Annotated in this window: 52 protein-coding genes, 2 tRNA genes and 2 riboswitches (1 of these 56 cut by a window edge); of the genes, 23 read left to right on the top strand and 31 right to left on the bottom strand. The window is 56.6% G+C overall.

The window, feature by feature from the left end:
* The 3 genes in view from gorA to ACO0LO_RS13600 are tightly spaced (at most 23 nt apart) and all read right to left on the bottom strand, a layout consistent with a single transcriptional unit that may run on beyond the window.
* On the bottom strand, positions 1-1,143 hold the 5' portion of the coding sequence (gorA, locus tag ACO0LO_RS13610) for a glutathione-disulfide reductase (RefSeq protein WP_422964767.1). It extends 219 nt beyond the left edge of the window; only the first 1,143 of its 1,362 coding nucleotides appear in the window; it begins with the start codon at positions 1,141-1,143; its stop codon lies off the left edge, out of view.
* A 23-nt stretch (positions 1,144-1,166) separates the two neighbouring features.
* On the bottom strand, positions 1,167-1,895 hold the full coding sequence (locus tag ACO0LO_RS13605; RefSeq protein WP_422964766.1) for a cytochrome c biogenesis CcdA family protein: 729 nt from the start codon (positions 1,893-1,895) through the stop codon (positions 1,167-1,169).
* 2 nt (positions 1,896-1,897) lie between these two features.
* Positions 1,898-2,290 (bottom strand): thioredoxin family protein, encoded by a 393-nt coding sequence (locus tag ACO0LO_RS13600; RefSeq protein WP_422964765.1) that lies wholly within the window; start codon positions 2,288-2,290, stop codon positions 1,898-1,900.
* 151 nt (positions 2,291-2,441) lie between these two features.
* On the opposite strand from ACO0LO_RS13600, the gene ACO0LO_RS13595 reads away from it, so the two are divergent.
* The 3 genes from ACO0LO_RS13595 to ACO0LO_RS13585 all read left to right on the top strand — a co-directional run bounded on the left by ACO0LO_RS13595 (position 2,442) and on the right by ACO0LO_RS13585 (position 5,432).
* Positions 2,442-3,068 (top strand): alpha-ketoglutarate-dependent dioxygenase AlkB family protein, encoded by a 627-nt coding sequence (locus tag ACO0LO_RS13595; RefSeq protein WP_422964764.1) that lies wholly within the window; start codon positions 2,442-2,444, stop codon positions 3,066-3,068.
* 273 nt (positions 3,069-3,341) lie between these two features.
* Positions 3,342-4,418, top strand: coding sequence for an acyltransferase family protein (locus ACO0LO_RS13590; RefSeq protein ID WP_422964763.1), 1,077 nt, complete (start codon positions 3,342-3,344; stop codon positions 4,416-4,418).
* 153 nt (positions 4,419-4,571) lie between these two features.
* Positions 4,572-5,432, top strand: coding sequence for an AraC family transcriptional regulator (locus tag ACO0LO_RS13585; RefSeq protein ID WP_422964762.1), 861 nt, complete (start codon positions 4,572-4,574; stop codon positions 5,430-5,432).
* Between the two features lie 18 nt (positions 5,433-5,450).
* Here the strand turns inward: ACO0LO_RS13585 and ACO0LO_RS13580 are convergent, their stop codons facing one another.
* The gene (locus ACO0LO_RS13580) at positions 5,451-6,968 is read right to left on the bottom strand and encodes a PLP-dependent aminotransferase family protein (protein ID WP_422964761.1); all 1,518 of its coding nucleotides are present in this window, start codon (positions 6,966-6,968) and stop codon (positions 5,451-5,453) included.
* Positions 6,969-7,083: 115 nt separating this feature from the next.
* Here ACO0LO_RS13580 and ACO0LO_RS13575 point away from each other — a divergent pair, with 115 nt between their 5' ends.
* From ACO0LO_RS13575 to ACO0LO_RS13565, 3 genes are read left to right on the top strand one after another with little or no spacing between them, the layout of a single operon-like run.
* On the top strand, positions 7,084-7,485 hold the full coding sequence (locus ACO0LO_RS13575) for a GNAT family N-acetyltransferase (protein ID WP_422964760.1): 402 nt from the start codon (positions 7,084-7,086) through the stop codon (positions 7,483-7,485).
* Between the two features lie 21 nt (positions 7,486-7,506).
* Positions 7,507-7,971: an OsmC family protein gene (locus ACO0LO_RS13570; RefSeq protein ID WP_422964759.1), complete on the top strand. Its 465-nt coding sequence runs from the start codon at positions 7,507-7,509 to the stop codon at positions 7,969-7,971.
* A gap of 13 nt (positions 7,972-7,984) precedes the next feature.
* Positions 7,985-8,644: an FMN-binding negative transcriptional regulator gene (locus ACO0LO_RS13565; RefSeq protein ID WP_422964758.1), complete on the top strand. Its 660-nt coding sequence runs from the start codon at positions 7,985-7,987 to the stop codon at positions 8,642-8,644.
* A gap of 3 nt (positions 8,645-8,647) precedes the next feature.
* Here ACO0LO_RS13565 and ACO0LO_RS13560 read toward each other — a convergent pair whose 3' ends face one another.
* Entirely contained in the window at positions 8,648-9,040 is a 393-nt protein-coding gene (locus ACO0LO_RS13560; protein ID WP_422964757.1) for a VanZ family protein, read from the bottom strand.
* 122 nt (positions 9,041-9,162) lie between these two features.
* Here ACO0LO_RS13560 and ACO0LO_RS13555 point away from each other — a divergent pair, with 122 nt between their 5' ends.
* Positions 9,163-9,672 (top strand): DUF1993 domain-containing protein, encoded by a 510-nt coding sequence (locus ACO0LO_RS13555; RefSeq protein ID WP_422964756.1) that lies wholly within the window; start codon positions 9,163-9,165, stop codon positions 9,670-9,672.
* 268 nt (positions 9,673-9,940) lie between these two features.
* Complete coding sequence (locus ACO0LO_RS13550; protein ID WP_422964755.1) at positions 9,941-10,531, top strand: YceI family protein; 591 nt, start codon at positions 9,941-9,943, stop codon at positions 10,529-10,531.
* 111 nt (positions 10,532-10,642) lie between these two features.
* Here ACO0LO_RS13550 and ACO0LO_RS13545 read toward each other — a convergent pair whose 3' ends face one another.
* On the bottom strand, positions 10,643-11,278 hold the full coding sequence (locus ACO0LO_RS13545; RefSeq protein WP_422964754.1) for an NAD(P)-dependent oxidoreductase: 636 nt from the start codon (positions 11,276-11,278) through the stop codon (positions 10,643-10,645).
* A gap of 120 nt (positions 11,279-11,398) precedes the next feature.
* Entirely contained in the window at positions 11,399-11,818 is a 420-nt protein-coding gene (locus tag ACO0LO_RS13540) for an Rrf2 family transcriptional regulator (RefSeq protein WP_422964753.1), read from the bottom strand.
* A gap of 228 nt (positions 11,819-12,046) precedes the next feature.
* On the opposite strand from ACO0LO_RS13540, the gene ACO0LO_RS13535 reads away from it, so the two are divergent.
* From ACO0LO_RS13535 to eutC, 3 genes are all read left to right on the top strand, one after another.
* On the top strand, positions 12,047-13,048 hold the full coding sequence (locus ACO0LO_RS13535; RefSeq protein WP_422964752.1) for a Gfo/Idh/MocA family protein: 1,002 nt from the start codon (positions 12,047-12,049) through the stop codon (positions 13,046-13,048).
* A gap of 122 nt (positions 13,049-13,170) precedes the next feature.
* Positions 13,171-14,580 carry an ethanolamine ammonia-lyase subunit EutB gene (locus tag ACO0LO_RS13530; RefSeq protein WP_422964751.1) on the top strand — a complete coding sequence of 470 codons (1,410 nt, stop codon included), beginning with the start codon at positions 13,171-13,173 and terminating at the stop codon, positions 14,578-14,580.
* Positions 14,581-14,598: 18 nt separating this feature from the next.
* Positions 14,599-15,426 (top strand): ethanolamine ammonia-lyase subunit EutC, encoded by an 828-nt coding sequence (gene eutC / locus ACO0LO_RS13525; protein WP_422964750.1) that lies wholly within the window; start codon positions 14,599-14,601, stop codon positions 15,424-15,426.
* Between the two features lie 119 nt (positions 15,427-15,545).
* Positions 15,546-15,764, top strand: a riboswitch (cobalamin riboswitch).
* A gap of 83 nt (positions 15,765-15,847) precedes the next feature.
* On the opposite strand, the gene ACO0LO_RS13520 is transcribed toward eutC, so the two are convergent.
* Positions 15,848-16,036, bottom strand: coding sequence for a hypothetical protein (locus ACO0LO_RS13520; RefSeq protein ID WP_422964749.1), 189 nt, complete (start codon positions 16,034-16,036; stop codon positions 15,848-15,850).
* Between ACO0LO_RS13520 and ACO0LO_RS13515 the strand changes: the two genes are divergently transcribed.
* From ACO0LO_RS13515 to mmsB, 5 genes are read left to right on the top strand one after another with little or no spacing between them, the layout of a single operon-like run.
* Positions 16,035-17,582, top strand: a complete 1,548-nt coding sequence (locus ACO0LO_RS13515) for a CoA-acylating methylmalonate-semialdehyde dehydrogenase (protein ID WP_422964748.1) — start codon at positions 16,035-16,037, stop codon at positions 17,580-17,582. The genes ACO0LO_RS13520 and ACO0LO_RS13515 overlap by 2 nt on opposite strands.
* Positions 17,583-17,591: 9 nt before the next feature.
* A complete protein-coding gene (locus ACO0LO_RS13510) occupies positions 17,592-18,752 on the top strand; it encodes an acyl-CoA dehydrogenase family protein (RefSeq protein ID WP_422964747.1) in 1,161 nt (386 codons plus the stop codon).
* Complete coding sequence (locus ACO0LO_RS13505) at positions 18,749-19,537, top strand: enoyl-CoA hydratase (protein WP_422964746.1); 789 nt, start codon at positions 18,749-18,751, stop codon at positions 19,535-19,537. Before ACO0LO_RS13510 ends, ACO0LO_RS13505 begins: the two co-directional genes overlap by 4 nt.
* Entirely contained in the window at positions 19,534-20,706 is a 1,173-nt protein-coding gene (locus ACO0LO_RS13500; RefSeq protein WP_422964745.1) for an enoyl-CoA hydratase/isomerase family protein, read from the top strand. The genes ACO0LO_RS13505 and ACO0LO_RS13500 overlap by 4 nt, the downstream gene beginning before the upstream one ends.
* Before the next feature lie 37 nt (positions 20,707-20,743).
* Positions 20,744-21,637 carry a 3-hydroxyisobutyrate dehydrogenase gene (gene mmsB, locus ACO0LO_RS13495; RefSeq protein ID WP_422965158.1) on the top strand — a complete coding sequence of 298 codons (894 nt, stop codon included), beginning with the start codon at positions 20,744-20,746 and terminating at the stop codon, positions 21,635-21,637.
* Between the two features lie 80 nt (positions 21,638-21,717).
* Here mmsB and ACO0LO_RS13490 read toward each other — a convergent pair whose 3' ends face one another.
* Together ACO0LO_RS13490 and ACO0LO_RS13485 are read right to left on the bottom strand one after the other, a co-directional pair.
* On the bottom strand, positions 21,718-23,085 hold the full coding sequence (locus tag ACO0LO_RS13490) for a c-type cytochrome (protein WP_422964744.1): 1,368 nt from the start codon (positions 23,083-23,085) through the stop codon (positions 21,718-21,720).
* 12 nt (positions 23,086-23,097) lie between these two features.
* Positions 23,098-23,964 (bottom strand): c-type cytochrome, encoded by an 867-nt coding sequence (locus tag ACO0LO_RS13485; protein ID WP_422964743.1) that lies wholly within the window; start codon positions 23,962-23,964, stop codon positions 23,098-23,100.
* Between the two features lie 201 nt (positions 23,965-24,165).
* Between ACO0LO_RS13485 and ACO0LO_RS13480 the strand changes: the two genes are divergently transcribed.
* Positions 24,166-24,414, top strand: a complete 249-nt coding sequence (locus ACO0LO_RS13480; protein WP_422964742.1) for a DUF2970 domain-containing protein — start codon at positions 24,166-24,168, stop codon at positions 24,412-24,414.
* 120 nt (positions 24,415-24,534) lie between these two features.
* Complete coding sequence (locus ACO0LO_RS13475) at positions 24,535-25,953, top strand: PLP-dependent aminotransferase family protein (RefSeq protein ID WP_422964741.1); 1,419 nt, start codon at positions 24,535-24,537, stop codon at positions 25,951-25,953.
* Between the two features lie 63 nt (positions 25,954-26,016).
* Here ACO0LO_RS13475 and ACO0LO_RS13470 read toward each other — a convergent pair whose 3' ends face one another.
* From ACO0LO_RS13470 to ACO0LO_RS13400, 15 genes are all read right to left on the bottom strand, one after another.
* Complete coding sequence (locus tag ACO0LO_RS13470; protein ID WP_422964740.1) at positions 26,017-27,474, bottom strand: Ppx/GppA family phosphatase; 1,458 nt, start codon at positions 27,472-27,474, stop codon at positions 26,017-26,019.
* 167 nt (positions 27,475-27,641) lie between these two features.
* Positions 27,642-28,520, bottom strand: coding sequence for a class I SAM-dependent methyltransferase (locus ACO0LO_RS13465; protein WP_422964739.1), 879 nt, complete (start codon positions 28,518-28,520; stop codon positions 27,642-27,644).
* Positions 28,521-28,693: 173 nt separating this feature from the next.
* Positions 28,694-28,769: transfer RNA gene (locus ACO0LO_RS13460), tRNA-Lys, on the bottom strand.
* Between the two features lie 110 nt (positions 28,770-28,879).
* Positions 28,880-28,955: transfer RNA gene (locus ACO0LO_RS13455), tRNA-Lys, on the bottom strand.
* 106 nt (positions 28,956-29,061) lie between these two features.
* Entirely contained in the window at positions 29,062-30,171 is a 1,110-nt protein-coding gene (locus ACO0LO_RS13450; protein ID WP_422964738.1) for a YeeE/YedE family protein, read from the bottom strand.
* Complete coding sequence (ybgF, locus tag ACO0LO_RS13445) at positions 30,171-30,959, bottom strand: tol-pal system protein YbgF (protein WP_422964737.1); 789 nt, start codon at positions 30,957-30,959, stop codon at positions 30,171-30,173. Before ybgF ends, ACO0LO_RS13450 begins: the two co-directional genes overlap by 1 nt.
* Positions 30,960-31,118: 159 nt before the next feature.
* Positions 31,119-31,658: a peptidoglycan-associated lipoprotein Pal gene (pal, locus tag ACO0LO_RS13440; protein ID WP_422964736.1), complete on the bottom strand. Its 540-nt coding sequence runs from the start codon at positions 31,656-31,658 to the stop codon at positions 31,119-31,121.
* A gap of 106 nt (positions 31,659-31,764) precedes the next feature.
* Positions 31,765-32,988, bottom strand: coding sequence for a Tol-Pal system beta propeller repeat protein TolB (gene tolB, locus ACO0LO_RS13435; RefSeq protein ID WP_422965157.1), 1,224 nt, complete (start codon positions 32,986-32,988; stop codon positions 31,765-31,767).
* 121 nt (positions 32,989-33,109) lie between these two features.
* On the bottom strand, positions 33,110-33,979 hold the full coding sequence (tolA, locus tag ACO0LO_RS13430) for a cell envelope integrity protein TolA (RefSeq protein ID WP_422964735.1): 870 nt from the start codon (positions 33,977-33,979) through the stop codon (positions 33,110-33,112).
* Positions 33,980-34,239: 260 nt separating this feature from the next.
* Positions 34,240-38,541 (bottom strand): translocation/assembly module TamB domain-containing protein, encoded by a 4,302-nt coding sequence (locus ACO0LO_RS13425; RefSeq protein WP_422964734.1) that lies wholly within the window; start codon positions 38,539-38,541, stop codon positions 34,240-34,242.
* Between the two features lie 8 nt (positions 38,542-38,549).
* Positions 38,550-40,526, bottom strand: a complete 1,977-nt coding sequence (locus tag ACO0LO_RS13420; protein WP_422964733.1) for an autotransporter assembly complex protein TamA — start codon at positions 40,524-40,526, stop codon at positions 38,550-38,552.
* On the bottom strand, positions 40,526-40,972 hold the full coding sequence (locus ACO0LO_RS13415; RefSeq protein ID WP_422964732.1) for an ExbD/TolR family protein: 447 nt from the start codon (positions 40,970-40,972) through the stop codon (positions 40,526-40,528). The genes ACO0LO_RS13420 and ACO0LO_RS13415 overlap by 1 nt, the downstream gene beginning before the upstream one ends.
* Entirely contained in the window at positions 40,972-41,667 is a 696-nt protein-coding gene (tolQ, locus tag ACO0LO_RS13410) for a protein TolQ (protein WP_394779268.1), read from the bottom strand. The genes ACO0LO_RS13415 and tolQ overlap by 1 nt, the downstream gene beginning before the upstream one ends.
* 102 nt (positions 41,668-41,769) lie before the next feature.
* On the bottom strand, positions 41,770-42,168 hold the full coding sequence (gene ybgC / locus ACO0LO_RS13405) for a tol-pal system-associated acyl-CoA thioesterase (RefSeq protein ID WP_422964731.1): 399 nt from the start codon (positions 42,166-42,168) through the stop codon (positions 41,770-41,772).
* 133 nt (positions 42,169-42,301) lie between these two features.
* Entirely contained in the window at positions 42,302-43,048 is a 747-nt protein-coding gene (locus ACO0LO_RS13400; RefSeq protein WP_422964730.1) for an SDR family NAD(P)-dependent oxidoreductase, read from the bottom strand.
* Positions 43,049-43,335: 287 nt separating this feature from the next.
* Positions 43,336-43,487: riboswitch (ZMP/ZTP riboswitch) on the top strand.
* A 125-nt stretch (positions 43,488-43,612) separates the two neighbouring features.
* On the opposite strand from ACO0LO_RS13400, the gene glyA reads away from it, so the two are divergent.
* The 3 genes from glyA (at position 43,613) to ACO0LO_RS13385 (ending at position 46,278) form a co-directional block, all read left to right on the top strand.
* Entirely contained in the window at positions 43,613-44,860 is a 1,248-nt protein-coding gene (gene glyA, locus ACO0LO_RS13395; protein WP_422964729.1) for a serine hydroxymethyltransferase, read from the top strand.
* A 112-nt stretch (positions 44,861-44,972) separates the two neighbouring features.
* Positions 44,973-45,425, top strand: coding sequence for a transcriptional regulator NrdR (gene nrdR / locus ACO0LO_RS13390; RefSeq protein ID WP_422964728.1), 453 nt, complete (start codon positions 44,973-44,975; stop codon positions 45,423-45,425).
* 160 nt (positions 45,426-45,585) lie between these two features.
* Positions 45,586-46,278: an energy transducer TonB gene (locus ACO0LO_RS13385; RefSeq protein WP_422964727.1), complete on the top strand. Its 693-nt coding sequence runs from the start codon at positions 45,586-45,588 to the stop codon at positions 46,276-46,278.
* 241 nt (positions 46,279-46,519) lie between these two features.
* Here ACO0LO_RS13385 and ACO0LO_RS13380 read toward each other — a convergent pair whose 3' ends face one another.
* The 6 genes from ACO0LO_RS13380 to ACO0LO_RS13355 are packed head-to-tail and all read right to left on the bottom strand — an operon-like array spanning position 46,520 to position 53,877.
* Positions 46,520-50,755: a pilus assembly protein gene (locus ACO0LO_RS13380; RefSeq protein ID WP_422964726.1), complete on the bottom strand. Its 4,236-nt coding sequence runs from the start codon at positions 50,753-50,755 to the stop codon at positions 46,520-46,522.
* A gap of 8 nt (positions 50,756-50,763) precedes the next feature.
* Positions 50,764-51,408 (bottom strand): pilus assembly PilX family protein, encoded by a 645-nt coding sequence (locus ACO0LO_RS13375; protein WP_422964725.1) that lies wholly within the window; start codon positions 51,406-51,408, stop codon positions 50,764-50,766.
* Positions 51,405-52,448, bottom strand: coding sequence for a PilW family protein (locus tag ACO0LO_RS13370; protein ID WP_422964724.1), 1,044 nt, complete (start codon positions 52,446-52,448; stop codon positions 51,405-51,407). The genes ACO0LO_RS13375 and ACO0LO_RS13370 overlap by 4 nt, the downstream gene beginning before the upstream one ends.
* 2 nt (positions 52,449-52,450) lie before the next feature.
* A complete protein-coding gene (locus ACO0LO_RS13365) occupies positions 52,451-52,879 on the bottom strand; it encodes a type IV pilus modification PilV family protein (RefSeq protein ID WP_422964723.1) in 429 nt (142 codons plus the stop codon).
* Positions 52,880-52,891: 12 nt separating this feature from the next.
* A complete protein-coding gene (locus ACO0LO_RS13360; protein WP_422964722.1) occupies positions 52,892-53,437 on the bottom strand; it encodes a GspH/FimT family pseudopilin in 546 nt (181 codons plus the stop codon).
* On the bottom strand, positions 53,431-53,877 hold the full coding sequence (locus ACO0LO_RS13355; RefSeq protein WP_422964721.1) for a type IV pilin protein: 447 nt from the start codon (positions 53,875-53,877) through the stop codon (positions 53,431-53,433). The genes ACO0LO_RS13360 and ACO0LO_RS13355 overlap by 7 nt, the downstream gene beginning before the upstream one ends.
* A 338-nt stretch (positions 53,878-54,215) precedes the next feature.
* Between ACO0LO_RS13355 and ribD the strand changes: the two genes are divergently transcribed.
* Positions 54,216-55,289, top strand: coding sequence for a bifunctional diaminohydroxyphosphoribosylaminopyrimidine deaminase/5-amino-6-(5-phosphoribosylamino)uracil reductase RibD (gene ribD, locus ACO0LO_RS13350; protein WP_422964720.1), 1,074 nt, complete (start codon positions 54,216-54,218; stop codon positions 55,287-55,289).
* 11 nt (positions 55,290-55,300) lie between these two features.
* Positions 55,301-55,930 carry a riboflavin synthase gene (locus tag ACO0LO_RS13345; protein ID WP_422964719.1) on the top strand — a complete coding sequence of 210 codons (630 nt, stop codon included), beginning with the start codon at positions 55,301-55,303 and terminating at the stop codon, positions 55,928-55,930.
* Positions 55,931-56,389 lie beyond the last annotated feature (459 nt).

Genomic DNA, 56,389 nt, shown 5'->3' with positions numbered 1-56,389 from the left:
ACGGTTGCTGAGGCCGGCAAAAGCTGTTTTCATCGGCCGGAAATCCGCCTCATAAACGCGCAGCCTGCCGCGGCGGGCCGCCTCTTCTTCGGTCAGGCCTATCGTACCCAGCGGCGGATTGGTAAACATCGCCGTCGCGGCCGATGCATGATCCACTGTACGCTGCATGCCCTTGTACAGATTGTTGGCAAAAGCACGGCCTTCCGCAATTGCCACCGGCGTCAGGTTCTTGCGGCTGGTAAGATCGCCAATTGCATAGATGCCCTTGACGGTAGTTGCGCTGAATGGGTCCACGATCACGGCGCCGTTCTCCTGCACGCTGACGCCCAATGCTTCCAGTCCCATGCCGCCGCTGTTGGGCGTGCGGCCGGACGCATTCAGAACGGCGTCGAACTCATGCGTATGCTGCGCAGTGACTATGCGCGCAAAGCCGGGACCGGCCTCGACGCGGGTGATGCGGCTGCCCGATTCCATGTGGATGCCTTGCAGCTTCAGGTTGATTTTCAGGCGCTCACGTAGCGAACGGTCGAAACCGCGCATAGGCAGTTCATCGCGGAAGAACAGCGACACCTGGCTGCCCAGTCCGGCCATGATGCTGGCAAACTCCAGTCCTATATAGCCGGCCCCCAAGACCGCCAGGCGCTTGGGCAGCACCCGCAGATTCAGTATGTCGTCCGACGTCATCGCCTGCTCCAGCCCAGGCAAGGCATCATTGCTGGGCCTGCCGCCGGTTGCCAGCAGGATGGTGCCGGCCTGCAGCAACTGCTCGCCTACCTGTACGCTGGATGGCGACACCACAGTGGCCTGACCGGCAAAGACAGTCACCTTGGCGGCGACCAGCATGTCGTGATAAATCTGTTCCAGCCTGTCGATTTCCGCAGTCTTATGATCCTGCCATACCGCCAAGTCAAAACTGGCGTCCGTAATGGTCCAGCCGTATGCAGGCGCATCACGCAGTTCACTGCGGAAACGGCTGGCATACATCATCAGTTTTTTCGGGACGCAGCCGCGGATCACGCAGGTGCCTCCGAGGCGGTCCCGTTCTATCAGCGCTACGCTGGCGCCGTGCGCCGCAGCACGGCGCGCAGCGGCAACGCCGCCGGAGCCGCCGCCAATGACGACCAGGTCAAATTTATCCTGCATTCAATATCCTTGGTTTGTTAGGGTCACAAAGAAGTGGTCAGCCGCACCAGCCACATCGGTGAAATATCCACCGCCACCGCCTCGATGCGTTTGTCCATTCCGGTCAGAACCAGCACCGCCACCGCGAGCATAGCACCGCCCAGCACTTGCTTGCCAAGCTTGCCGGCGCTAAAGAGTTTTTGGCGCAGTGTCAGCATGCGCTGGCGCGACAGCTGGCCCAGCACGATCAGCGGCAAGCCGGCGCCCACGCCGAACACCAGCATCAGCACCGCCACCTGCAACAGGTCCTGCCCCTGGCTCGCCAGTGTCACGGCCGCGCCCAGCGTAGGGCCGACACAAGGGCTCCACACCACGCCTAGCACAAGGCCCAACAGCAGCTGTCCACCCAGCCCTTCCACGGTCATTTTTTGCAGCAAGGTATTGCCCGCACCGCTCAGGCCGGAAGAAGCCTGCGCAAATTTTTCCTGCAGACGGCTGGAAAGCAAAATAATGCCGAACACAATCAGCAGGACAGCGGCCGCATTCCTGAACACCGTTTCATCCACGCCTATCGACGCGCCTATGCCTGCAACGAAAACGCCCTCCAGGGTAAAGGATGCCGCCAGCCCCGCCGCCAAAGCGTAAGGCCCCAGCCGATGCGCAGACACTGCGCTGCCCAGCAAGATGGGGATCAGCGGCAGCACACAGGGCGACAAGGTGGACAGCACGCCCGCACCCAGCGCAAAGGCGTAAGACGAAATACCGAAACTCATGCCTACAGCGCTTTTTTCAGCAGCGCAGCAAGCGATTCCTTATTGGTATCGCCGGTGGAGCGCGCCACTTCCTTGCCGCCTTTGAACACGATTAGCGTGCTCTGCTTGCTGACGCGGAAATTGCGCAGCACGTCCTTCTGCTTGTCGAAATCTACGCTCAGCGCAGTAATATCCTTCAGCTCCGGGGTCTGTAGCAGGTCCAGCAGCAATGGATCCTGCGCATGGCATACCGGGCACCAGTCGGCATGCACCATGACCAGGGTCGGCTTGCCGGCTTTTTGCAGGCTGTCGAAATCAGCCTGCGTATATGCCTGGCCGGTAACAGACATCGCAAAGGCCGTTGCGGCGACAGTGGCCAGCACCAGCACGAACAATTTGCGGAAAACGGAAAACATGGAAAACCTTTCTTTCATAGCGGGTCTGTAATGTAGTCGGCGAGTCCGTTATTTCCTTACACTGAAGTAACGCGCACAGTGTACGCCTTCCGGTGCCGCCGCGCTTTTTGGTTTAAGCTATAAGGCCCGGCCTTGTTATACAAAAATTATCGTGAACCAAACCCAGGACCTATTTGCCGCATCCACCCGCCTGGAAGCCATCCCTTTGCCGGATGCCGACGTCAGCTTTGCGCGTGCATTCTATGCCGCCGGCGAGTCCGCGCAATACCTGGACACACTGCGCCGCGAAACGGAGTGGCGCCATGAAAAAATCACGGTGTGGGGCAAGGAGCATTTGCAGCCCCGGCTGACGGCCTGGTACGGCGACGCGAGCAGCAATTATTCCTACTCTGGCCTCAGCCTGGAACGCAACCCGTGGACGCCTACACTGCTGCAGATCAAGGCCGACATTGAGGCCATCAGCGGCTACCGTTTCAACAGCGTCTTGCTGAACCTGTACCGGGATGAGAACGACAGCGTAGGCTGGCATAGCGACAACGAGACAGAACTGGGCCGCAACCCGGTGATCGCTTCCCTCAGTTTCGGCCAGACGCGCACATTCAAGATGAAACACAAAAACCGGCCTGAATTGAAAACCACATCCATCCAGCTGACTGACGGCAGCCTGCTGTTGATGGCAGGCACCACGCAAAGGTTCTGGCAGCATGCGGTGGACAAAGAGAAAAAAGCGATGGAATCCAGGATCAACCTCACTTTCAGGCATATCGCGGGCTGGTGACATCCGCTGCGCCGAAAACGCCGCACCTCGGCGGACAAGCCTCCTTTTGGATTTGCACGAACGTCCAATTGCCCCCTTGCCAACTCGCTTAGCCCAATTTGACAAAAATCCGGAAAATTGTTTTTTTGCCTATCAGATTTCACCTCTTTCGCTTCCGATATGTTGAAATGCGTACATTGCTGAATTTCGTTACAAATTAAGCTTCCCGTAACTGGCGCCGCTTCGCTATCATGGCGTCTTTTCAGGAAACAGCTTTATTTACAAAGAGTTACGATGTCCAGCCAGTCCAGAAGCGCCACTATCGACAATATCAAAGGGGTACTGATATTTTTTGTCGTGTTCGGCCATTTAATCGAAATGCATATCGAGGGTGACCATTTCCTGCACTCGATCTGGATCTTCATCTATTCCTTTCACATGCCGATGTTTGCCCTGGTATCCGGCATGTTTTCCAAAGCCGTGCCGGATGAACGCGATACCAGCCAGCTGGTAAAAAATATCGCCGTGCCGCTGATTGCTTTCGAGCTGCTCTACGAATGCGCCGAATTCCTGCTGAAGGGCCAGTTCAGCATCTATACCGGCCTGATCGCTCCGTACTGGATGCTGTGGTACCTGCTGAGCCTGTTCAGCTGGAGGCTGCTGCTGCCGGTGTTTGCAAGGCTGCAGTTCCCTATCCTGATTGCCATCGTGCTGGCGATGCTGGCGACCTATTCAGAACATATCGGTTACACGCTGAGCCTGTCCCGCACCCTGAATTTCTTCCCGTTTTTCCTGCTCGGCTGGAGCATGCGGGCTGATGCATTCAACCGCCTGCCGAAGAAATTGGTCTGGCTGAGCGGCGTGGTCGTGGCATTGGCGCTGATCGCGTCTTTCCTGCTGAAGAGCAATTTTGACTACCGCTGGCTGTACGGCAGCTATTCACTGCACAGGCTGGGCGCCGCAAACCTGACTGGCAGCATGTTCCAGGCGCTGCAATACCTGGTGTCGGCATCGGTGGGCCTGGCCTTCCTGCATCTGCTATCGCAGCGCGACCTGGGCCTGGCGAATGTTGGAAAACGTTCAATGTACGTATTTTTATGGCATGGCCTGGCTTTGCTGATCCTGGAAAAAACCGGCGCCGTGACTGAAATTTTTTCGATGGAAGACCTGCCGATGACCATCATCTCCTTTGGCGTCAGCCTGCTGATCGTCTGGGCGGCATCGCGTGAAATCACCGAAACCTTGACGCAAAAACTGATATTGCGCCCTTTCTCATGGCTGCTGAGCAAGCCTTTCGGCGGCGAGCCCGGCCCCAAAGCCATTCCAGCCAACAAACCTGCCGCAGTGACCAAAACAGCAGCGGCAGACTAGCTCCCAATTACAGGCCAGGCGGGTATATCCATTCGCCTGGTCTCGCGTTCCACCACTCTACCTCCCCTCAATTTTTCTTTTCGCTGCAAGTCCGCAAGATTTGTCAAATCCTTCCATGCTATCGTTTCACCAACACACCTTGGATGAGACTTTATGCAAACCCAGCACGGCCTCAGCAGCTACGAAAAACGTTTCAGCCGCGTCACCAGCTACATCTACGAACACCTGGATGAAGAGCTGGACCTGATGAAACTGGCCGACATCGCCTGCATGTCGGCCTGCCACTGGCACCGCATCTACCACGCCATGCATGGCGAGACGCTGGCCGCCACGGTCAAGCGCCTGCGGCTGCACCGCGCCGCCGGTTTGCTAGTGCACAGCGAAATACCCGTGGACCAGGTCGCCGCCAGATCAGGCTATGCCAACGTGCAATCTTTCACCCGGATTTTCCATTCGGTGTACGGCATGCCGCCGGCACGCTACCGCAAGGAGGGTAGCCACACCGTTTTTCAACAGCAAAACGCAGACAGGAGCGAGCACATGTATCCGGTAGAAATCAAGAAAATCACCTCAATGCAGGCAGCCACCGTGGACCACACCGGCTCCTATATGGACATCGGCAAGGCATTTGAGACGCTATACAGCTGTCTGGCCGCGCGCCAGATGTTCAGGCCGGGCATGCGCTCGGTCGCGCTCTACCTGGACGATCCTTTCTCTGTGGACGAAGCGCTGCTGCGCTCAAAGGCCGGCGCCGTATTTGAAGAAGCACCGGCGGCGGATGCCATACAGCCGCCGCTGGCGCAAAGCGCCATTGCAGGCGGCAAGCATGCGGTGCTCAGGTACAAGGGTCCGTATGCGGACATGCGCGTGGCCTACCAGTGGCTGTATGGAGAATGGTTGCCGCAGTCGGGCCAGGAGGCGGGCGATGCGCCGGTATTCGAGGAATACCTGAACAATCCGCGCGACACGCCTCCTACCGAATTACTGACCGACATCTACCTTCCCCTGCGCTGAAACAGCAAGGCATATCGGCTAGCGCCGACGCATGATCCCCGCCAACACGGCAATCCCGTGACGGATATCCTCGGGAGGTATCGAAGAGAATCCCAGCAGCAGGCCGGCCTGGTAGTCCGCGGACTGGCCCGAATTCAATGCGTGGAAGTCGTAGTGGCTGAGCGGCCTCAACTCTACGCCCTGCTGCAAGGCCGACTGTGTAATACGCAGTTCATCGGCCGCGCTACCGAACTTGCTGCTGCCGGAAAAATGCACCGCCAGATCCAGCCCCGCATCGCTGGGGCCGCACTCCAGTTCAGCGGCAAGCTCGGCCTGCAAGGCATCCAGCAGCACATGCCGGCGCTCTGCATAAAGTTCGCGCGTACGCTTGATATGGCGGCTGAAATGCCCTTCCGAGATGAAATCCGCCAGCACCATCTGCGGTGCAATCGCCGTATGTTTGTCGATCACCGCCTTCGCTTGCGTAATCGGCTCCACCAGCCCCGCCGGCGCCACCATATAGCCGAGCCGCAGGCCGGGGAACAGGACCTTGGACATGGTGCCGACATAGATCACGCAGCCCGCCTTGTCCAGGCTTTGCAGCGAGGCCAGCGTGGGCCCGCTGTAACGGTATTCGCTGTCGTAATCATCTTCGATGATCCAGGCCTGGTTGGCGGCAGCCCAGGCCAGCAGCTCCAGCCGGCGTTGCAGGCTCATCGTCATGCCCAGCGGCAGCTGGTGCGAAGGCGTCGTATAGATCAGCCTGGCATCGGGATACAGCTGCGCGCCGGCCCTGACCGACAATCCCTGTGCATCCACCGGCACCGGGCACAGGCGCACCTGGGCCGCATGCAGCGGCGCGCTGGCGCCACGGTAGCCGGGCGACTCCATCCATGCCGCATCGCCGGGGTCCAGCAGCATGCTGGACAACAGGAACAATGCCTGTTGCGAGCCCGACGTGATGATAATCTGCTCCGGCGTGCAATCCACTCCCCGCGCGGCTTTCAGGTACACCGCCAGCATCTCGCGCAAGGGCCGGTAGCCGGCAGGGTCGCCATATCCCAGATGCTCGCTGGGGCGTCGCCAGCGCCTGGCCTCCAGCCGGCTCCATACATCGAACGGAAATACATCCAGCCCCGGCATGCCGACGCGGAAGGCGCGCGGCCTGCCTTGATGGAAATGCATCCTGCCGTGCGCATGCGAAAACCGCAGCCCGCGCTCCGACAGCGGCCGCAGCATCGCCGTTGTATCCTGCGCGACAATGCCTGGAGTTCCCGCAGTCCTGGCAAGCGCCGGCAACTGGTCGCTGACAAAAGTGCCCTTGCCGACTGTGCCCTGCAAATATCCTTCGGCCATCAATTGCGCATAGGCATTCAATACCGTCTGCCGCGAAATTTGCAACAGCCGGCAAAAATCCCGTGTAGGCGGCAACTGCATGCCAGGCTCCACTGCGCCGCTGAGTATGGCCTGCTTGATGGCCGCATACAGTTGCCGGAACATGGGCGCGGTGGCAGTCCTGTCCAGTTGCAGCGAAGCGAGTAATTGGGTCTGGTGCATGATTTTAGACGAACCGGCCAACATTGGCATCTTTAAAATAGCATTTATTGGTACTTTTAGAAAGCCAATACAGGCTTTAGTATAGGCCCCATACACCCTTAACGTCGTGGATGCCATGCCGAATATCACCTATGAAATGGACCGCAGCATCAGCGCGGAACAACTGGCCGATGTCTTCCGCCGTTCCGGCATCACCCGTCCGGTGGACGATTTGCCGCGGCTGGCAAAGATGCTGGAGCACGCCAATATACTGGCAACTGCCTGGAACGGCGACCGGCTGGTCGGCGTCGCCCGGGCCTTGTCCGACTTCAGTTTTTGCTGCTATCTGTCAGACCTCGCGGTGGACCTGGATTGCCAGAAAAGCGGCATAGGCAAGGAATTGATATACCTCGTCCGCCAGGCCTGCGGCAACCAGTCGATGCTGTTGCTGCTGGCAGCGCCGGAGGCGATGCCCTATTATCCCAAGCTAGGATTCGACGCAGTTGCGAACGGCTGGATCATCAGGCGCCAGGCATAAATTTATTCATCAGGAGCACATGTGCATCACTACACCTCCCACATAGAATGGCAGCGCGGCGAACAGCCCTTCACCGACAACCGCTACAGCCGCGGCCACGACTGGAAATTCGACGGCGGCGCCGTCGTCCCTGGTTCCTCTTCACCGCTTTCGGTGCCGCTGCCGATGTCTATCGCTGCCAATGTCGACCCCGAAGAAGCGCTGGTCGCGGCGGCCTCCAGCTGCCACATGCTGGTGTTCCTGTGGCTGGCGTGCAAGCAGGGTTATACGGTGGACAGCTACCGCGACCAGGCCATCGGCATCCTGGACAAGATCGCAAAAGGCAAATTGGCGTTTACGCTGATTACGCTGCGCCCGCGCATCGTGTTTTCCGGCGCGCTGCAACCCAGCGCGGCCCAACTGGACGAATTGCACCATCAGGCGCATGATGGCTGCTACATCGCCAACTCGCTGGCCTGCGACATCGTCGTCGAAGCCGCCACCTGATCATTGAGGCCCCATGTACCTTCCCGCACATTTTGCAGAAGAAAGGCTGGACGTCCTGCACCAGCTGATCCACAACCACCCGCTGGGCACGCTGGTCACGCTGGATGCAGGCGGTCTGAACGCCAACCACATCCCTTTCGAAATCGCCGCTCCGGAACCGGATGCACCCTACGGTGTGCTGCGCGCGCATATCGCAAGGAGCAACAGCTTATGGAAAACCGCCAGCACAGACGTCGACGCGCTGGTGGTGTTCCAGGGCGCGCAGCACTATATCTCGCCCGGCTGGTATGAAGAAAAGCAGATCAGCGGCAAGGTGGTGCCCACCTATAACTACGCCACCGTGCATGCGCACGGTCCCCTGCGCATCATCGACGACTCCGCATGGCTGCTGGCCCTGCTGCAGAGACTGACGAACCGGCATGAAGCAATACAGCAAGCACCGTGGCAAGTAACGGATGCGCCTGCCGACTATATCGACAAAATGCTGGGCGCCATCATCGGCATAGAAATCCCGGTTACCCGCCTGATGGGCAAATGGAAGGTCAGCCAGAACCGCCCGCAAGCCGACCGGCTGAAAGTGACGCAGGGGCTGGCAGAACTGGACCGCCGCTCGCCCGACAGCAATGCCGCCGGCATGGCGAGGCTGGTCGCCGGCAACAGCGCGGATAAGTGAAGTTCAGCGCAAACCCGGCCGCGGCCACCACATCCATAGCGCCATGGCGGTGACCGCCGACGCGGCAATATCGACCAGCCAATCCCCGACCGTGGCAGAGCGGTAGGGGAAAAAGCTCTGCACGCTTTCATCCAGTGCGCCCATCCACGCCACCGTCACTACCGCCATGCAGGCGTTGCGCAGTTGCGTACCCGCAGATCCTGTGAATAGCAGCAGCGTGATACCGCCATACGCCAGCGCATGCAATACGCCGCCCGGGGCAAGCTCGCCGATTTTCTGCCGTGCGCCAGGCACCGAGCCTAGCGCTACTATCAACAGGTAAATGACGAACGCGCTACACAGGCGCCAGCGCCGGTAGCGCTCGTCCAGCAGAAGGGAAGATAAGAGAAGGCGCATATCCAGGAGCCGGACAGAAAACTGCCATGATAGCGTTTGCCGCACAAAACTCATAAGCTTATGAGTTCTGCTATCATCTCGCCACATTTGATCTCGAATGTCCAACCCATCCGGAGAGTATCTTGAGCATTTCCATGTACACAACTTCAGTTCCCGTCTTCAAACAAATGCTGAGCAGCCTGAGCGAGCTGCTGAACAAAGCCGAAGCGCAGGCAACAGAAAAGAAAATCGACGCCAACGCCTATCTGCAGGCACGTCTGTACCCTGACATGTTCCCATTGCTGCGCCAGGTGCAGATCGCCTGCGATTTCGCCAAGGGCACGTCCGCCCGCCTGGCCGGCGTTGACGTGCCGGGCTATGAAGACACTGAGCAAACATTTGCCGACCTGCAGGCCCGCATCGCCAAGACTCTGCACTTTATCGACGGCCTGACGACAGAGCAGATCGCCGGCAGCGAAGGCCGCGAAATCGTTACCCAGGCAGGTACGCCAAAAGAAAAGCGCTTCACCGGCCAGTCCTACCTGCTGAACTACTCGCTGCCGCATTTCTTCTTCCACACGACGACTGCTTACGCCATCCTGCGCCACAATGGCGTGGAAGTCGGCAAGCGCGACTATATCGGCACGTATTAACGCATATAGCAGTCACTGATTTTCTGCGTGGCATGGGGAAATTCTTTCCCACTGCCTGCGCCTCTCCCCAAAGCACCGCAGAACCACGCGGGGCTTTTTTTTTGCTCCGCACTTGCCGCACTGTCCCGATTGGAGGGATATATGACCTTTATTCCAAATACGGCTTGCCTTTATGATTTCCCGGCCGCAGCTGCATCGGCCAGGGCCCGGACGCGTGTCCTGCACCTGCAATCTGCGAGGCATTTACTCAACTATTTTGGAGAAGGTCTTGAAAAAATTACTGTTCATCGCGGCAGCCGTCGCCGGCGCTGCCCTATCCGTCACATCCATCAACGCGCTCGCAGCAAGCGCCAGTTACCAGCTGGACCCTTCACATACCTACCCCAGCTTTGCGGTAGACCATTTCGGCGGCATCTCGATCTGGCGCGGCAAGTTCAAAAAAAGCAGCGGGACACTGGTGCTGGATCGCGCGGCACAAACCGGCAGCGTGGAAGTCACTATCGACATGAAATCGGTCGACACCGGCAACGGCACGCTGGACGGTGAGCTGGTCGGCAAGGAATTTTTCGATACCGATAAATTTCCCGTTGCGACCTACAAGGGCACGCAGATCAAATTCAAGGGAGATGTCCCGGTGGAAGTGGCAGGCGAGCTGACAATGCACGGCATTACCAAGCCGGTGACACTGACGATAGAATCGTTCAAATGCTTCCAGAATCCGATGCTGAAGAAAGAAGTCTGCGGCACAGAATCTACCGGCACATTTAACCGAGGCGACTTCGGCATCGACACGGGCAAAGCCTACGGTTTCGACCTGAAGACGACGCTGCATATCCAGGCTGAAGGCGTAAGACAATAAGGGAGCACGCAGTTATTTGGCGCAGACCCAGGCGCCGAACAAGGCTCCAGGCCAAAAAGGCGAACCGTGCTGCGGTTCGCCTTTTTGGTGCGCCATACCCAAAACTAAGGTTTAGTAAGCGGCAGTCACTACCTGCTGGCGATGGGCTGCCGTTTCCAGCTCCGTAACGAAGGCATCGCCGTAGTCGGCATACGAAATCTTGCTATTGCCGGCCGCATCGCTGATCAAACTATCCCTGCCCACGCGGAATTGCCCCAGCTTGTCTCCAGGGCCGATTTCCGCCGCCGGCGCGAAGAACGTCCAGTCAATGTCGGTAGCCGCCCGCAAGACCGCCAGTGCATTCCTGTGCGCGATGGCATACGGACGGTACATGTCGGGGAAGCCGGGAGCATCGACCAACTGCACGCCGGGCGCCACCAGCAAGCTGCCTGCACCGCCTACCATCACCACCCGCTTGACTCCCGCTGCACGTGCCGCAGCAATCAACACTTCAGCCTGCTTGATCACCAGGTCGGCAGAATCCGGCCCTGGTCCAAAGGCGCTGGCCAGTACATCGTGGCCGCGTATCGCCGCAGTCAGTGCTGCAGTGTCGAAGCTATCTGCCACCACCGCATCCACACCTGCCAGTGCCGGCGGCAAACCCGAAGTGCGGCGAGTGACTGCGGTAACCGTATGACCGCGCTGTACCGCCTGCTGGGCGATCTCGCTGCCGATATTTCCTGTTGCGCCTATCAATGCGATTTTCATGCTATTTCCTTTTTTCTGAACATATATGCATATATGTATCCAATATAGATACATATTAGTATAAAAAAATTGGCTAACGCCCATGTCAGCCAACCATCTCCAACTACTGTCTTACCGTTCTTACCCGCTCTTCAACACATCTTTCAGCACATCTTCCACGCTGATGCCTGCAATCACCGCCTCCATTGCATTCTCCGCCTTGGCAATCACGCCCTTCAGCACGCCGGTAATGCACCGCCCCACTTCGCAATCCGGATTCGGCATATTCGCATGCAGGGCCAGCACGCCGGGCTCGTCCACGGCGCGGTAAATCTCCAGCAGCGACACCTGGGCGGCGGGCCGCGCCAGCATCGCACCGCCAGTGCTGCCCATGGATGCCGTTGTCAGGCCGGCCTTGTTCAGCATGCCCAATATGCGGCGTATCATTGCAGGATTGGTGTTGACGCTGCCGGCTATCATCGAAGATGGCAGGAGGCCTTCCGTCGAGGCCAGCAGGGTCATGATGTGTACGCCAACAGCAAAACGATGACTGGTATTCATGCATTTCCTTAATATGTATCCATTGTAGGTACATATCTTTTTCAATGCAAGGAAATTGTTGGAACTTCACGCCGCCCTCGTTTTGATCAAGGCGAGGCGAACCAGTGGCTGCGCAAGCCGGTTAAACAAAGCTTCGAAGGCTACCCAGACGACTTGCCGTCTTGATGCTAGGCCGTTTCTGTACACGTCAAGGATGTAGAATCAGGCTTTCATTTCTTATTCCTATCCATGACCACGCCCATACGCTGGGGCATACTCGGCACCGGCCAGATTGCCCGCCGCTTTGCCGATGCCTTATCCGCCCTGCCTGACGCACGATTGCACGCTATTGCATCGCGCCAGCTGGCAAGCGCCCAGGCATTTGCCGCCGGGCTTGAGCCCGCCAACAACGGCGTACGCTGCTACGGCGATTACCAGTCCTTGGCGCAGGATGCCGACGTGGATGTCATCTACGTCGCCACGCCGCATTCTCTGCATGCGGAAAACACGCTGATGGCCTTGCAAGCCGGCAAACCCGTGCTGTGCGAAAAACCGTTCACGATGAACGCCAGACAGACAAACGAACTTGTCCGCATGGCACGCGATAAAAACCTGTTTCTGATGGAAGCGATGTGGACACGCTTTTTGCCGGCAGTGCAGGAAGCCAGGAAGCTGGTGCTGGGGGGCGAGATCGGCAAGCCGCGCCTGATACAGGCTGATTTCGGATTTGCGTCCGACCTGGGACCGGAACACAGGCTGCGTAACCCCACCCTTGGCGGAGGTGGACTGTTGGATGTAGGCATCTATCCGCTATCCATCGCCGCCTTCCTGCTGGGAGAAATCACCGGCGCCGAGGCAGTCGCCGAACTGGGAGATACCGGCGTGGATGAGCAATCGGCATTCATACTCAGGCACAAGAGCGGTGGCCTGTCGTCCTGCATCAGCTCCATCAAGGCCAGCACACCGGCAGACTTTGTCGTCTCCGGTGAGCTTGGGCATATCCGGCTGCATGCGCCGTTCTACCGCTGTGCCGGCCTGACGATCACGCTGGACAATACACCCGCGCGCAGCATCAGCCTGCCCTATGTCGGCAACGGCTATACCCACCAGGCAATCGAAGCCATGCGCTGCCTGCGCGCCGGCCTGATTGAAAGCCCGGTAATGTCGCTGGATGAAACCATGGCGCTGATGGGATGGATGGACCGCATGCGCCAGCAGTTCGGGCTGCATTACCGCGAAGATCAGGGCTAAACCAGGCAACATGCGGAGACCGGTGTTTACCGCTTGCCCGCCTCTTTGCAACGGCGCTATGATGGATGCCGCCACCCGGGCATTGATCTTGATATTCCAGGACACCAGGACATAACGGCGCCATGCAAGCATACCGCTACACCCACACCGTCGGCAGCAAGACTTACGGCTTTCATGACCTGAAAGACCTGATGGCGAAAGCAACGCCGGCACGTTCCGGCGACATGCTGGCCGGCGTCGCCGCAAGTAGCGCCGAACAACGGGCGGTAGCACAAATGGCACTGGCGGAACTGCCGCTCACCACCTTCCTGCACGACGCGCTGGTGCCCTATGAAGAAGACGAAATCACGCGGCTCATCATGGACAGCCATGATGCCGCCGCTTTTGCGCCGGTCAGCCACCTGACGGTGGGTGATTTCCGCAACTGGCTGCTGGGCGACGAGGCGGACAGCGCCGCGCTGGCGGCACTCGCGCCCGGCCTTACGCCGGAAATGGCAGCGGCCGTTTGCAAGATCATGCGTAACCAGGACCTGATCCTGGTCGCGCAGAAATGCCGCGTGGTAAGCGCTTTCCGCAACACCATCGGCCTGCCGGGCCGGCTGTCCACACGGCTGCAACCCAATCACCCCACCGACGATGCCAGCGGCATCGCGGCCAGCCTGCTGGACGGTTTGCTGTATGGCAGCGGCGACGCCGTGTTCGGCATCAACCCCGCCACCGACAATGTGCTGCAAGTGGTGAAACTGGTCGGCATGATGGACGACATCATCCGCCGCTACGAGATTCCGACGCAATCCTGCGTGCTGACCCATGTGACCAATACGCTGGAAGCGATCAGGCGCGGAGCGCCGGTGGACCTGGTGTTCCAGTCCATAGGCGGCACCGAAGCCACCAATAGCAGCTTTGGCGTCAACCTGGCGTTGCTGGACGAAGCGCATAGCGCCGCGCTGTCGCTGAAGCGCGGCACCGTAGGCGACAACCTGATGTACTTTGAAACCGGGCAGGGCAGCGCACTATCTGCCAATGCCCACCACGGGATGGACCAGCAAACTTGCGAAGCGCGCGCTTATGCGGTCGCGCGCCGCTACAAGCCGCTGCTGGTCAATACTGTGGTGGGTTTCATCGGCCCCGAATATCTGTTCGACGGCAGGCAGATCATCCGTGCCGGGCTGGAAGACCACTTCTGCGGCAAGCTGCTTGGCCTGCCCATGGGCTGCGACGTCTGCTATACCAATCATGCAGAGGCAGACCAGAATGATATGGACGTGCTGCTGACCTTGCTGGGTGTAGCGGGCTGCAGCTTCATCATGGGAGTGCCGGGCTCGGACGACATCATGCTGAACTACCAAACCACGTCCTTCCACGATGCACTGTATGCGCGCCGCGCGCTGGGCCTGAAACCGGCGCCGGAATTTGAGGCCTGGCTGCACAAGATGCAGATATTTACCGGCATGGAGGAACCCGGTGGGCAATTCCGGCTGAACGACGCGCTGCCGCCGGCTTTCCGGCAAGCGCTGCTGCGCCTGTCCTGATCGAGATCAGGTACAGCAATGAGCGAGCAAAAACCACCCGTCACGACCAACCCCTGGGGCAGCCTGCGCCGCTTTACCGCCGCCCGTATTGCATTGGGGCGTGCAGGCATCAGCCTGCCCACGCAGGCGCACCTGGCGTTCCAGCTGGCGCATGCGCAGGCACGCGACGCAGTGCATCTGGAACTTGATGTCGACAAACTGGCGCCTGCGCTGAGCGCCGCAGCCGGCAGGCGGCATGAACCCTGCCTGAACCTGCACAGCGCCGCCGCTGACCGCGCAACCTATCTTCAGCGGCCGGACCTGGGGCGCAGACTTGATGCCGCATCGATAGAAATGCTGAACGGTTTACCGCGGACAGCCCCGCATGAACAGGATACCCGCCCAGAGCTTGCACTCATCGTTGTCGATGGTCTGTCGGCGCTCGCCATCATGCAGCATGCAGCGCCCTTTCTCAGCCTTCTGCACCAGCGGCTGGCGACAGAAGATTGGTCTGTCGCGCCCATATGCATCGTCCGCCAGGGCCGGGTGGCGGTCGGCGACGAAGCCGCCCATTTGCTGGGCGCAAAAATGGCAGTCGTGCTGATAGGCGAACGGCCAGGACTGAGTTCGCCTGACAGCATGGGCCTGTACCTGACATGGATGCCGCAGCCCGGCATGAACGACGCCGGCCGCAACTGCATCTCCAATGTCCGTCCCGCGGGGCTAAGCTATAAAGATGCCGCCGCCAAGCTGCATTACCTGCTGTCGGAATCCCGGCGGAGGCAACTGTCCGGCGTAGCGCTGAAGGATGATGCAGTGGAGGAACCCGGCCTGCTGGCGCCGCCGCACAATTTCCTGCTGGAGTAGGACTTCCTACAGGCTTGCCCTCCCTTTTCTGCCAAAGTGCCGCACAGATGAAAAATATTAATGCTTGATCTACGCTCATTTATCTTTACGTTTACGTTTACGTAAACGTAAATTAATGTGCTATTCTTAAATCAACAGGTGCGCTGCCCATTATCTTGGGCAGCGTTAAACGGGAAAGCGGTTCGCACTGCCTCACAAGTCAGTGCCAAGCCCCTGCTGCCTCCGCAACGGTATGCGAGTGCGGTTACATCATCTACGCCACTGGTCCATGCATGGACTGGGAAGGCGATGTAACAAGACTCGCAAGCCCGGATACCGGCCTGTTGATCATCAGAAACATTGCGGAAGGCCTTGTCTGAGTGGAAGCTGCCGTACTGCCTGCAAGGGCAGGCGGTGTCCTGTTCTCTCAATTCATCTCCATTCATTCTGCAATTTTTCTGAGGTCTGCTTGCGTACGGAAGGTGCGCAAGGGGTGTTTGCACACCCATGGCCGGAGCTTCTCACCAGCATAGAAACTGGCGGGAAATCCGTTTTCAGGCAAACAGGCAGGACCGTACATCGCGAGTCTCAGGCTCGCCGCGCCCTGCCGTCCGAACAGGAAATGCATCATGAACCATGCTTCTAGCGCTTCAGTCCACTCGTCCATCCCTTCTATCTCCTCTGCCCCCTCCGTCAAGCTGCTGATCAACGGCCAGTTGCTGGAATCCAAAACCGACCAATGGCGCGACATCGTCAATCCGGCAACCCAGAAAATCATCGCCCGCGTGCCTTTTGCCACGCCTGAAGAAATGCAGCTGGCCGTCAGTAGCGCCAAACAGGCTTTTGCCACGTGGCGCAAGACCGCCATCGGCGCGCGGGCACGCATCTTCCTGAAATACCAGCAGCTGATACGCGAGAACATGCAGGAACTGGCCGCCATACTGACGGCCGAACAAGGCAAGACGCTGGCCGACGCCGAAGGTGATATTTTCCGTGGGCTGGAAGTAGTGGAGCACGCTGCCAATATCGGCAACCTGCAGATGGGCGAAATTGCCAATAATGTCGCCAGCGGCGTCGATACTTACACCCTGAACCAGCCACTGGGCGTATGCGCCGGCATCACCCCTTTTAACTTCCCCGCGATGATACCGCTGTGGATGTTCCCGATGGCGATTGCCTGCGGCAATACCTTCATCCTGAAACCTTCCGAGCAAGATCCGATGGTGACAATGCGCCTAGCCGAACTGGCGATGCAGGCTGGTATTCCTGCCGGCGTGCTGAACGTTGTGCATGGCGGCGAAGAAGTCGTCAATGCGATCTGCGACCATCCTGATATCAAGGCAGTGTCCTTTGTCGGCTCCACCCGCGTCGGCACGCATGTATATAACCGCGCCACGCTGGCAGGCAAGCGCGCGCAATGCATGATGGGCGCCAAGAACCATGCGATCGTGCTGCCGGATGCCAACAAGGAACAGACGCTGAACAACCTGGCCGGCGCCGCCTTCGGCGCCGCAGGCCAGCGCTGCATGGCGTTGTCGGTCGTGATCCTGGTCGGCGATGCGCAAAACTGGGTGCCTGAGCTGCTGGACAAGGCGCGCTCGCTGAAAGTGAATGGCGGCGCGGAACCGAATACCGATATCGGCCCCGTCATTTCCCACGGTGCAAAAGCACGTGTCACCGGCTTGATTGAACAAGGCGTCCGCGAAGGCGCTCAGCTGGTCCTGGACGGACGCAATCCGTCCGTCGCGGGCTACGAGGAAGGCAACTTTATCGGTCCCACAGTATTCACCGGCGTGCAGCGCGGCATGCGCATTTACGAAGAAGAAATTTTCGGCCCGGTATTGTGCGTCATGCACGCGGACAGCCTGCAGGAAGCAATTGCCATCATCAACGCCAATCCCAACGGCAACGGCACCGCACTGTTTACGCAATCCGGCGCCGCGGCCCGCACGTTTGAAGAGGATATCGATGTGGGCCAGATCGGCATCAACGTGCCCATCCCTGTTCCGGTGCCGCTGTTTTCGTTCACGGGCTCACGCGCTTCCAAGCTCGGCGATCTTGGCCCTTATGGCAAACAGGTGATCGCCTTCTATACACAGACCAAAACCATCACGTCGCGCTGGTTTGACGACAGCACGACGGCAGGCAAGGTCAATACGACGATCAACCTGAAATAGGCGGCCGCCATGGACTTCGAATTAAATGAAGACCAGCGTGCCTACCAGCAGTCCGCCAGGGATTTCGCCGCGCGCGAGATGGCGGCAAAGGCCGCGCGCTGGGATGCGGAATCCATCTTCCCGGTGGAAGTGATCGCGCATGCGGGGGAACTGGGATTTTGCGGCATGTATGTGCCGGAGGAACTGGGCGGCCTGGGATTATCGCGGCTGGATGCAGTCATCGTGTTTGAAGAGCTGGCGCGCGCCTGCCCTTCTACCGCGGCGTATATCACAATACATAACATGGCCACCTGGATGATTGCCCAGTGGGCAAAGCCGGAAGTGCGCGACGTTTGGGTGCCTCCGCTGGCTTCCGGCAGGAAGCTGGCATCGTATTGCCTGACCGAAGCCGGCGCCGGCTCCGATGCGGCATCGCTGACGACCTCCGCGCAGTTGGATGGCAACCATTATGTGCTGAACGGCGCCAAGGCCTTTATCTCCGGCGCCGGCGCGACCAGGGTGCTGGTCGTCATGGCGCGCAGCGGAGAAGCCGGCGCGGGCGGCATTTCCGCATTTGTCGTGCCTGCCGACCTGCCCGGCATCAGCTATGGCCGCAAGGAAGAAAAAATGGGCTGGAACAGCCAGCCTACCCGCACCATCAGCTTCGACAATGTGCGTGTGCCGCGCTCCCACCTGCTGGGGGAAGAAGGGCAAGGCTTCCGCATGGCGATGCGGGGACTGGACGGCGGCCGCATCAACATCGCCACCTGTTCGATAGGTGCGGCACAGTCGGCGCTGAACAGCGCGCAAACCTATATGAACCAACGCATGCAGTTCAAGCAGCGCCTGTCCGGATTCCAGGCCTTGCAATTCAAGCTGGCGGACATGCAGACGGAGCTGGTGGCGGCGCGCCAGATGGTCAGGCTGGCCGCCACCAAGCTGGATGCACAGGCGCCCAACGCCTCCGTCTATTGCGCGATGGCCAAGCGGCTGGCGACCGATACCGGCTTTACCGTCTGCAATGAAGCACTGCAGATCCACGGCGGCTACGGCTACATCCGCGAATATCCGCTGGAGCGTTACCTGCGCGACGTGCGGGTGCACCAGATACTGGAAGGCACTAACGAAATCATGCGCGTCATCGTTGCGCGCCATCTTCTCAACCAATCTCCCAGCGAGGAATTTTTATGACACATGCTGCCTACGCCAACCTGCAATTGGAAATCAGCGGCCATACTGCACTGGTCACCATCAGCAATCCGCCGGCCAATACCTGGACACTAGCGAGCCTGAAAGACATGGTCAGGCTGGTAAACGATCTGAACGCCAATCCGGATATCTACAGCCTGGTGCTGACCGGCTCGGGAGAAAAATTTTTCTCCGCCGGCGCCGACCTCAAACTGTTTGCAGATGGCGACCTGGCCATCGCCGCCGAAATGGCGCGCTGTTTCGGCGAGGCCTTTGAAGCCTTGTCGCGTTTCAACGGCGTGTCCATCGCCGCCATCAACGGCTATGCAATGGGTGGCGGACTAGAGTGTGCATTGGCCTGCGACCTGCGCATTGCGGAAACCCAGGCCCAACTGGCCTTGCCGGAAGCTGCAGTAGGCTTGCTGCCCTGCGCCGGTGGAACCCAGAACCTGGCCTGGCTGGTGGGGGAAGGCTGGGCCAAGCGAATGATACTGTGCGGCGAAAGAATCAATGCAGAAACGGCATTGCGCATAGGCCTGGTTGAAGAGGTGGTGGCAACCGGAACCGCTGTGCAGCGCGCACTGGCGCTGGCCGTGCAGGCGGCACGGCAAAGCCCCACCAGCGTCAAGGCCTGTAAACAGCTGATACAGGGCGCGCGGCACCAGAGCATGAGCAGCATGCTGCCGCCGGAAAGGGAAGCCTTCATCAAGCTGTTTGACAGTGCCGACCAAAAAGAAGGCGTCAATGCCTTCCTGGAAAAACGCACGCCGGTTTGGAGGAATGCATGAACGCCCCCTCCCCCGCAGTACTGTTTGACACTCTGCCGGCCGGCAACGGCAAATCGCTGGGCGTGGCTACGTTGAACGCGGAACATACGCTGAATGCGCTGTCGCTGGACATGGTGGACCTGCTGTCGCAACAACTGGCCGCCTGGCGCGCCGACCCCGCTATCGCCGTCGTGATATTGCAGGCTGCCGGCGACAAGGCTTTCTGCGCCGGCGGCGACCTGCAAAACCTGTACCGTTCTATGCTGGAACACCATGCATCTGACCGCAAGGGGGATCCGCTCAGCAATGCTTACGCGCTGCGCTTCTTTGAGCATGAATACCGGCTGGACTACCTGATCCACACTTTTGGCAAACCCGTGCTGTGCTGGGGCCATGGCATTGTAATGGGCGGCGGCATCGGCTTGATGGCCGGCGCCAGCCACCGCGTGGTGACGGAAAAATCGCGGCTGGCGATGCCGGAAATAGCGATAGGCCTGTATCCCGATGTCGGCGGCAGCTGGTTCCTGAATCGCATGCCGGGCAAGCTGGGGCTATTTCTGGCATTGACAGGCGCATCGATCAACGCCGCGGACGCCAGGTTTGCAAAGCTGGCGGACTTCCAGCTGGAGCACGCGGACAAGGCCGCCGTGCTGAGGGAAATGCAGGCATTGCCGTGGAGCGGGAAGGAGCAGGACAACCATATACTGTTGAGCCGGCTGCTGCAGCAGGCGGAACAGCAGCATACCGCTGCGCCTGCCGGGCCGCTGCGGCAGCACTTTGACCTGATCAACCAGCTATGCACAGGCGGCGGGCTCGAAGACATCGTCCAACGCATCAGCAGACTGCCCAGCGATGATGCATGGCTGCAGAAGGCAGCCGCAGCCCTCAAAAAAGGCAGCCCGTCTTCCGCCTTTCTGGCGTATGCACTGCAACAGCGAAGCAAGCACCTGTCACTGGCAGAGGTATTCCGGCTGGAACTGACTGCCTCTTTGGCTTGCGCTGCAGGGCCGGACTTTGCGGAAGGTATACGGGCGCTGATTGTGGACAAGGATATGCAGCCGCACTGGAACCCGCCTCGCCTGCAGGATATGACGGAAGAAATGGCGCAACAATTTTTCAACAGCCCGTGGGACCAGGCATCGCATCCCCTGACAGACCTGGGGCGGCATGACAAACGCCTGGCGGCATAAAAAGGAGCACCTTATGGAGCACATCGTGGAGCACACCATGCAGAAGATCGCTTTCATCGGTTTAGGCAATATGGGCGCGCCGATGGCGCTGAATTTATTAAAGAACGGCTATGCGCTGACGGTATTTGACCTGTCCGCCGCAGCCGTCAAGACACTGGCGGATGCCGGGGCACAGGCGGCCGCTTCGGCAGGAGAAGCCGTCAGCGGCGCAGCAGTGGTCATTTCCATGCTGCCTGCCAGCCGTCATGTGGAAGGACTGTACCTGGGCGAGCAAGGGATATTGCCGCATATCGCCGACGGCACGCTGATCATCGATTGCAGCACCATTGCAGCGCAAACTTCGCAGAAGGTGGCGCACGCGGCAGCGGCGCGCGGCCTGGCCATGCTGGACGCGCCGGTATCGGGCGGCACAGGCGGCGCGCAGGCAGGCACGCTGACCTTCATCGTCGGCGGCGACCTTGCTGCCCTGGAGCGTGCCCGGCCATTACTGGCTACCATGGGCAAGAATATCTTCCATGCGGGCGCGCACGGCGCAGGGCAGACTGCAAAGATCTGCAACAACATGCTGCTGGGCATACTGATGGCCGGCACGGCAGAAGCGCTCGCACTGGGCGTTGCCAGCGGGCTCGACCCCAAGGTACTGTCCGACATCATGAGTAAAAGTTCGGGCCGCAATTGGGCTCTGGAAGTATATAACCCCTACCCGGGCGTGATGGACAACGTTCCCGCATCACGCGGCTATACCGGCGGCTTCGGCGTGGACCTGATGCACAAGGACCTGGGGCTGGCGGCGGAAGCAGCGCTGGCGGCTAATGCAGCCACCCCGCTGGGCGAACTGGCGCGCAACCTGTACGGCGTGCATAGCAAGGCGGGCGCGGGAGGGAAGGATTTTTCCAGCATCCTGCAATTGCTGAGCAAGCATTCCGAATAGGGAGAAATAAAAGGGAAGAATAAAAAAACCGTCTGGCGAATATCACAGACGGTTTTTTTAACGCACGTTGCCGGCGGTGCTCAATCCAGCGGCGCAGTCCGGTATTTGTTGACATCGGAGGGCGACACCATCGGTGCCTCATTGCCCCAGCTATTACGGATATACGACACCACAGCGGCAATCTCGTCATCGCTGAGTTTGGGGCCGAAAGGCGGCATGCCGTAAGGACGCGGATTGCCTGCCGTAACCGGTGCGAAGCCCCCAGCCAGCACCATGCGTACCGGATTGGCAACCGATGAAGTCATCAGCTTATGATTGCCCGCCAGCGGCGGATAAGCCTGTGCCACACCCTCGCCGCCGGCTTGGTGACAATCCATGCAATGGTTCTTGTAGACCGTCGCACCTACCTTGAGTATCGCTTCATTGCTGCGCTGTTCGTTCTGGCTGACACCGGAACCGGTGATGAACTGGAACGCCTCTTTTAAAAAGCCGGGCATGATGTCCTTGTCGGCAGGATCGGTCCTGGTTTGCGGCAGGCTTTTCAAATAGGTCGACATGGCATTGATGTCGGCATCGCTCAGGTGCTGCAGGCTTTGCGACACCACTTCGGCCATCGGCCCGGTAACCGATCCGGTGGTAGTGGCGCCGTTCTTCAGCAGGTCATTGATGCGCGAGGTCTGCCAGTGGCCGAGACCGATTTCGTTTTCCGATGTCAGCGACGGCGCATACCATTCCTGCCCGCTCAGGATACCGCCGCCCAGCAGTGTTTCGTTGATGCTGGCGCCGAGCGCATTGCGGCTGGTATGGCAGGCGCTGCAGTGTCCCAGGCCCTGCACCAGGTAAGCGCCGCGATTCCAGTCGGCAGGCTGCTTGCTGTCCTGCTGATACACCTCGGGACTGAAATACAGGGCCCGCCATACTCCCAGCAGCGCGCGCTGGTTATACGGGAAACGCAGATCGTGGGGCTGGTTCTGGCGGCTTGCCGCAGGGATCGATTGCAAATAAGCGAACAGGGCATCGGAATCGGTGCGTGTGATCTTGGTGTAGTTGGGATAAGGAAAGGCCGGATACAGCATGCTGCCGTCCCTGGATTTGCCGGCGTGGATGGATTGCCAGAAATTTTCCTGCGTCCATTTGCCTATGCCGGTGTCCTTGTCGGAAGTGATGTTGGGTGTATAAAAACTGCCGAACGGCGTCTGTATCGCCCGTCCGCCGGCGTAGGCAGGCGCGCCGCGCTGCGTATGGCAGCCCATGCAGTTGCCGGCGCGCGCCAGATAGGCGCCACGGGCAACCAGTTCGGCATGCGTGGCATTGTCGTTGCGGCCGCCGGCGGCACTATCCAGTCCACCCTGGTCGCTGCCCAGCATATAGCCGTAAAAGCCCATCGCTATCAATGCGGCTATACCTAGCAGCAACAGGGAAATAATCGGAAGCAGAAAGCGTTTCATAAAAAGAGCATCCTATTGTGGGGCGCTGCCGCACACCAGCGGCCTGTTGGTGTAAGAGGTGGCGCCGGTGCCTGTGCTGATGCCGGCCTGCGGGGCAATGACATCTTCGGGCAAGGGACGAGAAGCCAGCCAGGCCGATACAGCACCGACATCCTGCGGCGACAAGCTCTTGGCAATCTGCGCCATGCAATCCGGCGCGTGCGCATGCCGCGCGCCGGTCTGCCATGCACCCAGCTGACCGACAATATAGTCGCGCGGCAAACCCAGCAACCCCGGGATGAAAGGTGCGATGCCGGTCAGCCTGTCGCCGTGGCAGGCCACGCAGGCCGGCAGCCTTTTGCTGCTGTCGCCGCTTTGCACCAGCTGGCGGCCGCGCTCCAGCACGCTCTGGTCTGCGACGGGCGCCAGCGGAGCGGGGTAAGGCGGATGCTGGCTGGAAAAAAACTCGGCCATTTCCTGCAGGTAGGCATCCGGCATCTGGCCGACCATATAGGTCATCAGCGGATAAGTGCGCTTGCCATCGCGGAAATTCTTCAGCTGGTTGAACAGGTAGCCTTCCGGTTTGCCGGCAATGCGCGGATAGTAGCCGTCATTGGTCGCCCTGCCCTCTTTGCCGTGGCATGCCGTGCACGCCGCCAGCCGCTGGGCTATCGTATCCGGCACCACTGCCTGTTGCTTTGCCACCGCAGCTGCAGCCGGAGCCGCAGTCAGGGCAACAGCCTTTTCAGCGGCAGCAACCGGCAACGCAAACCAAAGGGAATACAGCAAGGCGCCGGCAAACAGTCCCAGCATGCAGATTCTGGTGTCCGCAAAAGCGCCGGTAGGCGCAGAACGGGCGGCAGAGGCGGCACAATCACGTTTCGGCAGGAAATTAGTCATGGTCATCTGGGCTTGGGATGGATAGCAGATGGCACAGCTTAGCGCCACCTGTCAAAAAATAACAGAATCAGAATTTAAATAAAATACCATATCAGTTTAGCCGGCCACATAACTGGTATGCACAATTTCCGCACTTTCTGCTTCTTATAAAACTGATGGGCTTGCAGCATACTGGCCCTGTCAGCATAGAAGGAGTACACGATGAAATCAACCGATACCGTTGCCGCACCCGCTGCCGTCAACTCGCCCGCCCCCAGCGTCAAAGCACTGATATTTGCCGTGCTATGGAGTTTCTTCGGCATACGCAAGATGGCCAACCTGTCCCAGGACATGCGCAGCCTGAAACCGCAATGGCTGATATTGACCGCGGTCGCAGCAGCGGCGGGCTTTATCAGTATCCTGCTGACGCTGGTCAGGGTGGCGATCCACATCCTGTCGGCATCCGCTTAGCCTCTGCACCGCCAGGCAAGCCGTTCCCGGGAGCAAAATCAATGCAGTTGGATAAATTTTTATATTTGTAGGTATCAGTCAGTTCTGACAGAATAGGGCTTCCCTCGCACCGGTATGGATATGAAGCGCTACGAACAGCTGGCAGAAGACATCACCGGCATGATTACCGCCGGCATACTGCGACCCGGCGACCGTGTTCCATCGGTGCGGCAGTTGCATGAAAGCCGCGGCCTGAGCGCGTCCACGGTATTCCAGGCGTATTACCTGCTGGAATCGCGCGGGCTGATCACCAGCAAGCCGCGCTCCGGCTACTATGTCAAAGCCAGGCTGGACCGGCTGCCGCCTGAGCCGGATATTTCGCAGCCGGACGGCGACTCCACGCCGGTGGACGTCAGCGAACTGGTGTTTGAAGTGCTCGACACTTTGAAAGCACCGGACATCGTGCCTCTGGGTTCGGCCTTCCCCAGTCCGCTGCTGTTCCCGCTAAAAAAGCTGTCTTTAAGCCTTTCCAGCAGCATGCGCAACCTTGACCCCTGGCATACTGTTGCCGACCTGCCGCCGGGCAATGCCTCGCTGCGGCGCCAGATCGCCTTGCGCTACCTGATCGACGGCGTGCATATTCCTACCGATGAAATCGTGGTCACCAACGGTGCGTTGGAAGCATTGAACCTGTGCCTGCAGGCGGTCACCCGGCCGGGTGATACGGTGGTGCTGGAATCGCCGACTTTTTATGCGGCGCTGCAGGCATTGGAGAGGCTGGGCTTGAAGGCAGTGGAAGTGTCCACCCACCCGCGCGACGGCATAGACCTGTCCGCGCTGGCCGAAGTGCTGGCCAAGCACCAGCCCAAAGCCTGCTGGCTGATGACCAATTTCCAGAATCCGCTGGGCAGTGCGATGCCGGCGGAGAAAAAGCGCGCACTGGTGGAATTGCTGGCGCAGCATGAGGTGCCGCTGATTGAAGACGATGTCTATGGCGAACTCTATCTCGGCGCCAAACGCCCTGCCCCCAGCAAATCTTTCGACAAGCAGGGCACGGTCATGCATTGCAGTTCATTTTCCAAATGCCTGGCGCCGGGCTACCGGGTCGGCTGGGTGGCTGCAGGCCGCTTTGCGCGCGATGTGGAACGTTTGAAGTTGATGACAACGCTGTCGGCGGCGGTACCGTCCCAGCTGGCGCTGGCGGATTACTTGAGCCATGGCGGCTATGACAAGCACCTGCGCCAGTTGCGGCAGGCGCTGTCGGTACAGCAGAATCTGATGATGCAGGCATTGACGAAGCACTTCCCGGCCGGCACCCGCTTCACACAGCCGGAAGGCGGTTATTTTTTATGGGTAGTGCTGCCGCCCGGGATTGATGCACTGATGCTGCACAGGGTAGCGCTGCACCAGGGCATCAGCATTGCACCTGGCCCGATCTTTTCCGCCAAGAGGGAATTCAATAACTGTATACGCCTGAACTACGGCCATCCGTGGGACCAGCGTGTGGAACAGGCGATAGAAACACTGGGGCAGATCGCACGCTCGCTGATGCAGCGATAACTGGTGCAGCGATAACGTAGCATCATGTAGCGCTGAACCAGGCCGGTAGCCGGCGTGGGTGCGTCAGATGTTTGCGCGAACCTGGAACTCTATACCCACTTCCTTCCAGTGCTCTATCTCTTTCTGCAACCAGTAAGCCACCGTGGGGTGCAACGTCACCCAGTCCTGCTTGATTTCCAGTTCTATTTTGTTCTTCATCTTCAGGCGGATGTCGGCGTAATCCAGCTCCACCCGTGAATGCATGAAGGTGACCGACAGCCGCAGGGCCAGCACTGCCTTGGCAAAATCCAGGTCGGCTAGGATGGCGCTGATTTTTCTCAGGTTACCTTTCTGGCTCAGGATCAGCGCGCTCATCACCGTTTGCTCGCGCGTAGTGAAACCGGCCATGTCGGCGTTTTCTATCATATAGGCGCCGTGCTTGTGATAACCGGTCTGCGACACCACCATGCCAACTTCATGCAGCAAGGCGCTCCAGTAAAGGTGCCGCGCATAGATATCGCTGGACGGTTTCAGCTGCGTATACAGCGAGCGCACCATGTCCGCCACGCGGTTGGCCCGTGCAGTATCAGTATGAAAACGTTCCACCACATTGTGTACGGCAAGCTCGCGGCGGTCGCGCTTGGTGGAACGCAGATACAGATCCCACATTACACCCATGCGCAGGCCGGCTTCGATCGGATTGAGCACTTCGATATTAAATTCCTGCATCAGGCCGATCAGGATTGCCAGTCCGCCCACGACCATCGCCACTCTTTCCGGCTTGATGCCGGACAGTTGCAGGTGGCTGATCTGGCCGGTTTGTATGCAGTGCTGTTTCAGCGTCTCCAGGCTGCTTTGCGTAATACGCCCATCGCCCAGGCTATTCTTGGCAATGGCATCGGAAATCGCGCGTATGGTGCCGGAAGAACCGTAGGCAGAACGCCAGTGCTGCGGCTGATAGGGCGGTGCGGCGTCTTCAAACTGTGAACGGGCCGACAGGACTGCGGCATCGAATGCTTCTTCCGTCATCATACCGTCGGGGAAGAAACTGGAGCTATGCCTCACGGTGCCGATACTGAAAGACTCCACCCTGACGATCTCATGGCCGCGGCCAAGGATTACCTCAGTCGAACCGCCGCCGATATCCAGCACCAGCCGCCGCTCGCCGGGAATCGCGATCGCATTCGATACGCCGAGATAAATCAGGCGACCCTCTTCCTCGCCCGAAATGACGTCGATAGGATGGCCGATTGCCGCTTCTGCTGCTGGCAGCAGCTCCGCTGCATTCTTGGCTATGCGTATGGTATTGGTGGCAACCACGCGGACTGCGTCAATAGGGTAGGCATCCAGCACGGTCTTGAAGCGGGCCAGGCAATCGATAGCCTTTTGCATCGCATCCTTGGACAGGTTGCCTTTGCTGTCCAGGCCGGCGGCCAGGCGTATAGGATCACGCGCGCTTTTGACAACGCGAATTGCATCGCCTTCATGGCGGCCTATGTGCAGACGAAAACTATTGGAACCCAGATCTACTGCAGCAAACATGCGATGTAATCCCAGAAAAATATGATGCGATGCTCGGGCGATGGAAATCGAATAAGGCGTGCGAGAGACAGATCAGCAAGCCAGCCTGCAACACAGGCTTGCGCACCTCAGCCATATCCGATGATAAATGATATTAATCATTAAATATGACGACGCGGTGACTATATCTACGGAGTAAAAAATCTTTCGCTCATATTTTCCAGACCTGTGGTTTTTAGTACCTCGGCCAGCCGTTCTGCAGGCCTTTTTGCCGGCAAATTTTTATACTCGGCAACAATCAGTTCATTCTTCATTGAATGCTCCCATCCTACCAGCTCCGTCACGCGGACCTGATAACCATGGGCTTCCAGTTGCAGGCAGCGCAGTACATTGGTGATCTGGCTGCCGAATTCGCGCGTATGTATGGGATGGCGCCACATTTCCGACAGCGGATTATTACGCACCGCATCCCCCTTGCTCTTGCGCAGTTCCGCGGCCACTTCGGCTTGGCAGCAAGGCACCAGCACCATGAATCTGGCTTTTTTCTTTAACGCAAACTGTATCGCATCATCGGTTGCCGTGTTGCAGGCATGCAGTGCAGTGACGATATCGATCTGGTCCGGCAGTTCGGCCGAACTGGTGGAATCCGCTACCGATAGATTAAGGAAGGACATGCCGGGAAAATCCAGCCGTTGCGCCAGTTCGCGCGACTTCTGCACGAGGTCGTCACGGGTTTCTATACCGTAAATGCGCGACTGTCCGGCATTGTTGAGCGATTTGAAAAACAGGTCGTACAGGATAAAGCCGAGATAGGACTTACCCGCACCGTGATCCACCAGGCTGATGTCCGCATGGTCTTCGCGCAATTGCTGCAGCAAGGGTTCGATGAATTGATAAAGGTGGTAGACCTGCTTGAGCTTGCGGCGGCTATCCTGGTTCATCTTGCCGTCACGCGTCAGGATATGCAATTCCTTCAGCAATTCTATCGACTGGCCGGGCCTGATTTCGTGCTTGTCGCCGGCCGCCGCGTTATCCTTGCCGTCCTTTTTATCCTGTCTGGATTTCATCAGGGATCCTTGTGCTGCTGGTTTGTCAGAGTAAACGGGAAGTCTATACCAAGATCTGTTTGCCGGTGCATCCCAAACCCAGCACCGCCATGGCCCATGAACTGGCGTTTGCCGCATTTTCTGAGCAGAAAAAACAAAAGGATTCAGGTTTTCACCTGAATCCTTCATGATATTGGTAGGCCGTGCGGGATTCGAACCTGCGACCAACGGATTAAAAGTCCGCTGCTCTACCAGCTGAGCTAACGACCCAATAAAGCTTTTTTTATATCAATTTGCCAAAACAACACCGAAGCATACGCTTGGGGCACCGATATAAAATGAAAAAGACTTAGATTCTCACCTAAGTCCTTCGAATTTCGTGGTAGGCCGTGCGGGATTCGAACCTGCGACCAACGGATTAAAAGTCCGCTGCTCTACCAGCTGAGCTAACGACCCGAAAGAACGAAATTATAGGATGTTCCTGGAAACCTGTCAATCAGGATGGCAGAATTTTTTATACTTAATTCATTCCACCATCCTGCAGCGCAAAGAAGCCTGTAACTCAGGCCATCCTGTCCAGACGCCAGGCCTGGTATTTCAATGAGGCGACACAGCCTGCGATGATGGAGGCGAACGTGATGATGGAGCCCACTGCCAGCGTCGAAAGGCCGCTAAGGCCTTGGCCTACCGTGCATCCCAATGCGGTGACACCGCCGAAGCCCATCAGCATTGCGCCGACCAGATGATTGGACACGTCGCCGACGCCGCCAAAGCCTTCCAGCCTGAATTTACGGGTAGCCACCGCATACGCAAACGATCCTGCGATCACGCCCATCGCAGCGGCAATGCCAAATGAGACAGCCTTGCTTTTATCGGTCCAGAAGATCAGCAGGTCTATCGTATAGGCAAACGGCGCTACAAAACTGAAGGACTCCATCTTGCCCGAATTGGTGCCGACAAAAGCTTCCTGCAGAGTATTCGGATCTTCTGCCACATACCCGATGTGGCCCGACACATACCATGCCGCGACAATGATCAGGCCGATGGCACAACCCACCAGGATATTTTCCAGCGAACGGAACGATGGGCTCGCCAGCACGAAGACTGCCAGCGCAAGCGAAATCGCACCGGACAGCAGTAACTGCAGGCTGTGCTTGTCGCCCAGCATCGGCGCCAGCAGCGAAGGCAGGTCCTGGCCCGACGTCAAGGTCGTGGATACCGGCTCCAGCAGGTTGACCCGGGGCAGCGCCAGCACGCCTTTCAGCGTCATGAACGCAGACAGGCCAATGACGATGAACACGATCAATGACTTCAGGTTGCCACCGCCTATGCGCACCAGTGTCTTGCTGCCGCAGCCGCTGGTCATGACCATGCCGAAGCCGAACAGCGCGCCGCCGACGATATGCGACAGCCAGGTCAGCCGCGGGGCAGTGTAGATGGCCTTGGACAGGTCGATGTAGCCCATATAGGCGAGCAGGTTGGTGCCCAATATTGCGACGGCAATCGCCAGCAGCCATTGCCGCATGCGCACCCAGTCGCCCATGCTGACAATGTCGGCCACGGCCCCCATCGTGCAGAACTGGCTGCGTTGCGCGATCGCGCCGAATGCGGCGCCCAGAAAAAAAGTCAGCCAGACGACCTGGCTGACGATGGATTCGATATTGACTTCCATTACTTCAGCGAGCCCAGCCGGTTCCTTGCCGCTTGTGCCGCTTCACTGTCGGGATACTGCTTGATCAAACTTTCCAGCGTCTTTTTCGCGCCGGCTTTATCTTTAAGTTCGATATTGCAGGCGGAGATATTCAGCATGGCGTCCGGTGCTTTGGGGTGCTCGGGATAATTTTTTACCAGCGCCTGCATAGCGACGATGGTGTTCTTGCAGTCGCGCTGCGCGTAATACGAATTGCCCATCCAGTATTGCGCGGAACCGGCAAAAGCGGATTGCGGATAATTCGCCAGGAAGGCAGAAAACGCAGAACCGGCATTTTTATAATCCGCCGATTTATACAGCGCCAGGGCGGCATCGTAAGAACGCTGCTCGCCGATTTCCACGGTGGCTTCCTTGCCGTCCACGTTCATGGTCTTGGGCTCCAGCTTGCGCACCCGGCTGTCCAGGTCCACATAGAAGTCCTGCTGGCGGCGCTGGGTATTGGCCAGGTCGTTCGTCAGCACTTCTATCTGGCCGCGCAGCTTGGCGATTTCGCCGCGCAGTTGCTCGTTCTGGTTGGCCAGGTCCAGTGCGCTGCTCTTGTCGGCCTTGGTATCAAGCTTGTTGTCCAGCTTGGCGCTGACGGCGTCCACTTTGGCGCGCAGATCCAGTATCGCCTTGCGGGCTTCGTCATCGTCGAATAATCCGGCGGACGCAATGGACGGCGCCAGCGTGACAATGAAAGCTGCGGCAATGGCAGACTTGGTGATATTAAGAGCGGAAAATTTAATCACGATAATGGCAATCTTCAAATTTGATGCAGTACGCCGGACAGCAGGCCGGCGACGGCGTAAAAACCAACGGTCATTTCAGCGTACGCAGAAATGACCGTTATGTCAAAAAAATTCAATCAGCCGCCCATCTTGGCGCCAGCTCGATGCTTGCTTGCGGGATGGGGCAAGACTCAACAATTATTGATAGACGATGTCGGAACGGCGATTTTCTGCCCATGATGCTTCGTCGCTGCCAGTTGCCTTAGGCTTTTCCTTGCCCAGAGAAACTGCCTCTACCTGGGATTCAGGCACACCCAGCAAAGCCAGCGCCTTGCGCACTGCTTCCGCGCGCTTCTGGCCCAGCGCCAGGTTGTACTCGCGGCCACCGCGTTCATCGGTATTGCCCTGGATCAGAATCTTGCGGCCTTTGTTCGCGACCAGGTATTTGGCATGCGCTTCGACGACAGGCTTGAATTCGTCTTTAACGACATAGCTGTCATAGTCGAAATACACGCTGCGTTTGGCCAGGATGCCTTTAGGGTCATTCAATGGGTCCATGGAGCCGGTATCTACCGTGCTGACCTGGCGCGTCGTATCGGCAGGCGGCGGTGCCGTTGTCGCGGACTTGTCTTCGACGGCAGGCTTGTCTTCCAGTTTAACGGGAGAGCTGCAGGCTGCCAGCAAAAGCGCGCTGGAGATCAGCAGTACCAGCGTAGTTGAGAGGGATGATGAGCGCATGTGGTTCTCCTTATTGATCACGGTAAATCGGTAAATATAAATGGGGCTTACTGGTTGAATCGGTAGATCTTATTGACTTCGCTTGCTGACTCGCTAGCTGACTGCGCTATTTCATGAAGGGCCCCCAGGTGGGCTCCCTCACATCACCGGCCTGTATCGTCAGCTTCTGCTTTACCCTGCCGTCGACCGATACCACGGCCAGGGTGCCCCGGCGGCCCGACTCTGTTGCATACATGATGTATTTGCCGTTGGGGGAAAAGCTCGGCGATTCATCCTTGGTAGTATCCGACAGGCGCTGGTTCTGGCCGCTGGCAAGGTCCATCGCATACAGCTGGAATGACCTGCCGTCAGGACGAGAAATATAGGCCAGTGTTTTACCGTCAGGGGAAATGCGCGGAGAAATATTGTAGCCGCCGTTGAAGGTCATGCGCTTGACGTCGCCGCCGCTGCTATTCATGCGGTAGATCTGCGGTCCGCCACTGCGGTCGCTGAGGAAGTAGATGTACTGGCCGTCGGCAGAAAACTGCGGCTCCGTGTCGATGCCACTGGTATTGGTCAGGCGCTGCAAGCCGCTGCCGTCGGCATTGACGGTATAAATCTGCGTGAGGCCGTCCCTGGACAGCGATACGGCCAGCTTATTGCCATCCGGCGACCACGCCGGCGCCGAATTGCTGCCCTTGTAATTAGCAACCACGGTGCGTGCGCGCGTGATCAGGTTCTGCACATAGACCACCGGCTTTTTCGCTTCAAACGATACGTAGGCGACCTTGGTGCCGTCCGGCGACCAGGCGGGAGAAATGATGGGTTCGTTGGACCGCAATGCATCCTGCGTGCCTTCGCCATCGGCGTCGGCGATTTCCAGCTTGTACTGGGAGCCTGACTTGGTCACGTAGGCGATGCGGGTCGCAAATGCGCCTCGCACGCCCAGCAGTTTTTCATAGATATCATCGGCGATCTTGTGCGCCGCCAGCCGGGTTGCCGCAGGCGCCGTCGGCAGAGACTGGCCGGACAGCGTGGATGATTTGATGGTATCAAGCAGTTTATAACGTACGTCGAAACGTCCGTCCGCCAGCTTCTGCACGCTGCCGACCACCAGCGCATCCGCGCCGCGTGCTTTCCATGCATCGAAATTCACCGCAGTCGTTTCGTTGATGACTGCGCCGGCATCGATCACCTTGAAGTATCCACTACGGGTAAGGTCATCCTTGATGATGGAAGTAATCTGCTGCGGCGCCAACCCCTCGTCGGAAAACCCCGCAATGGCGACAGGAATCTGGATCGAGCCGACGCCGGAAATTTCTATCCTCAACTGGGCTTGGGCGCTGCCCATGATGAGTGCGGACACGCCTGCACATGCCAGGGCACGGAATAGTTGTTTTGCAGAGGCGGGGAATATTTTCATCGGCATCGGTTCTTTCTTTTCTTCTTTCGGTTTGATTGCACTACGCTTACTACTCTTTGAGCTTGTAGACCACGATCATGCTGTCCGGAACTACGCCGGAATTATTCTTGGGGAAAGGCTGCGATTTATCAATCGCCCTTTCCACGGCTTCGTCGAAGCCGGGCAGTCCAGATGATTTGAGCTTGCGTATTGCACCACGTAGTGTGCCGTCTGGCAATAGGTCAATACGGTATTCCACTGTAGGATTATTGCCCGAGTTATCGCTTGAATTGTAGCTGCTGTTGGAGCGGATTTTAGCGATTACCTTGGCTGCATAGCTTGGATCGCCGCGGTTATTGCCGGTAGAGCGCGGCGCATCGCCGTTGCCGCCGCTGCCGGTCGTTGCTGCCTGGCCATTCAGCCTGCGCATGTTTTCTGCGAATACTTTGTCGCGGGCAACCTGGTCGCTCGCTTGCTTTTTCTTCAGCTCATCCTGCTTTTTCTTGTCTGCGTCCTCTGCCGCCAGCTTGTCTGCTTTCTTTTTATCTTCCGCAAGCTTCAGCTTTTCTTTTTCTTTCTCTTTTTGTTTACGCAATTCGTCATCGCGCTCTGCCTGTACGCGGGCCTGCTCACGTTCCAGTTTCAGTTTTTCCTCTTCTTTTTTCTTCTCTGCAAGTTTGCGCTTACGCTCCTGCTCTAGCGCAATCTCAGGATCTGCTTTCGGTTCATCCGGTATAACAGCAGGCGGAGGCGGCTGCACCTTTACCGGTTCGGGAATGACTTCCTCCTGCGGCACAGGCTTGGGCGCCACCTCGCGCGTCTGCATATCCCACACCTCGGCCTCAACCGCGGTGGATTCCTGGTTTTGCCATTGCACGCCGAACCACAAAAAAGTAAACAGCAAGGCATGCATCAGGAGCGCCAGTGCTATCGCTGGCATGCGTCCCGGTTCTTTTGGCAGGGCGGTAGGAGAAAATGCTGTCATGAATCGTATGATATACCTGTTGCCGTTTGGTTCCGGACAGGACTATTACCTTCTATAAACGTTCGAAAGGCTATTCCGGCAATAGCCTAGCCTTCTCAAACTGAAATTATAAACTGTGAGGCCTTCACACTCACAGTGCTGTTGTTACAACCTGTAACATATTTAACAAGATGGGCGCGGCAATGCGCCATCTTCGCCTGTACTCCATCGCAGGCTCAATCGAATGAAAAGGTGTAGTACGCATCCACCGACGATTCCGTCCCCGTCCTGCCTATGATGCTGACACGCCGCGTCAACTGCCAGGTCAGCTTTACGGCGCCGCTGGCATCTGTCAGGCCACGCTCTACCGCCAGTACCAGGCCAGGAGCAAGATGCTTGCCTACGCTGACGACCTGGTCCGTGGTAGTCGCGGTAGAACCCACGGCAGTTGCGCCGGCAATGGTCTGCGTCGGTACTTTGGTGCCCACGGTATTGTCCGCAGAACCGACCGAAAATTCGTCAAAACCCAGGCCCTGCACGATTTCACGCGGCACGTTCCTGCTGCCGTCGCCGCCGAAGATTGCACCTGCAGCTGACATCAGCAGGGATGCGTCATTGCCCGCAATCTGGTCGGACCCGCGCCCCAGCACCAGCCAGGACAACTTTTCTGCATCGGGCACATCCGGCTCCGATACCAGCCTGACCTGCGGCGCCGCGACCGTGCCTATCACTTCGACGCCGGCTTCCACCTGCAAGCCCTGGCGCAGCGCGCGCACGTTCAGACCGGGATTGTTCGGCGGCCCCTGAAAGTTCAGGATGCCGCGTTCTATCGCCAACTGCTGGCCATAGCCCTCATATACGCCGCCTTCGGTGCGGATAGAGCCGGTCGCCTGCACCGGCCCGGCATCGATTGCCCTGAGCCTGATGCTACCGGCCAGCGTCGTGTCCAGCCCGCGTCCGACAAATACAAAACGAGAGCCCATATCCAGAGTGACATCCACCCTCGTCTTCAAGCCTTTTTTGGCATCCTCACTATCCTGTGCAATCTTGTTCTTGTCCTCTTTTCGGATGACGACGACGTCGCTGGACAGGCTGGGAGGCGGCAGCTTGGGCACCCTGAAGAACGCGCCATCTGCAAGCAGCTTACCGTTCAGGGTCCATACCTTGTCTTTTTCGGTAACGCCGACCTGGCCGCTGACGACAATCCAGCGGTCGGTGCGCTGCAGCAGCGGGAACTTGTCCCATTGCGCCTGTATGCTGCCGGTTTCGCTGGCGATATCGACTTCGCCGGTAGCATTGAACTCGCCTTTCTGGTTGATCCAGTTGATGCCACGGAACTGCTCATGACGCGGCATGCTGGTCACGGTATTGGAAAACTGCAGCTTGTTCAGCTTGACGCGGCTGCCATCCACCTGCGCATCCAGGCTGCCGTTCGGCAGCAGCAGGCCTTCGGCGGCAAATGCCACTTCCAGTTCGCTGCCGATTATCTTTGCCTGATAGCGTGGTTTGCCGACCAAGCCTGCCAGCACTGCATCGACACTAAGTTTGCCCTTGAGCGCGAGGCCGGGGTTCAGCCATGGCCCCAGCCACTGTATGTCCGGCACGTCAGCCTTCACGAGGCCGTCCAGCGGCGCTTCCGGCGCGATGGTCCAGGCCCCTGCCCTTTTGCTGATGACGGAATTGGCTTTGACCTGCCAGTTGCCCAGGCGTTCGCCGCTGGCATTTACTTGCAGCGCAATACGTTCGCCATCGCTGCCGGCAACCAGGCCGCCCAGCCCCAGCTTTAATTGCAGCTCCTTGAGGCCTATCGCAATGGGCCTGCTGGTGCCGTCGCTATCCCTGATGCGCAGATCGCCGCTCTGACGTTGCACGCTCAGTTCGCCGCGCACGCTGTCCTTCAACTGTAATTGCCATTGCGCGTTCAGCAGCAAGTTGCCGCCGACCAGATATTGCGGCTTGAACAGGTTGGCGATTTCCACCACGGCGGCATCGGCCATGCTGCCGCTGGTCTTGATGCTCTCCGGCGTCCATTCAAACTGTTCCAGGGACAGCTTGCCGAGGTCGCCGCGCAGTTGTGCATTGGCGATACTCACCAGTTGGCTGGAAATCGTCAGCGGCGCCGGGGCAATGAGGCTGGCGCCCGGCTTGCCGCTCAGCGTCATGCTGAGCAACTGCCCTTGCCACACAGGACCAGCATCCACTTTTTGCGACGAAGCCACACGCATACCCCCGGAGGCTGCCAGCGTCAGGTTGCGAACCGGGTTGATTTGCGTATTCAGGTCAATGCGGTGTGCATCGCGCTTGCCGCTGACGGTCAGCCGGATTTGCTCGGCCAGCAGGCGCATATCTCCAGGAGCCTCTGCTTTGGCCGTCGAAACAGCTGGGGCAGCTTGCGTACCGGGCAAAACAGATGCCTGTGCGCCGGCGACAGTAACGCCGGCCCCGGCTGGCGCCGCACTATTTTGCTTCGCGGCTGCGGATGCTCCACGCAAGCCTTGCGCCGTCATGTCCACATTGATGACGCCATGGAGGCCGCTGGCAAGATCCAGCTTGGCAGCCAGTGTTTTTAACGAAAACTGCTTGCCATAGGCCAAGTTAGCGGCGCTGACATCCAAACGGCCGGCCAGCTCACTGATTTTGCCAGTCAGGTGGCCGTCGGCTTTGACACTGCCGGACAAGGGTATATGCAGCGGCTGCGCAAACGCGGCCAGGTCCGGCGCATCGAGGGATAATTGCAGGTCATCCTTGCCCTGGCCCCAGTTGCCCTTTGCAGCCAGGCTATTCTGTCCCCAGTGCAGATCCAGTTGGCGCACTTGTAGCTGCTGCGCCTGCAGCCAGCTCAGGTCGGCGACCCCATTCAGCGCCTGCTCTGCATATTGCCCTTGCAATTGCGGCATGCGCAGGTTGATGCTGAGTTTCGGCTGCAATTGCCCATCAGCGGTAAAGTTGCTGCTGATACGGCCCGCCGGCACGGCCAGCCAGCGCGAGGGGTCAAAGTTCTGCAGTTCGCCTTTTACCTTGAATGCCTGCCCGGCTGCGAGCGAAATCTGGCCTTCGCCTTTCAACTGAGAATCGGCGGCCTTAAGATCCAGCATGGACAGGGTCAGCAACTCGTATTGCAAGCTGTTCTTGTCCAGCTGATAGCTGGCTTCCGCCTGCAGGCTGGCGCGCGGTTCGCTCAGCCTGGCCTGCGCTGTCACCAGCTGCGCCCTGGTCTGTGCGGCGATGCTGCCTTTGATCTGCGTCGGGCGCAAGCGGCTGTCCAGCCTGGCCAGGTCAATGCCGGAAACGTCAAAACGGCTGTCTATCGTCGGCAAGCCGGATGCGCCGAAGTGCAACTGCGCATCGCCCTTGATAATGCCATTGCCAGGCAGCTGTATGCGCGTATCTTTCAGTACCAGTTCATTGCCAGACCAGCGCAGCGCGGATTGCAGGCTGGTGACGGGAAGCCGCTGTCTATCAATCTGTCCGGCCTGGGTGTTGTCAATTTTCACTGTACCTTCCAGCGCACCTATCTGCTGCTTGCCGGTGATGGCAGCAAGCGCTGCGGATACCTGGCTGCCGGAGCGCAGGTCAGCCTCTACATGCAGGTTGGCTGCCGGCGCCGGCGCCGCGAAATCCGCCGGGTTCAGCCCGGCGATGCTGGCTTGCAACGCGCGCAAGGGTAATGGCGAAAAAGGCGCTATGTCTGCACTCAGCGTACCCTGCAGTAGAGTCGGCGGCCGCGTCACTTTTCCCGCTTCAGTCCCCACCACGGGAGCCTCTATTGTTGCCTGTGCATTGGCCTTGATATTCAGTTGCTGCAAAGAGCCCTGCAGATTGCCTTGCAGACCCAGCTCCGGCACGTCCTTGTCAGGCCTCCCCTGATAGGTAAATTGCGCTTTCAGTTTGAAAGGACTGGTCGTTGCGATGTCGCCCTGCATCTGCAGGCCGCCCCAGGGGCTGGACAAGCCAGCCTTGAACTGGTGCTGCAAGCGGCCGGAATCCAGATGCGCCGTCAGTGCAGACAGTTCGGCAATAGCGGTTTCCCGTCCATCCTTGTCCATGTCTGCCATTGTGAGACGCCCGGCGGCAGCGCTGCCGATGCTGACATCGATAGGCAGGATCAGATGCTCAGGCAAGCTTGCCGGCTTGCCGCTGGGCAGGCTGGCGACCTTGAGAGCAGCGATGTCCAGCGTGTTGATCTGCAATTTGCCTTTGGCCAGCATATACGGGCTCCAGTTGAGCCTGACGCCGCTGGCGCTGATACGCATGCCGGGAGTTTTGTAGTCGAGTTCAGCGATCGACAGTTCATCACTGAAGCGGCCGGTTACCCCTGCAAACCGCCACTGTCCGCTGCCTATCATCTGGACGACGCTCAGAAAGGACTGGGTGCCGCTTTGCGTCCAGATTCCCCAGGCCAGCACCAGCGCCAGCAGCACCAGCAGCGCAAGGCTGAACTGCGCCAGCCGTATGCTGATGCGCGCCGCCCGCCCGCGCCGCCGGCCTTGCTGGGCCGGTACGGGTTGCTGTTGATCTGGCGGAAGGTCCTGGTTCATCGATTCCCCTAGAACGCTATCGCAATAGAGAAGTCCAGGCGCACCTTCTTCACCTGCTTGCCATAGGCGAGGTCGAGTGCGATAGGACCTGCAGGCGTTTTGTAACGGGCGCCAATACCATAACCCTGCTTCAGTTCCACGTCTTTCCACGTATCGGCCGCGCCACCGGTATCGATAAAGACCGCGCTGCCCCAGTTGGACTGCTTCAGCCAGTGCACATATTCTGCACTGGCCGCCGTCATTACCCGCCCACCCGTGACTGCCGTACCCTGGTTGATACCGATGCTCTGGTAACCGTAACCACGTACGGTACTGCTGCCGCCGATGCGGAAAAGATAGTCTTCGGGCACGCCGACGATGGTGGGAGAAAACACCTGCCCTACTTCGGCGCGCAACACAAATCCATCCTGCTTGCCTACCGGTATCCAGCGCTGGTGCTTGCCGTAGACGCGGATAAAGCGCTGGTCTGAAATCAGCGCCTTTTCGGAAACGGCAAAGTCCAGCTGATAAATTCGTCCTTTGCGCGGCGCAAAACTGTCATCCACATCGCGCCAGGTCCAGCCCACGGTGCCTACCAGGGCCTTGGTGAACGTGGCGACGTCGCCATCAGGCTCTGCCCTTTCGCGCGAAATATTGACGCCCAGCCTTTGCTCCAGGTGCCCGCGCGTGCTGGTGCGCTTGATGCCGAAGGCGGTGCGGGTTACCAGCAGGCCAGACACATCGGCACGGTCCGCCAGCACGCCGAAGGAATCGAGGTAGCCCGCATCGCGCGGTGGCAGGTAGATATCGGCATAGGCCAGTTGCCGCTTCTGCTCCAGCCGCACGGCGCTGCGCATATCCCAGGCCTTGTCCAGCAAGTCGCGGTCCCGATAGGACACCTCACCGCGGAAACCGGTATTGGTGCTGTAACCGACACCGAAGCCGAGGTCGCGGGAGCGGCGTTCCACGACATTGACTTCTACCGGAACGCCGTCTGCCTTGGCAGGATCGGGATCGACACTGACCGATACGGTCGTGAAGTAGGGAGAATTCTGCAAAGCGCGCTGGAACTCCAGCAGCCGGGTACGGGAGTAATTTTCGCCTTTACGCGGCGGGTTATATCTATCTACCAGCACGGGTGGATAACGCTGCAACCCGCTCAGCACGATATCGCCCAGCTTGAAAGGCGGCCCGCTGTTCAAATCCAGCTGCAATGCGGCGCTGTGGTTTTCTGCATCGACCACTGCACTGCTGTCGCTGATGCTGGCCGATGCATAAGTATCCGCGCGCAGGCTTTCAACCGCCGTGCTTTTTGCACCGGCCCATTCATCATCGCGAAAAAAAGATTGCTGCGGCAAGCGCCACGCAGCAATGATTGCGTCGCGCCGCTTGATTGCTTCTTCCTTGCCCGCGGCGGCGGCTTCGGCCAGCTCGCCATGAAAAGTCAAGGCTACTGCCTGTACTGTAGTGCGCGGGCCCGGCTCAATATTGACGAGCACCCGGTCGTTGCTGCCGGAGCGGGTAGCCGGCTGGGTATCGAAATTGATGGTGGGTGAAAAATAGCCTTCGGTCGATAATATGTTGCTGATATCGCGCCGCAATTTGCGCAGCATGGCAGGGTTGACGTTTTGGGGCTCATTGGATGCGAATTCAGGGATATGTTCCCTGAGCAGCCCCAGCCAGTCGCCGTTGGCCTGGCCGATCTCTATGCGGCTGAGATGGCCTCCGCCGTCGCGTGATTTTTCCGGAAGCGCATCGGTTTCGGCCGCGTCGTTGTCGGAATCGTTCCTGGGTTCGTTATCTGGCCTGGTAACAGGAGCGGGCAAAGGAACATTGGGCGGCTGGATGTCGCCAGCCATGGCCGCTTGGCCGGAGGTTTGTGCCGTTGCTGCCGGCAGCGCACTGCCCGGTGTGTTCTCTGTCCTGCCGCCACCCGTCTCTTGTCCGGCCGCATGGCCACCGAAACAAAGCAGAAAGGAAGTCAGGAAAACAGAAACACTCCGCATCACTTCGTCGCCAGGCCTACGCGATTAATGCCCATTTTCTTTGCTTCAGAAATGGTCTTGATGATGTCGTCATATTTCATCTCCTTGTCGGCGGAAACCATGACAGGAAGATCCGGCTTCGCTTCATGATATTCCTGCAGCTTTTTTAGCAGCTGCGTCATATTGGTCGCGCTTTCCTTGCTTTCCTGCGTGTTTTTCCCGTTGGCGCTGCCCTTGCTGTTGATGCTGATTGTCGAAGGCGCGTTCGGCTGCAATGCAATTTCAATATAGTCCGACGGCGGCTGCGTCGATTGCCCTGCCGTTGGCAAGTTGATTACACTGGGATTGGTCATGGGGGAAGCCACCATGAAGATCACCAGCAGCACCAGCATCACGTCGATATACGGCACGACGTTGATCTCGGCCTTGAATTTGCGTTTACGTTCGCCACGTAGCGTTGAAGCCATTAGCGAGATTGCCTTTGCAGGATGTTGGAGAACTCTTCGATAAAGGTTTCAAAACGGATTGCGAGCCTGTCGATATCGTGCGAATAGCGGTTGTAGGCGAGCACAGCGGGAATTGCCGCAAACAGGCCGATGGCCGTTGCGATCAGCGCCTCTGCAATGCCGGGAGCCACTGCCGCCAGCGTTGCCTGCTGCACGTTGGCCAGGCCGCGGAAGGCATTCATGATGCCCCAGACCGTGCCGAGCAAGCCGACATACGGGGAAACTGAGCCTACCGACGCCAGGAAGGACAGGTGTGACTCCAGCGCATCCATCTCGCGCTGATAAGACGCACGCATCGCGCGTCGGGCGCCGTCCAGCATGGCGCTGCCGTCCATCGTGCCCTTGTTGGCAGTTTTCACCTTGTGGTATTCGCTCATCCCGGCTTCGAAAATACGCTCCAGCGCACCGGTTTTGTTGGTATTGCTGCGGCGGTTGGCGGAAGCCGCCTGATACAGTTCGACCAGGCTGCCGCCGGACCAGAAGCTGCGTTCGAAATCTTCGGTCTGCGCGCGCGCCCTTTTAATTGCGAACATCTTGCTGAAGATATAAGTCCAGCTAGTCACGGACACACCCAGCAGCAGCAGCATCACCAGTTGTACCGGGATGGATGCATCGGTGATCAGCGTAAGAAAGGAAAGATCTTGGGTAACGGTCATAGTGTTTAAAGTTGACGTTATGATTATAAACAGTTTGCAATGGTAAATACTATGCAATAGTTCGGGGGATTGGCGGTGTGCTGCCGTACCGAAACAGCAGCTTTACTGAATTTTGCCCAGTACGTCGGCCGGTATTGCGCTGGGGCGCAGGCTGGCAGTGCCGACACAGCCGACCTTGATCCTGCCGGTGGCCAGGCAACAGGTTCCACACCAAGCTTCCTGCACGAATTGTACAGAAGCACGACCCAGCTTTTCGACCACCACCGTGATTTTCAGTTCATCATCCAGCTTTGCCGGTGCATGATACTCGACTGCAGTGCCCTTGACGACAAACATGACTTGGTGCGCCTGCGTCATCTGCTGCTGGCTGATGCCGGCGGCGCGTAGCCATTCTGTCCTGGCGCGCTCGAAAAATTTAAGATAGTTGGCATAGAAGACGATGCCGCCCGCGTCGGTGTCTTCATAATAGACCCGGATGTTCCAGCTAAAATTGTCCTGCATATTCCTGTTTCAAAAAATCGGGAAACCAGGCAAGGCAAAGCCGGAGCTTGCCGCCTGATTCCATTGTGCCGCCGGAAAACCGTTGTTGGTATCAAAGAGTATCAGGAACTGCACTCGCCAACACGGCGTTTTTTCAACTACGCTTGATATTCAACGGCCCATACCCCTGGCAAGTCGGCATCATTTCTATGATGTTGACATTGATGTGCGGTGGCAACGTCGCTATCCAGTAGGCTGTTTCTGCAATATCCGCTGCGGTAAGCGGCTGCGTACCTTCATACACCTTGGCGGCAGCGGCATCATTGCCCTTGTAACGGACATTGGAAAACTCGGTGCCGCCGCACAGGCCTGGTGCAATATTCGTGGCACGCACACCGGTGCCGACCAGATCGGCCCGCAGGTTCAGGGTAAACTGGTCAACAAACGCCTTGGTGCCGCCATACACATTGCCGCCCGGATATGGAGTGGAACCGGCAACAGAACCCAGGTTGATCACCAGGCCGGTGTTGCGCTGGACCATGTCCGGCAAGACCGCACGCGTGACGGTAACCAAACCCTTGATGTTGGTATCGATCATCGTTTCCCAGTCCTCCAGCGAGGCCTGGTGTGCGGGCTCAGTTCCCAGCGCCAAGCCGGCATTATTGACGAGCACGTCTATCTGCTTCCATTGAGCCGGCAAGCCCTGCAACGCGGACTGCACCGACGCTTTGTCGGTAACGTCCATCTGCACCGGCAGGACTGCGCTGCCCAGTTCAGCAGCCAGCGTGCTCAGCCTGTCGATGCGGCGCGCCGCCGCAATGACCTTGTGGCCGTGGCGCGCGAACTTGCGCACCATTTCTTCGCCAAATCCTGAGCTTGCACCGGTTATTAGAATGATCATGGTTTTCCTTGTGTATGTGACAGACCTGCGTTAACGAAACTTAGGGAATGAGGGAATGCGTAGTGCCAGGCCCATATTTTAGAGCTTGTTGACAAATTAGTCTTGCGGCTTACAGATTCCGGACTTTACCGCAGCAAGCTGGCTTGCCAGGTGCCTTGCCTTGTCTCTTTAGCCAGCCCTATCCGACCTTTTAAAAATTTCCAAAAGGGAAATATAAATTCCTGTTATTGATGCGCGTTGCTTAAACTTGCTGAAATCGGGTGCGTAACGTAAAATTTGGGCACCATTTCGTCTCACGTAACTGGCGAAAACGTCCAATCAGGTGTGTTCTGTAAAGAATATGCGTGCTATAGCGGCGGAAGATGGGTATCCATCGGGAAGCGTGAGATTCTTCAGGTCTGTTGCATAGAGACCTTAGCCGTACGCCTGGGTAGCCTGGATGGTAAAAGCGATTAAGGCTGCCTATCCCCTATTTGTCCAACGAATGTACTGCAGCGTTGTACGGCAAATGAACAGGATGGGCGCCTGATCCACCACACTCACCTTTACGACAGGAAGATAGCCATGTTCGCAAAAAACCATACCCTCGCCAATATCGATCCGGAATTGTTTGCCGTGATCCAGAAAGAGAATCATCGCCAGCAGGAACACATCGAGCTGATCGCATCGGAAAACTATACGTCACCGGCAGTCATGGAAGCTCAGGGTTCGCAACTGACCAACAAATATGCGGAAGGTTATCCTGGCAAGCGCTACTACGGCGGCTGCGAGTTCGTTGACGTCGCAGAACAGCTGGCGATAGACCGCATCAAGCAGCTGTTTGGCGCGGAAGCCGCCAACGTGCAACCCAACTCCGGTTCGCAGGCAAACCAGGGAGTGTTCTTCGCCGTGCTGAAGCCGGGCGACACCATCATGGGGATGTCGCTGGCCGAAGGCGGCCACTTGACCCACGGCATGCCATTGAATATGTCCGGCAAATGGTTCAACGTCGTGTCCTACGGACTGAACGACAAGGAAGAGATCGACTACGACGCGATGGAGCGCCTGGCGCATGAAACCAAACCAAAGCTGATCATCGCCGGCGCATCCGCTTACTCACTGCGCATCGATTTCGAGCGCTTTGCCAAAGTCGCCAAGGATGTCGGCGCTTATTTCATGGTGGACATGGCGCATTACGCCGGCCTGATCGCCGCAGGCGTTTACCCGAACCCTGTACCGTTCGCCGATTTCGTTACTTCAACTACGCACAAATCGTTGCGTGGCCCGCGTGGCGGCATCATCCTGATGAAGGCTGAACACGAAAAAATCATCAACTCCGCGATCTTCCCTGGCCTGCAAGGCGGCCCGCTGATGCACGTGATCGCCGGCAAAGCAGTAGCCTTCAAGGAAGCGCTGACGCCTGAATTCAAGGCCTACCAGGAACAGGTCGTCAAAAATGCGGACGCCTTGGCAAAAGCATTGATAGAACGCGGTTTGCGCATCATCTCCGGCCGTACTGAATCCCACGTCATGCTGGTGGATTTGCGCGCGAAGAAAATCACCGGCAAGGAAGCAGAAAATATTCTGGGTTCCGCACATATCACCTGCAATAAGAATGCGATCCCCAACGATCCGGAAAAACCATTCGTCACGTCCGGCATCCGGCTGGGCAGCCCCGCGATGACGACCCGCGGTTTCAAGGAAGCGGAAGCTGCCAAGGTGGGCCATTTGCTGGCTGACGTGCTGGACAATCCGCATGATGCAGCGACCATAGAACGCGTGAAGGCTGAAGTCAAAAAACTGACAGACGCTTTCCCGGTCTACGCTTCATAAGAGACGCCTAGAAACAAACCTGGTCGGCGCTACGCGAAGGGTAAAGAGTTCGTGTCGCCGGCCCGGTCATTTGCAGTAAAAACCTTCACCTGCGGTCATCCACAATAATTATATGAAATGCCCCTACTGCCACCACGACGACACCCAGGTCATCGACACGCGCGCGCCTGAAGACGGCAATACAATACGCCGCCGCCGCCGCTGTACGCAATGCGACAAGCGCTTTACGACCTATGAACGCATAGAACTGGCAATGCCGGTGATCGTCAAGAAAAACGGCAGCAGGACGGAATTTGAAACTGGCAAACTGCGAGGCAGCCTGATGCTCGCTCTACGTAAACGCCCGGTCTCGGCAGAAGCCGTCGATACGGCCATCCAGCGGATAGAAGAAAAACTGCTTTCCAGCGGCGAACGGGAGGTCAACTCCGGTTATATTGGTGAGCTGGTAATGCGGGAGTTGAAGCGTCTGGACAAGATTGCCTATATCCGTTTTGCTTCGGTGTACAAGAGCTTTGAGGATTTATCGGAGTTTGCCGAGGCGATTCAGGAAGTGAAGAAAAACTAGGCGCCGCCCCAGCTTGCGCAACTCACGAGCTTTTTCATCAAATAATGGCCAATACCACTCTAAGGTCTTGAGTAATCGCCCGCTAACCGGCATATATTGCTAAAAGCCGATTTTTATATTTCTGGAAGACTTTCTGAATGGAGCTGGCACGCCACCGAGTATGAAGTTTTCACTATCCAGATCGCTCACACTCATCATCCAGGAAAGCGAACAACTCAATAGCGTATCCTTTCGCGCGCTGAGTATGCTGCTCTCTACTACGGCACACGTCCTTCTTTATCTGTCCATAGGAATTTCACATGGAGAGCGTGGTGATCGATTTAAAGAAGGTACGGCAACCCAAAAAAACCTGACCATCCATTTACTTCCGCAATTGCCGGATAGCACAGAGTCTACTCAGGTTGCCGCGGAAGAAACGCCATCAAAAAATATGGAAGATGAGCAGAATAATCCAGCCGGCGAGCTGATAGGCAATCCAGAAGAAACGGCAAAAAAGATGGCGCCGCTTTTTGAGGTGACGCTGCCGCCGGAGCCTTATTATTTCACAACAGACCTTTTGACCGAAAAACCGAAGGTTGCACAGGATTTACCACCCGATTTGGCACTGTCTTTAGGCACAGCAGGCGCCCGTGCGGCGATATTACGATTACGTATCAATGAAAATGGTGAAATTGACGAAGTCATCGTGGAAGACAGCAATTTTTCCGAAGAGGAAAAAGAGCGTATCATCGCCGCTTGCAAAAAGATGAAATTCAAACCGGGCAGGTTAGATGAAATGCCTGTCAACACTGAAATGCGAATTGTATTATCTATAGACAGCGGCGCGCCTGCGTCATCAAAGAAAGCCCGTTAAGGCTATTTCCGTCTCCTGACTTGGACATGCTCCTACGCGGCATAGCCAAAAACAGCGCATCTGCGAAATTTCATCCATATGTTTCGGCGAGCATTCCATTCCGCTCCAAATAGGGAGGGCTGTATTGGAATCTGCTCGGGCCACGTAGTTTTTCCAGCTTGTTTCCAAATCAGAATACACCAAGAAAAAAGCTCCTGCAGACGCAAGAGCTTTTTTAATGTCTCGATCAACGAACTGATGTCTACTGCCCTGGAATCAGCTCGCGCCATATGACCCTGGTGGAGTGGTAGGCGGAACCGCTTGCACCGTCGGGAATCGGATCCTGCGGTTGTTTCGGTGTCGGATCATCAGACGTTACAACAGATACGCTACGCGAGCCATCCGGTAAATACACGATATTCATACCGACAATAGGGTGATCAAATTTTTGAGAAACAACACCGTTGGTCCCTAGACTATGGCCTGTAAGATAATCAAAATAATTAAGATAGCCATATCCTGCAGGGGAACAAACTGAGCTTGAATTCCCAGAGGGAACCGTTGAAGGAACGAATAAAGTTCCCGCATCCAGCATAGGGTCAACATTCACCCGTTCGCCGGAATCAGGCAGATCTACAAACCAGCCCAGGTCCTTCTTGAAATCGACCGCGACAGGCGTAGTCTCAGCGCGAGTACTACCAGTACCTGAAATGGTTTGCTTGATCAGGGCCGTCCGAAGTGTGGGCAAAGTAGCTGTCGCATTATCGTCTTTGATTGCATAAATACTTTGACCACCGGTGCTAAGCAGATCGCTGATTTCCAGATATTTGCCCGTGCCCACAAAAACTACCCTAGTGCCATTGACATTACCAAGCATAGGTTCTGTAGTGATGGGTTGAAAATTGTTACTTGCATCTTTCAATGTCGCCAACTTAAGCACAGTACCTGCATTAACATCGAAGCGCCATAAGTCGCCGTTTAAATCACCGCCATATGCAGGACCTGCGGTATTGTTAATCTCCGCACTGTCTGCCCAGACGGCCAGCTTAGCCAGCCCGCTGGGTGACGCAGAAGTACCAGATTTATCAGTGATACGGGGAGAGCCGGTTGCCGTATTTACTGGAGCGCCAGTATACGCATCTCTGACCAACACTACACCCTCACCTGTGCCTGGCGACGTGTTGTTATAACCGGAAGTCAGCAACACAACCCAAGTGCCATCAAGCTTTTTAGTGATGACAGGATGGCCAAAACTATATCCAACATCGGCATCCGTATTTTGGTCAATTTCCCACAACAGCTTTGGCTGAGCCGGGTCGGTAATATCCAGCGCATAATATCCGCGGCCGCCGCCGTTGAGGCCTGCAACCAATATGGTATGCCAGGCGCTACCACTATAGACATCGGCAATAACCGGGGCGCCATTTACAAAATTTGCATGCTTGGTCGCATAGTTATTGTCGGCAAGAACCCATAAGTTGGGAATGACCATTTTTGGAATATAGGCCCATTTTTCTATCCCCGTGGTAGCGTCAAACGCATGCAGCATGCCATCATTGGAGCCGACATACACCATCTTTGCCCTGCCCGGCGACCCTCCTGGTGTTCTGTTTGCAATAAACTGCGCATATCCCGCGTCGGTGTAGCTGAAATTGGGTTTGCCGACAAAAGCTGGCTGCGACTCCGTGATATCACCCAATGTCACATCCCGCTGACGGAACAAGCGGTTGTCAACATTATTGGTGATATCGTTATTTGATGAGTTACCATCATACTGTGTCTGGCCCCGCAGGTAATTTACCAGGTTGCTGCCTTGCGCCTTGCCTTGTTGAACGGAGCTGAGCGCGGTCCACTGGCTCAAATTTGAACTAAGGAAGGTCCCAGAAAAATATGCCTGCTGGGCAGTAGACAAATTAGCATAGGTGAAATCGGTAAAAGCTCCGCTAGCATTCGAAATGTATATTTTTCGGCTATCGCTGGAAGGGCCAACCAGTCCACTCATCGTACCGCTGCAAGCATTGATACCCGCTGTAGTATCTACCCCAATATTTTCAGCGCACCATGTGGCGCTTTTGCTGACGGTACCGTCCGACGGATCAAGAGTGCGCCTCTCCAGGTTACCCGTCCATTTCACCGTGGTATAACTGGCGAGAAATACGTCGCTATCACCTGTCACAGGATTCAAGGTACTGGTTGCTGCCGCCGCGCCGGCGCCTTTTGCAGCGGCGATGGCTCTTAATGCACCGTTCAGTCCAGTGATCAGTTGCGAAGGATCTTTCGCACTAAAATAGGTACCACCGCCATTGACTGCCGCATGCCACAAATCGTCAACAGCAGTTTCCGTGTTATTGGCTGGGACTGGCCAATTGGTATTGCCAATATTATGCGTTAGATTATAAAAATCCCCCGAAGTGGCGGTCGCATAATTGGCCGTGTAATTTAATACGCCATTTACACCCAAACCCAAGGTAAACGTTGTCATCCTTTGTGTGGAGTAGTTGGCATCCGAGTCGCTACATACGTCCACTCCGCTGATATTACCTGAGCAATTATTAAATTTAGAATTGCGCAAATCCGTATCGAAAAAATACTTACCGACGTCGGCCAGCGTAAATGATGTCGGTGTGGGTCCCTCATACTTAGGGCGCGAATTCGGATCGCTATCCAGATTACCTATCTGTGAAGTCCCAGGCACGTCGTAGATGATGCTTTCATTATCACCATTCCAATAACCGTCTGTCGTCAATAAAGCAAAATTTTGTTGGCAGGAGTACTGAATAGGGTCATCGACTGCGGCCAAGCGCGACGTCGAATTCAGCTTATATCCCGCATACAACCGGCCTACACGATCCAATCCATCCCGTAGCGGTGTATTGCCACTGGGTGTGGAGCTAAATAATTTTTTGTACCACAGATCTTTAACACCCCCAGTACCCGCTGCAAAAGCGGCGACAGGAAGATAATTAGTGCCATAGATATCGATGAAGCCGACGCGGTATTTGTCGTCCACGGCCTGGAACGCGCGACTCACGGAAGTCTTCATCATCTGCATACGGGCCTGGTAATAAGTAAACCAGTTAGCAAAATTCGTCATTTCCTCCGTGTACGTGCATGTCGCGCCGGCACAGTCAGTGCGTGTCGTCGCTTTTGGATAAGTTTGCCCACTGACGATGTCGGTGCGAACGAAAGAACCGTAGTATCCGGCAGGAACTGCTGGAATAGCAGGGACTGCTGCTGTAGCGTCCTTGTAGCCGCTGAATGTACCTGTAGCAGTCGGAGCAAGAGTACAAGATCCGCCTGAAACCGCGGTAATGTTAACCGTGGTTGTCAAATTACCAGCGGAGACGGGAGCAGTGATTGTCACAGAATTGCCGCTACTGGACAACGTATAGCCGTTAGCACCTTTTCCATTGAGATCACTCGCAAGCGTAGTCGTAGATGTTTCCAATGGAGTTGCGGAAGATAAAATGCTGGTGCTGTTGCTCGACAATTTCATTGCCGAAATCCCGGCTTTTTTGGGATTAGAGCAACTGCTGAAAGTTATCGAAAAAGTTACAGAGGCCGGTACCGCGGCCTGTGCGGGCTTAGCAGCAGAGCCGGCAACCGGTTGGGTAAAAAATCTGGTTGGATAGCGTGGAACGGTAAAACCCGTGGTCGTCACCCTGGCCCTCTGGCAAAGCCCTGCAGCAGGAATATCTGCGTCGGCAGCAGCAGCCGTCTTGCACCAGCGAACCGTGGCAGGAATGGTAAATGCGCCCGAGGCAGTTGGCTGGCAATTAGTTAAATTATCAGAATCGCAGTACTCGCCTGCATTAATCGTATAGTAGTGTGGGCCAAAAGTACGGGCCACCGTCGTCGGCGCTACCGGGGAGCCGGTCGCTACAAATCCACTACCGGTTGAAGTCGTTGAATGCACAGTGGTGTAAGCTTTACCGTTCACCGTACCTGGCAAGATGTGATTATCGTTTCGAAGGCAATCCCCATATTGGTTATCTGTGCACCATTCAGTATCGGCATAACCGGTAACAAGATTTGTGCTGCCGTCACTGGTCTTGAAGGCATTGTTGTTAACCGAAGTCCAGGAAGTTTGGTTAGGCCACTCCGTGCCATCCGCATTCATTGCAGGCGAATATCTGATCGTAGGATTGTAGTAAATACCGTTATAGTCAGCGCTTTGATACGGTGCCTGATCGACACATGATCTGTTATAGGCAGGATTCTTTGTCCCATCGGGATTCGTTACCCCATCATTGCCTGTGTTCTTGCACAGCGAAGCTTCTCCTACATAATCACCCAAGTACTTATTGGCCATACTTCCCGACTCATCCAGGATGAACATCAGGTTGGGCTTCACTGTGGTGGCAGTGGCGTTTGCCAGTGGGGCCGTTGCCAAATTCACCGTAGCGGCCAATGCAGGCAAAGGCATGATGATATTGAGGGACAATCCTACGCATACTATGTTGCGTAAGGCCTGCCGTAAATTTATATGGGCATTCATGGGGGCTCCTAATAGGTAAATCCCTGGATGTAGCTGACTGTGTTTCTTGGCCCGGTAACCCTTGATGTAATCCTGTAGAGGGGAATCTTCCCTCCCTGCCGGCCATTCGCTAATGTTTCGTTTTTAACGTTTTTCGAACTGGTATCCGATTGAGAATCGCTAAAAAGGCAATTCGCATCTGAAAGCGCTTGATTTGCCGTGCGGCACATACGCTGGATGATGTAACGTACCGAGTTACCGCTGGCATCTTTTCCTGCATCCCCACTTTTTGCTGTTGCCCAGTTCGCGTCGGCTGAAAGATCCAGTGCAGGATCTGCATTTGTGTAGTAGCCAGAAGCAGGTGCATCCGTATTAAACGGATGGTTATCCGTGGCTTTCCAAGGATCCTTCCCTTGATTTGCGGCATCTGTCGTGGCCAGCCAACGATTTGCAGCTTCGAATCCACCATCGCCTGAGGATGTGGCCGCCTGCTTTAACGCAAGGTTGCCTGCTACTAGCGTTCCGGTATCGACGGAACGTATCAGTGCTACAGCAGCCAGCATCAGCGTCACCAAGGCAATCAGCGCAATAAAAAGTACTATGCCGCGCTGCTTGTTACCAGAATGTGTACGTATGCCATATTGGAGGGAGGCAGCGAAACGAGTATTCATCATAAGAGCGTCCTTGACCAGATGATGTTTCGCAATGGGATAATTGTTGTGAAGACACGATAGCGATAGTTTTGCCAATTCGGGTCGGCCGATAAGTCAATTTTGGGAGCTGGATCGGCAGGGGTATCAGGCCACGCGCAAGGCCCATTCGATGCCGGTGCGGTGCATGCAGAGGTCACCTGCTTGGCCTCTTTCAAATCATTGCGAGCAACGACGGCGATTCGCACAGCTTTAATCCGGTTACGGTCGGCGACAGTTGGTGTCGCCCACGTAGCGCCGGTAGCATCAACCCAATGATTTACCTGGTTGTCGCTCGCGGTCGCAGAAATGCCGTATTGCGCCTGAATATTAACTATGCCCACAACTGCGGGGCTAGTGTTTTCCACCAAATTGCCGGAATTGACTGCATAAGTAATTTCATTCCACGCGCCCATGCAGGCCATGGTGGCCCCGGTCACAAGTCCGGTCGCGGAATCCATAGTGATTTGTGTTGTATCAATCTTATTAACCAATGTCACTTTTCTTAAGGTGCAACTCGGTACCTGACTGACTAGGGCAATATCACCATCGGCGCATCCTAGATTATTTGTGACACTGACGACACTTCCCACCACGTTGGAAATACGAATGGGAGCACCACCCATTGAGGTGGTTCCGCTACGTACGATGATGGTGTCACTACCGCCGGTCGCGCCACCGTCAATAATTGATACCGGGAATATGCCGATAGGCGGCGTACTTGCATCGCCATCCTGATCTATTGTTGGAGAAGGATCACACTTAAGGGCAGTATTTTGTGTACTGTAAATCGGCAAACCGAATCCGGCTGCTTGAAGCCTTCGCTGGATCAGACCCATCGCTATTCCACCGTTAGTTTGTGCGTCAGCACTACCGCCAGTAGTACGCTTTTGCCCTTCAAAAACACCCATTACCTGCACTATTACAATAGTTACAATCAGACCTATTGCCAGACCTACCATAATTTCAGGCAATCCCAGACCAAGCTGCTGATATTCGCTTACATATTTTTTTTTGTTTTTCATGCCTATCCTCCGGCTATGTGACTGACAATTGTCACGTTGTGGAGATCGGTATTATTGGTGTTCGGCTGCTGCCACGTTACCGTGACGACAAAACAGCTCAGTAATAAGCTTGGATCCGTGCCACAGCTTGCATCCCCACGAACCGTTGTGCGCTTACCGTTAGGTAAACCGGTCGAACCGGAAATATCGGTCGCCACCTCGCCGTAGTTCGCAAGATTGCCTTGATCGAGCCATATTTGCGATACCCTCTGTTCCGCAATATTGGTGGCTTCAATCCGATATTTCGTATCCGAGGTACCTTTGATCATGGAAGCTTGTAGACCCACTATTCCAAGTATTCCGATTGAAAAAATGAAAATGGCAATCAACGCCTCCAGCAGCACAATGCCGCGTTGCCGTGTCCGAGCTAAATAACGGAAATTATTTTTCATCACAACGCTCCCTTAGCATGCTCTAGGATCTGTGCTGCTTGCATGCGGATCGCACAATCTCACGTTTCCACCGACGCCAACTGTCACATTCAAATTGCGTACTTTGCTTGCGGCGAGCACTGCAGGATCAAGTCCAACATTTATTTGGGTAAAGGTCGTGCCGGCTGCAGGAACCGGGGACGACATCCGCCCAAGGTTATCAAACGTCACAGCGGCGGCGGCCGGACTCACCGTTACGGCTGAAGAGGATCCTTCGCCTGTCGCCCTGCTCTGTATGGAAGTAGGGCAAGTAGCAGTGACGACAACGCAGCCGACGACCCAGCTTGAGCCTGATCCCATGGTCAGCGAAACTGCCGCATTGCGACTGACAGCTTCGGAGCGTGCCAACTGCAAGCCAGTCTGAATGGATTCCGCCGCCGTTCTCAGCTTCGCATTTAATATCCAGGTACTGTAGCTAGGCATTCCCATTGCAAGGACAATCGCCACGATCACCAGGCCGATCATTAACTCAATCAAAGTAAAGCCGCCGCTTGCTTTCAGATTTTGTATTCTCAACACGAATCTCCAGGTTTGGTGATCCAGCAAGCCACCGCTGCCCCAGGTGGAACCGTCGAATTTTTTGCATTGTCTTGATTAATGATGTATTGGTACCCCGCCATCCCTTTCCCACTTACCCCGTCAGCCTGAATGGCGTAAGAGCTTGCGGTGCTCGTACATGTATAGGCAAAATATTTAACGTCGGTGATGATGGCTGCGTATTTAGGATCGGTAGGAACGCAAGATGCATCGACATAGCTTGCGTATGAACGGTTATCTTGAAAAAATTGCTCGAATTTGACACGAGCATTAGCCAGATTACTGGTTGCTTCCTGAGTTTTTCCTCTACGCACATAATTTTGATAACTAGGTAAGGCGATAGCCGCAAGAATTCCGATAATTGCAACAGTGATCATTAATTCGATCAGGGTAAAACCCAGTATTTTTTTTGAAGATTGCATACGTCATCCTTTTAAATTTCGTTTCTGAAACACAACGAAACTCATACTACATTATTGGTACCGTTATGTAGAATGCTCTATTTGGCTTTTGCTGATTGACAACGTATCGCCGCTCATTAAAGTTTATCGCTAATTGCCTCATATTAATATTGTAAATGGGCATTATTCAAGCACGCTCAGATGAGCGGCTTGCTTAAGCAGATATTTGGTATCCTTTGCCTGCATACCGTCGGCGACTCAGTTATTGATAGCCTGGCCAAATGAACAAGTTAAACAGATAAATATCAGCTCAGATTGAAGGATATTCGGTGGATAAGGTTTCGAATTTAACGCATTTGATGTCTAAAACTTTGGATCTAGTCAAAAACACAACTCACCGTGTTGCACCGAATCCTAAAGTAGGGTGCCTTATCCTCAAGAACGAAAAAATAATAGGTAGTGGCGTAACCCAGCCCCCCGGAGGCAACCATGCTGAGATAGAAGCGATGAATGATGCACTGAGCCACGGGCACGATCTGACCGGCAGCACCGCCTTTGTCACGCTGGAACCCTGTAGCCACTTCGGCCGCACCCCTCCTTGTTCAGATGCGTTGATCAAGGCAGGCATAAAAACCGTCGTCGTCGGCTGCCTGGACCCTAACCCGCTGGTACAGGGTCAGGGCATAGCCAAACTGAAAGCCGCCGGCATAGAAGTCATCACCGGTGTGCTTGAGCAGGAGGCAAGGGAATCCAATCTCGGCTTCCTGACCCGCATGGAAAAAGGCCGGCCCTGGACCAGGATGAAGACAGCTGCCAGCCTCGATGGCAAAACGGCACTGCATAACGGCAAGAGCCAGTGGATTACCGGCGCCGCAGCGCGCCACGATGGACATCTATGGCGGGCACGAGCGGGAGCCATACTAACGGGCATAGGTACGGTGCTGGACGACGATCCACAGTTAAACGTACGCGGTGTCGAGGTTGCTACTCAGCCTTTGCGTGTCATTGTCGATAGCAAGCTGCAGATATCGCTTCACGCTAAAATACTGGCAGGCGGAGGCAGCCTGGTTGTCTGTGCTGTCGAAGATTCCCTAAAAATCCAAGCACTGCGCCAGGCAGGCACGGAAGTTATCTGCCTGCCCAATGCCAAAGGCAAAGTGGATCTGCCTGCATTGATGCAGGAATTGGGAAGGCGGCAGATCAATGAGTTGCATATCGAAGCAGGCTCCAAGCTGAATGGCTCGCTGATACGCGAACATTGTGTGGATGAGTTGCTACTGTATGTCGCGCCCAAATTGCTGGGTGATGCGCGCGGACTATTTGATCTGGATATACTGGAAAGCCTTGATGGAGCGACGAACTTGTCTTTTCACGAAGTAACCCAAATTGGAGAAGACTTGCGCATTCTTGCCCGATTTAATCCACCTCAATAAAGATTATCACTATGTTTACCGGAATCGTTGCCGCAGTCGGCAAAATTACCTCTTCCACCCCACTGGGCACATCGCCTGACGCCGGCCTGCGGCTCACTATCGATGCCGGTGCGCTGCCGATGGAAGATGTACTGATCGGCGATTCGATCGCCTTGAACGGCGCCTGCATGACCGTAGTGGCCAAAAGTGGCAATACCTTCAATATCGATATCTCCCGGGAGAGTCTGCGCCTCACCAGCGGCCTGGATGGTTTGAACGAGGTAAACCTGGAAAAGGCGCTGACGCTGGCGGAGCGCCTGGGCGGTCATCTGGTATCAGGACATGTGGATGGGCTAGGACAGGTCAAGGAATTCAAGCCTGTCGATGAATCCTGGGAACTGGTCATCTCGGCACCGCGTTCGCTAGCGAAATACCTGGCCTACAAGGGCTCAGTTGTCGTCAATGGCGTATCGCTGACAGTTAATCGGGTCGAGGATAGCGAAACCGACTGCTCTTTTTCCATTAACCTTATCCCTCATACGATACAGGTTACGACGCTGAAGCATTTAAAAGCAGGATCATTCGTCAATCTGGAAATCGATCTGATCGCCCGCTACGTCGAACGCATGCTGTCGGCCACGGATGTCGCCAGCATGAGTTAGAAATTACATTATTTTTCACAAGGGCGCTGCGGCGCCCTTTTTCACGTCTGAAGAAACGTAAAGCGATGAGACAAGGCAAAGCGGGCGGCGTTAAGTAGCGGCAGCAAGCAAAGGTCAATAAAGGGGAAAGGGCATTGGAAATACGAAGGGAGACAGAAGCCCGAAGGCAGGCAGTAGAGCATGCCCAGGAACTGAAGGCGCAAGGCCTTTTTGGGAATGGGGAATGGGGAATGGGGAATGGGGAATGGGGAATGGGGAATGGGGAATGGGGAATGGGGAATGGGGAATGGGGAATGGGGAATGGCAAAGTTAAATCAAAAAGTCTAAAGTCTAAAGCAAAAACCCCTCCGTCTTGCGAGGGAGGGGTTTTCTGGATAAAAGCCTGACGATAACCTACTTTCACACTGGTTGCAGCACTATCATTGGCGCAGAGTCGTTTCACGGTCCTGTTCGGGATGG

Origin of the sequence: Undibacterium sp. TJN25, from assembly GCF_049339885.1 — a bacterium.
In the GTDB taxonomy this organism is placed as follows: Bacteria; Pseudomonadota; Gammaproteobacteria; order Burkholderiales; family Burkholderiaceae_D; genus Undibacterium.
This window is presented reverse-complemented; position numbering and strand designations above follow the sequence as displayed.

What these genes read in the sequence shown, in the direction of transcription:
- ACO0LO_RS13425 (WP_422964734.1), bottom strand. Translation starts at nt 38,541, where the DNA reads ATGAACCAGGACCTTCCGCCAGATCAACAGCAACCCGTACCGGCCCAG.
- ybgC (WP_422964731.1), bottom strand. Translation starts at nt 42,168, where the DNA reads ATGCAGGACAATTTTAGCTGGAACATCCGGGTCTATTATGAAGACACC.
- ACO0LO_RS13470 (WP_422964740.1), bottom strand. Translation starts at nt 27,474, where the DNA reads ATGTTTGCTGCAGTAGATCTGGGTTCCAATAGTTTTCGTCTGCACATA.
- ACO0LO_RS13565 (WP_422964758.1), top strand. Translation starts at nt 7,985, where the DNA reads ATGTACCTTCCCGCACATTTTGCAGAAGAAAGGCTGGACGTCCTGCAC.
- ACO0LO_RS13355 (WP_422964721.1), bottom strand. Translation starts at nt 53,877, where the DNA reads ATGCAATCTTCAAAAAAAATACTGGGTTTTACCCTGATCGAATTAATG.
- ACO0LO_RS13560 (WP_422964757.1), bottom strand. Translation starts at nt 9,040, where the DNA reads ATGCGCCTTCTCTTATCTTCCCTTCTGCTGGACGAGCGCTACCGGCGC.
- ACO0LO_RS13500 (WP_422964745.1), top strand. Translation starts at nt 19,534, where the DNA reads ATGAACGCCCCCTCCCCCGCAGTACTGTTTGACACTCTGCCGGCCGGC.
- ACO0LO_RS13590 (WP_422964763.1), top strand. Translation starts at nt 3,342, where the DNA reads ATGTCCAGCCAGTCCAGAAGCGCCACTATCGACAATATCAAAGGGGTA.
- nrdR (WP_422964728.1), top strand. Translation starts at nt 44,973, where the DNA reads ATGAAATGCCCCTACTGCCACCACGACGACACCCAGGTCATCGACACG.
- ACO0LO_RS13605 (WP_422964766.1), bottom strand. Translation starts at nt 1,895, where the DNA reads ATGAGTTTCGGTATTTCGTCTTACGCCTTTGCGCTGGGTGCGGGCGTG.
- ACO0LO_RS13575 (WP_422964760.1), top strand. Translation starts at nt 7,084, where the DNA reads ATGCCGAATATCACCTATGAAATGGACCGCAGCATCAGCGCGGAACAA.
- ribD (WP_422964720.1), top strand. Translation starts at nt 54,216, where the DNA reads ATGTCTAAAACTTTGGATCTAGTCAAAAACACAACTCACCGTGTTGCA.
- ACO0LO_RS13545 (WP_422964754.1), bottom strand. Translation starts at nt 11,278, where the DNA reads ATGAAAATCGCATTGATAGGCGCAACAGGAAATATCGGCAGCGAGATC.
- ACO0LO_RS13380 (WP_422964726.1), bottom strand. Translation starts at nt 50,755, where the DNA reads ATGAATGCCCATATAAATTTACGGCAGGCCTTACGCAACATAGTATGC.
- ACO0LO_RS13465 (WP_422964739.1), bottom strand. Translation starts at nt 28,520, where the DNA reads ATGAAATCCAGACAGGATAAAAAGGACGGCAAGGATAACGCGGCGGCC.
- ACO0LO_RS13420 (WP_422964733.1), bottom strand. Translation starts at nt 40,526, where the DNA reads ATGCGGAGTGTTTCTGTTTTCCTGACTTCCTTTCTGCTTTGTTTCGGT.
- tolA (WP_422964735.1), bottom strand. Translation starts at nt 33,979, where the DNA reads ATGCCAGCGATAGCACTGGCGCTCCTGATGCATGCCTTGCTGTTTACT.
- glyA (WP_422964729.1), top strand. Translation starts at nt 43,613, where the DNA reads ATGTTCGCAAAAAACCATACCCTCGCCAATATCGATCCGGAATTGTTT.
- ACO0LO_RS13510 (WP_422964747.1), top strand. Translation starts at nt 17,592, where the DNA reads ATGGACTTCGAATTAAATGAAGACCAGCGTGCCTACCAGCAGTCCGCC.
- ACO0LO_RS13385 (WP_422964727.1), top strand. Translation starts at nt 45,586, where the DNA reads ATGAAGTTTTCACTATCCAGATCGCTCACACTCATCATCCAGGAAAGC.
- ACO0LO_RS13530 (WP_422964751.1), top strand. Translation starts at nt 13,171, where the DNA reads ATGCAAGCATACCGCTACACCCACACCGTCGGCAGCAAGACTTACGGC.
- mmsB (WP_422965158.1), top strand. Translation starts at nt 20,744, where the DNA reads ATGCAGAAGATCGCTTTCATCGGTTTAGGCAATATGGGCGCGCCGATG.
- ACO0LO_RS13600 (WP_422964765.1), bottom strand. Translation starts at nt 2,290, where the DNA reads ATGTTTTCCGTTTTCCGCAAATTGTTCGTGCTGGTGCTGGCCACTGTC.
- ACO0LO_RS13485 (WP_422964743.1), bottom strand. Translation starts at nt 23,964, where the DNA reads ATGACTAATTTCCTGCCGAAACGTGATTGTGCCGCCTCTGCCGCCCGT.
- ACO0LO_RS13520 (WP_422964749.1), bottom strand. Translation starts at nt 16,036, where the DNA reads ATGATGCATTTCCTGTTCGGACGGCAGGGCGCGGCGAGCCTGAGACTC.
- ACO0LO_RS13415 (WP_422964732.1), bottom strand. Translation starts at nt 40,972, where the DNA reads ATGGCTTCAACGCTACGTGGCGAACGTAAACGCAAATTCAAGGCCGAG.
- tolB (WP_422965157.1), bottom strand. Translation starts at nt 32,988, where the DNA reads ATGGGCAGCGCCCAAGCCCAGTTGAGGATAGAAATTTCCGGCGTCGGC.
- pal (WP_422964736.1), bottom strand. Translation starts at nt 31,658, where the DNA reads ATGCGCTCATCATCCCTCTCAACTACGCTGGTACTGCTGATCTCCAGC.
- ACO0LO_RS13585 (WP_422964762.1), top strand. Translation starts at nt 4,572, where the DNA reads ATGCAAACCCAGCACGGCCTCAGCAGCTACGAAAAACGTTTCAGCCGC.
- ACO0LO_RS13515 (WP_422964748.1), top strand. Translation starts at nt 16,035, where the DNA reads ATGAACCATGCTTCTAGCGCTTCAGTCCACTCGTCCATCCCTTCTATC.
- ACO0LO_RS13370 (WP_422964724.1), bottom strand. Translation starts at nt 52,448, where the DNA reads ATGAAAAACAAAAAAAAATATGTAAGCGAATATCAGCAGCTTGGTCTG.
- ACO0LO_RS13345 (WP_422964719.1), top strand. Translation starts at nt 55,301, where the DNA reads ATGTTTACCGGAATCGTTGCCGCAGTCGGCAAAATTACCTCTTCCACC.
- ACO0LO_RS13535 (WP_422964752.1), top strand. Translation starts at nt 12,047, where the DNA reads ATGACCACGCCCATACGCTGGGGCATACTCGGCACCGGCCAGATTGCC.
- ACO0LO_RS13400 (WP_422964730.1), bottom strand. Translation starts at nt 43,048, where the DNA reads ATGATCATTCTAATAACCGGTGCAAGCTCAGGATTTGGCGAAGAAATG.
- ACO0LO_RS13365 (WP_422964723.1), bottom strand. Translation starts at nt 52,879, where the DNA reads ATGAAAAATAATTTCCGTTATTTAGCTCGGACACGGCAACGCGGCATT.
- ACO0LO_RS13505 (WP_422964746.1), top strand. Translation starts at nt 18,749, where the DNA reads ATGACACATGCTGCCTACGCCAACCTGCAATTGGAAATCAGCGGCCAT.
- ACO0LO_RS13375 (WP_422964725.1), bottom strand. Translation starts at nt 51,408, where the DNA reads ATGATGAATACTCGTTTCGCTGCCTCCCTCCAATATGGCATACGTACA.
- ACO0LO_RS13475 (WP_422964741.1), top strand. Translation starts at nt 24,535, where the DNA reads ATGAAGCGCTACGAACAGCTGGCAGAAGACATCACCGGCATGATTACC.
- ACO0LO_RS13450 (WP_422964738.1), bottom strand. Translation starts at nt 30,171, where the DNA reads ATGGAAGTCAATATCGAATCCATCGTCAGCCAGGTCGTCTGGCTGACT.
- ACO0LO_RS13580 (WP_422964761.1), bottom strand. Translation starts at nt 6,968, where the DNA reads ATGCACCAGACCCAATTACTCGCTTCGCTGCAACTGGACAGGACTGCC.
- ACO0LO_RS13480 (WP_422964742.1), top strand. Translation starts at nt 24,166, where the DNA reads ATGAAATCAACCGATACCGTTGCCGCACCCGCTGCCGTCAACTCGCCC.
- ACO0LO_RS13540 (WP_422964753.1), bottom strand. Translation starts at nt 11,818, where the DNA reads ATGAATACCAGTCATCGTTTTGCTGTTGGCGTACACATCATGACCCTG.
- ACO0LO_RS13490 (WP_422964744.1), bottom strand. Translation starts at nt 23,085, where the DNA reads ATGAAACGCTTTCTGCTTCCGATTATTTCCCTGTTGCTGCTAGGTATA.
- tolQ (WP_394779268.1), bottom strand. Translation starts at nt 41,667, where the DNA reads ATGACCGTTACCCAAGATCTTTCCTTTCTTACGCTGATCACCGATGCA.
- eutC (WP_422964750.1), top strand. Translation starts at nt 14,599, where the DNA reads ATGAGCGAGCAAAAACCACCCGTCACGACCAACCCCTGGGGCAGCCTG.